Below are 57,671 nucleotides of genomic sequence, written 5' to 3' on the forward strand. Positions count from 1 at the left end.
GATTGGTTATTTACCTATGGAGAGCTTTTAGATTATTATTTAAATAAAGAATTCTATTCCAATGAAATTTCAGAACCATTTACAGGCAAGGTTATCGATAAATATCTACATGAAAGGCAAGCCAGAATAGGACAACCTTCTGAGAAATATTTGCCACAAATTGCAAGATTGCAAATTAGAAATTTATTAAGTTTGTTTGGATTAGAAAATATCAAAATTGCATTAATTTGGTGGATAGAAAGTAACAGAATAACACTCTCTTTTGAAATTTTTCCAGAAATGTTTAAAAATTCATCTGATGATTCTTTGCAATCTTTACAGGAATTCATTGGATGGTATTTGCCGAATCATTATGACATTATTTTCATTAAGGGAAATGAGGATTTTGAGATTTTATAAAAACACCGCTGCGCAAAGTCTCACGACTTTGAGCGACATCTTCAAACAATTATGAATACTCCCGAATTATTGCAAAACTAATAAAATTAACAAGCAAGGAGATTGCTTCGTACCTCGCAATGACGCAGCTAAACAACAACCTGCAATAACGAATACAAACAACAAAACCCACCAAAGCGGTGGGTTTTGATATATTTAAAAAGAAAAATTACTTCTTCAATTCTTCCAAAAACTCGTCGTGAGAGATTGCAGTTTCTTTTTTGGTCGCTTTTTCAAGGATTACGTCTTTCAACTTAGCCATAGCAACTTCAGAAGATAACTGTCTTACCTGCTCCTGGTCTTTCAACATTTCAGCAGCATATTTCTGGATTTCCTCATCACCTAAGTGGTGAATTCCGTAGATTGCCAACTGGTTTCTTACCAACTGCTCAGCCTGACCCAAAACGTCTGTGTAATCAATTTTCACATCATTTTCAGACATTAATTTGCCTTCAATGATCTGGTATTTTAACTGACTTTTTTCTGCTTCAAGAATCTCTTTAGCCTGCTCTTCAGACTGGATGTTCTGGTTTGAGAATACCAACCATTTCGTTAAGAAAGCTTCCGGAAGTTTCACTTCTTCTTTTTCTGTAACCTGCTCCAACACTTTGTTTACGAAGTGTACGTCTGCATTCTGCTGGAAATATTCGTCTAATTCAGTTTTTACCTTATCTTTAAGTTCTTCTTCAGATTTAATAGCGTCTGCACCGTAAACTTTATCGAAAAGTTCCTGGTTCAGTTCTGCTAATTTCAAGCTGTAGAAATCTTTTACTTTCACCTCAACTTCTGCGTGGTGCAAGTGCTCAGCTTCTTCTTTTGAGAAACCTAATTCTTTTGCAAGATCTTCGTTTTCAGCTAAAGTTTCTTTAGATACTTTCACAGACTCGTCCATTTTCAAAGACTTGATCAATTTGAAAGCTTCCTTGTTTTCTGCGTTGATCAAAGCACTTTTCGGAGCGTGATTGTGCTCACCTTCTGCACCTTCTTCCACTACCTGAGAAATTTCCAAAGCTACATAAGAATCTTTACCGATTTTCTCCTGAGGCTCCTGCTCTGCGAAACGCTTCTGCATGTTTTCGATGCTTTTGCTGATTTCTTTGTCTGAAGCTTCCACTTTGTAGTGAGGCGCTTCATATTTAGCAAGATCGATAGAGAATTCAGGCTCGAAACCAACTTCAAAAGCCACCTCGATTTTCTCTGCATTGTGGTTGAATTCGTTTACCGGCTGAGGAACTGGCTGACCTACCAATCTCAGTTTGTTTTCGTTTACGTAGTTATTAAGAGCATCAGAAACCTGCTTGTTGATTTCGTCGAAAGCAATTCCTGCTTCATATTGTCTTTTCACCATGCTCAAAGGCACTTTTCCTTTTCTGAATCCAGGAACCTGTGCATTTTTAGCATAGTTCATCAACTGCTTTTCTACTTTATCTTTGTAGTCAGATTTTTCTAATGTAACAGTAAGCAATGCACTTACATCATCATGATTTTGAGCTGTAACGTTCATTATCGATTAAAATTTTAGGTTGCAAAAATATGAATTTTTTATTAAAACAAGCGATTCGTTTTGTTATAATACGTTAAAATAAAAAAGACATTACCGAAATAATGTCTTTTTGTGATATTAAAATAGATGTGAATCAGATTTTAGTGTGCGTCAACCGTGATATCCACATCGCTTTCCCCTCCCTGAGTCTGACCCAACTGGTTGGTAGCTGAAGGATAATTCTGGTTTACCGCTGTTGGCCCGTGAATCAATTTGATGTTCATTTTCCCTGTAGTCTGTTTAGAATTGATTTTCCACTCAGATTTTAAACCTAATTTTTGTCCGTCTGTTCTTACGACATCATTTGAAGCTCTCATCACCACGATGTCAGCATTTGCCGGAGCGAAAGTGATGAAGTGATGATCTTTCTCTTCAATAATTTCTTCGGAAGAATGGTAATGATCGTCGTGTTTGATCTGGAAATCCAGTTCAGCCAGATAAGTGTCTCCTGTGTGTAAATGTAAATGCGCATCAGCAACACCTGAAATTACATTCACTGTCTGTACATCTGCTGCGTCGGCTTTATTCGTCAGTTTTAAAACCACTCTTCCGATTTCGTCGTGCTCATGAACATCTTCAGGAACTGCGTCGTCGTCGTTTCTACAAGAGAAGATGAATAATGCAGCGAATAAAACCAGTGTAATGTTGAATATTTTTTTCATTTTAAATTTAATTTTAAGTTTTAATAATTTGTTTACGCTTCGACAAGCTCAGCGTGACATCTCTAATAAAAGAATGTTTTGTTTTTTAACTGTCAGGCTGAGCCCGTCGAAGCCTTCCTGCTTTTCAAAAACAATCCCAAGATATTTTTTAATAATCAGAAACTGTATTTCAGAGTAACCACAAAATTCCTTCCCGATTCAAACATATAATATCTGAGACGGTTGAGATATTCGCGGTAATCTGTGTTGAAAATATTGTTGATTCTGAAGTTTAAATTCAGATTTTTTGCCACGTCTGCTCCCACCGAAGCATGGAAAAGACTGAAAGCCGCCGGCGTAGAGCTGAAATCAACGATTTCATTTCTTTCCACACCATCTTTTATAAACGTCACCGGAAGATTTCTGATTGGGAAACGGTTTTGCTTAAACGTGTTTTCGTTTTCCAGACTTACATAGAAATTTTTAGGTTGGTTTAAATTGATCTGAATTGAATTTCTCAGTTTCGCAGGCGTCATCAAAATCAGAGGTTCATTATTTGAAAGATCGTCACCTCTCAGAATACTGAATCCTGATTTCCATTTTAACTGATCCGTAATTGCCAGTTCTGCATCGGCATCAACTCCGAAAATCCTCGCTTTGATCTGCTGATAAGACCAGACAGGAAAAACACCTCGGTTGGTATTCAAAATGCCTGTCGGAATTTGGTTTACAAAATTATCAGACACCATCAGATACGGACTGGCTTCGATATGAAGACCTTTCAAAACATTAAATTTCGCAGCTAACGAAAGATTGACATTGTAAACAGTTTCTTTCTGAATGTTTAAATTTCCTTCTTCTATCACAGCCGCAGAATGGTGCAAACCATCTGAGAAAAGCTCTGCCGGATTGGGCGTTCTTTCTGCTCTTGAAAGATTCAGTTTTAATTCTAAATTTTCAAAAGGTCTGTAATCTAAACCAAGGTTTGCCGAAAAATTATGATAATCGAGAATCGGTCTCGTCAAAGTTCTGCTTCCGGATTCACTCACTTCAAACTGAGGGAAAGTGTCTGCATAATTGGCTTCCCATTTGTCTGAATCATAATATTTGTAGGCATCGTATCTGCTGAAATCGTATCTCACAGCTGCTTCGGCATTCAATTTTGAATTAAATCTGTATTTAAAAACCGAAAAGGCTCCTGCGTCATAACGGTAATAATCAGGAATTAAACGTCTCGCCTTAGTTGCCGGATTTGGATAATTATCCTGAAAAGCTCCTGAAATCCCGCTTTCCAGACTCCAGTTTGCTCTTTCCAGAAGATGAACCAGACTTGCAGAATGTGTGATTAATCTTAAATCCATGGCCGGAAGATTGCTCAGTTCGCCTCTTCTGATGTCATACTCTTTTCTTCTGTTCAGCTGAAAACTGTACTGGAAAGTCAGCTTCCCGAAATCAGCAAATCTTCTGTACGCTGAAAGTTTGGCAATGTGATGCGCCACTTCCTGCTTCGGATTGTCGATATCATAAGTAAAGTTGTCTAAATAATAAGACTGTCCGAAATTCACGGCATTGTAGAAATCTTCAGGACTCGCCAAATGCGCACCCGTGTAAATCCCGAATTCCTGATTGATTCCGCTGTACGACACATCAAATCCCTGTAGAAAACTGTGTTTCCCGAAAGAGAAATTAAAAGAATTGAATTCCTGTCCGGTATTCTGCAAAGTATAGTGCGGCATGTACAGATCGCCCGTTTTTCTGTATGAACCGCCCGTTTTTACAAACCATTGGTTCTTCCATGCTTTTGCGACATTGGCACCAATCTCACCTCCTCTACCATTTGAAATTCCTGAAAGTCTGAGGTTTCCCATGATGGTATCTTTTTTTGGTAAAACTGAAGGTTCCAAAACGACAACGCCGCCTACGCCTTCATTTCCATACTTCAACGCAGATGCACCTTTGATGACATCAATGTGCTCGAAATCGTTTACGTCAATGTTTGGAGCGTGCTCTACTCCCCACTCCTGCTCGGCCATTTTCACACCATTGTTGATGATAGAAATACGGCTTCCATAAAGTCCGCGGATAACGGGTTTTGTGATATTATTTCCCGTTTTCAAAGAGGAAACTCCTGAAATTCTGGATAAAAGATTTCCCAGATTTTCCGTGGAATTTCTTTCGATTTCAGACTTATCCAAAGTTGTCATAATTACGGAACCTTTCGTTTTGTGACTTCCGTGAATGGTAACAGTCTGAATTTCACCCGTGTGATGCTCTAATGTAATTGCCAGATGCAAATCTCTGTCGACTCCCACATTTTCAGTATAATCATCGCAGAGCGGATGTTTGGCAACGAGCTGATATTTTCCGGCAGGAATATTCGGAAAAGAGAATTTTCCCTTTTTATCGGTTTTAGTGGTAAAATCTCCTATCTTGACCTCGGCATTTTCGAGCATGTTCTTGTCGTGAAAATCCTGAACCGTTCCTTCAACAGTGTAAGTTTTCTGTGCGTTTGTTATTGCAAATCCAGAAAGAATAAGCAGTAAACTATATATCAATTTCATTGTAAATAGATAGATTATGTATGTTTCAGATCATTCATTATTATAAATGAATAACATGAAAAATACATTTCGTTAAAATTTTGAGTTGGGTTTTTTTTAACTTGAAATATAAACCTGCAGGCTCAATTTTGAACCATTAAGATTTTATTTAAGCAGTTTAGAATAATTAAGTTAAGCTTCGCTTTTTAAGGCATACTTAAAAATCTATCTGATTTTCTTAACAAAGCTTAATCCTTAAATTAAACTTAATGTTTTAAGCACATAAGTTTAACTCAATTTAAATACATCATGCATTTAGAATTATTCAAACTTTGAAAAATTTAAAGCAAAAAAAATCCGAAAAAGAATCTATTGATTATGAAATTGTGGGAGGTCCCCGAAGTTGGAATGTAAATTTAGTTTGTGACCAGATTTTTTCCTGTACAGCTAAAATCTGCTCTGCTTCATGCGTATGTTTGATCAAAGTGAAACTAAATTCCTGCGGTAAAACGGTATTTCCAGTGGCTAAAAAGTGACACGCGAGACAGTCGCCGGCTTTTTCTTTGGCTTCTGTTTTGGAAATAGAATTTTCTGATTTTTTGAAGTTGAAACCTGCAAAAACATCTGAAGAGTCATGACTGTGAAAGCTTGAAGAAAACAAGGCAAAGAAATATATCCCAAACATCAGTTTGGAGATAAAGCTCTTGAGTTGTCTGCTTTCCTTAAAAATCATCGGACAAAAATAAGGATAATATTTTAAAATTAAATTACAATATTATGTTAAATGAGGTTTGTGATGTTGCGGGAAGATTAAATTTGAGCAAATTTCACTTTTTTGTAATTAGTTGATATTTGTAAATCAAATGTGTCGCTTCTACAGAGCTGTAATTTTATAATATCTCTATTTTACAAAGGTGTTCGATCTTCTGGAGCAATCTATATTTCACAAAAAAAGATGAACCGAAGCCCATCTTTTATTATTATTTTTCTTAAATTAATCCAACTGCGTTCCCAAATGCTCCCATTCCTGCAAAGCAAGATCAAGTTCTTCTTTGGTTTTGTTGTATTTTTCTAAAGTTTCTTCTGATGGATTGTCTTTTGTAAAAGAAACTTCGTAGTTTTCGATTGCTGTTTCCAGCTCGGAAATTTTTTCTTCTACTTTTTTCAGTTTGTTCTGAATGCTTTTTTGCTCTTTAGTTACAATTACATTGGACTGAACTTCAATCTTTGGCTCAGACTTGACCTTAACCTCAACCTTAGCCTCATCACCATGAAGTTTTGCTTTTTCTGCAGAAATCTCTCTGATGGATTCTTTCTGCCTGAACTCCAGATATTCGTTGATGTCGCCTAAGAATTCTTTCATTTTACCGTCACGGAATTCGTAGATTTTATCGCAAAGCCCCTGTAAAAATTCTCTGTCGTGAGAAATTACAATCAAAGTACCTTCAAATTTCTGCAAAGCCAGTTTGATAATCTCCTTAGACTGAATATCCAGGTGATTGGTAGGCTCATCCATAATCAACGTGTTGAAAGGACGTAACAACAATTTGCAAAGAGCCAGACGGTTTCTTTCTCCTCCGGAAAGTACTTTTGTCTTTTTATTCACCGCTTCCCCCTGAAAAAGAAACGAACCTAATAAATCTCTTACTCTTGGTCTGGTTTCTTCGGTTGCAGAATCTTCAGCTTCTTCCTGAACGGTTTTATTCGGCGTTAAAACTTCTTCCTGATTCTGAGCAAAATAGCCGATGTTCACGTTGTGCCCCAAGTTCCAGTCTCCGGAATAATCTTTAATATCTCCGGCAAGAATTTTAGCTAAAGTCGTTTTTCCCTGACCGTTTTGTCCGAGAAGGGCAATTCTGTCGCCACGCTGGACGATGAAATCTACATCATCAAAAATCTGTTTCTGGCCGTACGCTTTTCCAAGATTTTCGGCTTCGAAAATAACTTTTCCGGGAACCTGTGACTGCACGAAACGGATATTGAATTTTGAAACGTCTTCATTATCAATTTCAATACGCTCGATTTTATCTAATTTTTTAATCAAAGACTGGGCAAAAGAAGCTTTGGTAGCACTCGCACGGAATTTATTGATGTTATCTTCCATCTGCTTGATCTCCGCATCCTGATTTTTCTTGGCCTGAACCAGTTTTTCACGACGGTCTTCACGCATCACCAAATATTTGGAATAATTGGCCTTGTAATCGTCCACTTTTCTGTTGTTGACATCAAAAGTTCGGTTACAGACTGCCGTCATAAACTGTTTGTCGTGACTCACCAATACAATTCCTCCGGGATAATCCTTCAAAAAGTTTTCGAGCCAGATGATGGATTCCATATCGAGGTGGTTGGTAGGCTCATCGAGAAGCATCAAATCGTTTTTCTGAAGAAGCAATTTTGCAAGTTCGATTCTCATTCTCCAACCTCCGGAAAACTCGTCTGTTATTTTTTGAAAATCATCTGCTTTAAAGCCAAGACCAAACAATACTTTTTCGATATCACCTTCAAGATTATAGGCGTCGTGGTGCATCAAAAGGTCATTCAAATCGGTCATTCTGTTGATGAGATCTGTGTAGGCATCGCTTTCGTAATCGGTTCTTACGGTCAGCTGGTGGTTGATCTCCTCCAGTTCTTCTTTCCACGCATTGATTTGTTCAAAGGCCTGCATGGTTTCGTTCCAGACGGTTCTTCCTTTCACAAAATCAAGATCCTGTTTTAGAAAACCAATGGTGATATTGCCTTCGGGAACAACATTTCCTTCGTAGAAGGTAATTTCTCCGGAAAGCATTTTCAGAAGTGTGGATTTTCCGGCTCCGTTTTTACCGACCAAACCGATTTTATCATCTTTTTTGATGGTAAAATTGACGTTTTGAAACAAATAATTTCCTGAATGATGTAATCCTAAACCCTGAACCGAAAGCATTTGAAATGAGTATTATAAAGTGAATATTAAAGATGAATCTTTTTCGGGTGCAAAAGTACGGAAAAATTTAAGATTTAAAATAAAAGAAGTCTGAACGAAAGAATTGAACGATGTTTTAGAAACATTATGAAAAAATTAAAAGCATTTCATTTTTTAAACGAGAAAAAAAATCACCAAAAAACGAGGCTGTTTTCAACAAAAAATTCCGCAGTGCTACGGAATTATAATCTGATGTCTACAGTAAAAATATCATGAATAATAGCGTAAATCACAATTCCGATTGAGTTTTTTACACCTAATTTTTCTATAATCCTTTGACGGTGACTTTCCACAGTTCTGGGGCTGATAAATAATTTCTCAGCAATTTCTTTATTGGTTAATTCCTGACAAATCAGCTGTACGACGTCTTTCTCACGGTCAGAAAGCTCATCTTCAATTGTAAAAAGTGATTTCTGCTTTACCACATTGTTTTTAAATGTTGCAAGCATTTTCAAATCTTCCTCAGAAAGGTAAACTCCTTTGTTGTGAACATTTTTGATGGCTTCCAGAAATGTTTTCCTGTCTGAATTTTTGGGAAGAAAAGCAGAAACCCCGAGCTTGATCATGTGTCCGAAAACTGAAGTTTTATAATGTGATGAAAGAATAATAATCTTTAAGTCAGGATATTTATTTTTGAGGATTTCCACCAGTTGAAAACCATCCATCGGCAACATCTGAATATCAGACAAAACAATATCCGGAAAATCTTCAGGTGAAGACTCTTCAAGCATCTTCAGAAAACTTTCGCCATCGTTTGCGGTAAAGTTTACTTTGATTTGCTTATCACTTGACAGCAGCATTTTTACACCTTCCAAAATCAGCTGCTCGTCGTCTACCATTACAATTTTGATGATCTCATTCATTATTCAAAGGTATTTTTATAATCAGTCTGGTGCCTTTTCCGATAACGCTTTTCCATTTGAAAACAGCGTCGAGTGACTGTAATCTTGATTCGATATTTTTAATTCCCATTCCCTTTTTTACCAATTCATAATCGAAACCTTTTCCGTTATCCGAAATGACTACAAAAAGAATATTTTCTGAATCTCTCAACAAAATTTTCACGTTTTCAGCTTCAGAATGTTTAATCACATTCGTTGTAAATTCCTGAATAATACGATAGATCTGAACTTCTGTAAAAATATTTTTGGTCTGATAAGGTTTCAGTTCAAAAAGTGATATTTCGATTTTTTTGGAAAGATTAGCAATCAGTTCTTCAACATAAAGAATAAATCCCAACTTTTCCAGATTAACAGGATATAAATTATGCGAAATCTTTCTTGCAGAATCTACCAGTTCTTTAATCTGACCATTGATCACTTCCGAAGCCTTTTCGTCTTCGATTTCGATATTCTGCAACCACAGTGAAAGAATATTTAAGCGGTTTCCAAGGTCGTCGTGCACAGCAACGGCTATTCTTTTCCGTTCTTCTTCCTGAGCTTTCACATTTTCGAGAGCCAAATCTTTTTCATGCTGAATATCTGCAAGATTTTGGGCATCTTTTTCTTTAATGATACGGTCTACAAAGGTTTTATAGGCTACCAAAATAAAGATGAGAATAACTGCGATCATCACAATTATCAAAAAGAAGAGCTTTATATTTAATGTTATTTCTTTAATTTTAAAAATGTATATAAGATTAAACTATATAAAACTGCTGCAAAAAAAGTATTGAAAATACCAATCAAAGCATAATCTTCCTTAGACAGGTCCTGAAGCTGCTGCTGTATCACAAAATTGAATACAGAAACAGAATAATAAAAAAATATCCCCAAGTCTGCAAAGAAAAACCTTTCTATTTTTTTTCCATTTCTGATCTGCATAATTAAAAATATCCCTGCAAGACAGATAATGGTGATGTTTGAAATTACTTTTGCAATATCATGATTGAAATTGATATTGAAACCAAAAATGACAGTCAGAAACGCCAATGCCAAAAAAGCTGATGACGCAACAAATATTTTATTTAGTTTTAATTTACTGCAAAACAAACTGGTGAGCAGAAAAAAATCTCCGGCAATGTAGATTGGGTACATAAATAATGTATTTTTAAACCCTAAACCTGTGCTTAGAAACCAAACTGTCATTTCAATAAAAAAGAGGAAAAGCATATAAAAAATATAAAACTTTTCATTTTTAACAAAATAACTGTATTTTCCGAATCCTAATACTGTATTTATAAAAAGCAAGAGATAGTTTAAATATAAAAAAACTTCGTAAAAAGTATACATTGCTGTTTTCGTTTATCCTAAATCGAAGATCTGCCCATTCGGAGGACAAGGTTTTGCAAAATCAAATGTGTTTGATTCTACTTCTATACTCTGATTACTTAAGTTGTCGGGTGCTGAAATGAAGATCATTGCGGGAAGTTGTTTCTGGTAAATTTCTGAAAATTTCAACCCAAATACCGAGATAAACATAACCCCTTCCTTTACTTCAAATATTTGTTCTTTGGGTACATAGAATTTAGTAAAAATATCCGTTCCTTGATTTCTCTGTTCTGAATAAAACCAGTCGAAAGCATTATTTTGCCATAATTCTATCGCATCCAACGCTTTTTCCTGCTGTAAAACGGGTTTATTGTAAATCGGAAGAAACACATCCGAATCGCTGTCTGCCGTTCTCATTTTGGTGGACAAAACAGACTTTTTCACAACCGTGTACGTCAGTTTTTCTATAAGACAAAGATCCTTATTTAAAGTCTCAAATGATGAATATGAATACTCACTAAGACTTACAGGATATCCTACTTTATCAAGCGGAATAGGAATCATGACCAGTTCGTCATTTTCTGTAATGCCAATTTGAACACAAAAATCATCATTATCATTACGGTTTTTAATGATTTCAATCTGTTCCCTGTAAAGATTAAAAACTGAATTTTGTTTGAAGAGCTGCTCAATTCTGATCATGTCCTGACGACTTTCAGACCATCTGTTGACAGCGTCGGAAAACTGCTGAGGGGTTAATATTCCCATGTATAAAGTTTTTGGTTTGGTTTTTATTCAGTAAAAATACCTAATCTCAACAATCTACACAAACCGCTTATGTAAAAAAGGAAAATTAATAGTTTTTTACCGTCACATGAAAGCAGCTCTGCTGTTTTTCTTTGATGTAATAGATGCGGCCTAAATTGTAATAGTATTTCAAAACCTTTTCCAAAGCTTCCTCCAGTTTGGGATTACTTCTGTGAACGCCATTAAAACGCACGTAGGAAATATCGAAAGAGTTGCCATAATTGTGCGAACTTATCCCGAGACTTGCATTGGTATTTACCTTTCGAAGTCTGCACTGATCTTCGAGCGTTCTTGTAACTGAAGTCACCGTAAAATAAGAGCCGCCTGTATTTTTGCTGAATCTGGAGCCCATTTTTTCAAGACTTTGGTACGCTTTTGAAACGAGCCATGCCCTGCTGTAATCCAACTTCTGAACCCTGAAGCCTTTTCCCGATTTTTTAACCTTGTGAAGCTTTCCGTTGTTCACGTATTTCTGAACAGTGGAAGTGTTTTTCAGAATCTTAATATTAAAACCTTTCGAAGCATCCAAATGAGGTTTGTAAAGCATGGTGGGCTCTACTTTCAGAATTTCGTTCAGGTCGTAACAGGGCAGACTTTCTTTTTTCTTCGCCTGACTGAAAAACAGGGTTGCAGAACTTAAAAAAACGACAAAAGACAATTTCCTCATTACAATAGTTTATCCCGGTGTACGGCAAAAATAATGTTTTTCTTTTTTATGAAATTCCCAGATAGAAATTTGATCATCAAAAAAAGGTATTTCTAAAACTAAAATAATTCTATGAATATTTTAAATTAAATAATAATAAACGATTATCAGTGAAGACAACACCACACAAAAATCATTATGTGAATAAAATCACCAAAACAGATATTAAAAAACATCAAAACAGACATAATTTTACGAATAATTTATTTTTGTACATTCGCTGCCTTAATTAAAAAATACAATACTCGATGATTTCAAACACTTCAAAATTTGTTGCCGAAATGTTCGGCACCATGGTTCTCGTTCTAATGGGTTGCGGAAGCGCCGTTATCGCAGGTGCAGACGGCACAACCGGCGTTGGACTTTTAGGAATTTCATTCGCATTTGGTCTCAGCGTTGTGGCGATGGCTTATGCAATTGGTCACATTTCCGGTTGTCACATCAATCCCGCAATTTCAATCGCAATGGTTGCGGCTGGTAGAATGAAAATGAGTGAGGCATCCCGTTATATCGTTGCCCAAATTATCGGAGCCATCATCGGAGCCGGAATTCTTTATCTGATTTTCACCAATCATCCAGGAGCAGAGATGAAAGAATGGGCTTTAGGGTCTAACGGCTGGGGAGAAGGATATCTTGACGCTTACAATATGACAGCGGCTTTGGTTGCTGAATTTGTTTTCACATTTATTTTCCTGATGGTCATTTTAGGATCAACTTCTACAAAAAACATCAACGGTGGATTTGCCGGTTTAGCAATCGGACTGGCTTTGGTTCTGATTCATATTGTCGGAATTAAAATCACCGGAGTTTCTGTAAATCCTGCAAGAAGCATCGGACCTGCGATTTTTGCAGGTGGTAAAGCACTTTCTCAATTGTGGCTGTTTGTTGCAGCTCCGGTTTTGGGAGGTATCGCTGCGGCGTTTACCTATAATCTACTTATAGAAAGACCTGAAAGAGCTTAAGATTATTCGGTTTTAAAAATCAATTCCTGCTTTACAATGTTAAAGCAGGAATTTTTATTTTGTCTTCTTGATCTCGAAAGGATTTTTAAAGATCAGTTCTTCATGTTTTCCTTTGATTTCCATTTTTCTGTACAAAAGATTTAAAGCCATTTTTCGGATGAACAAATCTTTATCGGTAAGATTCCAATACAGATCTTCATGTACTTTTTTGGGCTGTCGGATGAGATAAAATTCTGTTTCCCACGAATCAACGTTGTGATAAAACTCGATAATTCCGCAGTGTTCCGGAATTGTTGAATGCTCTATCATTCCCATCGGTAACAGAAAACTGAACGAATTGCAAATATAATCGCCGCAGCAGATTTTGTCGTGTTTCAGAAATTTTTCGCCTGTCGAACTGTTGACGTACGATTTTTTAAAATCATTTTTAAAATCACTTTTAGATAGCTTGATTTCAATTTCATGACTGAAACCCTCTGAATTGATGATCAAAATATCTGCTTCCCAATCTGCCTGAAAATGATTGGTCAGCACAATTTCTTTCTCAAAATCGCATTGAGAATGAATGTAGGCGTGAACAAGTTCTTCTATCTTTAATTTCATGGGAATTTAAATTTCAAATATTAAACTGACTTTTTGAAAACAAAGTGCACTATGTTTTTTTTACAACTAACTGTTTTAGTTTCACAAAGCCGTTTGACTACGTCGAATCTCTGATTTCACTTATATGAGTACAATACTTTTATAAAAACAAAATTTATGTTACTGAAATATTTTGAATCTTGAATCTTGAATCTTAAATTTTAAATCTTAAATCTTGAATCAGGAAACGAGAAGACTGCATCCACGAATATCCGAATGGTCGATTCTTCCCAAAACCTGAAATTTACTTTCGGGAAGTGTTTTACCCAAATCCTGAGTTGCAATAAATGAACATGAATGAATATTCGCCAAATCAATGATATTGATAGCTCCCGTCCTGCCCTCTTTTTCGTAACTGAAAGGATCTTCCACATTTCTTACCAAAACGCGCATCCAGTTGGGGCATTGATAGGTATTTTCTCCCAAAGAATAAGCCTGCGAAAGCAGTTCTGTCATGGAATATTCTGAATAAATTTTATCGGTTTTAAAACCATCCTGCAGAATTTTCAGCAATTCATCTTTTGTCATTTCTTCTTTTCTGCCCTTCATACCACCGGTTTCTATAAGAGTTAAAGTGGAAGAATGGTTTAGTGGTTTAGTGTTAGAATTACAGTAATCCAAAAAGTCTAAAAGGGCAAATGAGACGCCGAAAAGAATCACTTTTTTGTCTTTCAGTTCATTTAGAAGTTGAAATAAATCTTCGTGGTTGTACAGAAAATAGCCGTTCTCAAGCTTGTTTGATTTCTTCATCAAAAAATCAACCATGTAAATCAGAGATGAATTTTGTTTCTCTAAATAACTTGGCAATAAACCTAAAAAAATAAAATCTTCGGGCTTTCCGATAAACTGTTCAAAGCTTTTGTAAATACTTTTCTCGTACAAATCTGTATCGGCGATGAAATGTTTAGACAAATTCATCTGCGTTGTTCCTGAACTTTGAAAAAACAAATCCGCAGACGCATTTTTATCTAAAATCTGATGATTTTTAAACATTTCAATCGGCAAAAACGGAATTTTCGCAACCTCAATTACATTTTCAGGATTAATTTTAAGATAATCCACAAACTTTCTGTAAACCTCAACATTTTCATATTGAAATCTGAAAGTTTCAAGACAGGCAGTCAGAAAATCTTCGTCAGTTTGTATGTCAAAAATATTTTTCAAAAAAATCTAAATTGGTTTTTGATTCAAAATGAATCAATTAATATATTATATTAAAATAATTCACAATTAATTTATGCTTATTCACCAAATTTGGTCAGGTATTTGCAAAACAACCGGCGGAATATGGATTAGGAATAAGGGCTGTAGAACCCTTCATTCGGAAATTACCTCTTTTAGGGGTAATTTTTTTTGTCCGTCCGCTTCAAAAGTTTTCAGTTCAAAATCGTGCTCAAAAACACCATAGGTAAAATAAGAAATCCAGTCTCCCAGATTGACGTATTTTGAGTTTTCATTTAAATTTAAAATCATTGGCAAATGTCTGTGACCGTAAATAAAATAGTCGATTTTCTCAGTTTCCAGTTTCTTTTTGGAATAGATGATTAAAAACTCTTTGTCTTCACCTAAAAAAGCTTTGTCTTCGTCACCGGAAATCATTTTGTTTTTCTGAGACATGTACAGTGCAATTTTCATCGCAATATCCGGATGAAGCCATCTGAAAAACCACTGTGCGATTGGGTTGGTAAAGACTTTTTTCATCCTTTTATAACCTTTATCGCCGGGCCCCAAACCATCGCCGTGAGCAAGCAGAAACTGCTTTCCGCCCATTTCAAAATACTGTTTTTTATAAAAAACGGTGCATCCAATTTCTTCTTCCAGATAATCTTTCATCCACAGATCGTGGTTTCCGACAAAAAAATAAACCTGAATTCCGTGGTCTTTTAATTCTGCAATTTTACCTAAAACCCGCACATATCCTTTGGGAATAACGTGATTCCACTCATGCCAGAAATCAAATAAATCGCCCATCAAAAACAGAACCTGCGCATCTTCCTTAATCTGATTCATCCAACGGATAAATTTTTCCTCACGCAGTTTGCTTTCCTTCGGATTCGGCGCACCGAAATGCTGATCTGAAGCAAAATAAACTTTCTTTCCGGGTTCGATACTGATGGTTGTTTTAAGCACTTTTCAGAATTTAATTTAGCTCAAAAATTATTGATTATCTTCTGCAAACCATTCTCCGTAAGAGTTTTCGGTCTCGTGAAGTTTAAGATAGGCCAAAGAAATTCCTTCCGGAAGTTTTGCTTTTACTTTTGCAGCGATGGCGTACAACATATTTTCGCAGGTTGGTTGAAAATTACAGTAAATCACTTTCTGACCTTTGTTTTCAAGCTCCTCGCCCATTTCTCTGTGCGGAGAAACGCCGTTAATTAAGACCGCATGATCCCAAACATCTACGATTTCAGCTTTCACAATGGTTTTTATATCTCCGAAATCTACGACCATTCCATTCTTTGGATTTTCAAGATCATTGATTGGTTTTCCCTTTACAGTAACGAAAAGTTTGTAAGAATGCCCGTGCATATTTTTACATTTCCCGTCATAATTGTACAAAACATGAGCAGTTTCGAAAGTAAAAATTTTTGTAATACGTATCATGGTGCAAAGATAGGGAAATTCGATATTTAAAAGAATGCCTCTGCAACGACTTTAGTATTTATTCCTGCAAATCAGGATACAGCGAACAAAGCAACCAGCAGAAGAATTGGGAATAAAATAATAAAAATGGGGAGAAAAAGATTGAGGATAGCTTTCCACACTGAAAATTTCTGAACTTCTGAAAGCCCGATGACCATAAAAACAAGCGTTGTAACTGAAAGAATCATTTCGATACATAATGACACCCAAAACACAACAGTTCCGAATATACTTCCAGAATCATAATCTGCATCCCTGAAAACATCGACTCCAAAAACGGCCATTTGAGGAATGAGAAATGCCAATGCAAAGATTGAGGGAATCATTGCATAAGCCATCATTCTATAAATGGATGATGTATTTCCGGCACCATTCAGCCATTTCCCCGTCCAGCTAAGCAGCGCAGCGTAGATGAAAAATGAGATCCACCCCAAAGCACCACCTACGAAAAAGCATGTCAGAATAATATAAGGAAGAGAAGTTTTATCCCCCATATTTTTGGTGGAAGCCTGATCAAAAGCCCTTACAACGCCAGCGAAAAACATGAGAATATAAAAATACTTTTCGTACTTTGTATCGTTTATAAATTTAAAAATCTTTCTGGGTTGAGTCCAGATTTTTGTGAAAATATCTTTATCCGTAAGAGAATCGTACTTTTCAAACTCTTCAAACTGGCTGTTGGTAAAATCGTTTTCCATGGTTTTTTTGTTGCACGAAAGTAAAGATATTTTTCAGAAATCAGATTAATTCCAGCCAATTCTCATCCAGTCTTTTGACCTTTTGGGTTTGTCTGTCGATAAAAACCCAAAGTGTTGAAGAATCTACCACCAAAATATCATTACAGTAGAACTCTACTTTTCTTGGCTGACGAATTCCTTCCGGCGGTTTAGGATAGGTTCTGATGGTAATTATATCTCCCAGATAAACCTGTTTTTTATATTGAATATGATGATCGACCAACATCCAGATATCTTTCGGAAAACCTAATTTGTCTTTTACTGTATCCCAGTGTTCACCTGCAATTTCCTCAACCCACTTCACGTACTGAACGTTGTTGACGTGATTATTCTGGTCAATATGTTCTTCAGTAATCTGTATTTCTTTCTCGAAAATCAAACTCATACTCAAAGATAAAGATTTCTTTTTTTTAATTAAAAATCAGAAATCATTTTTTCATCTTTCGGAGAAAATTATTATTTTAGTTTTATAAAACACACAAATGATTTTAGATGTATTCTTCCCGAATCGATGCATTCACTGCAGCCGTATAATTGATGACAACCAGCTTGTTTGTGAACTTTGTTTTGAACATATTCATTTCACCCACTACAATTATTTTTCATCCAACAACCTTAAAGAAAGATGCAGACTGTTGTTTCCAATAGAAAATGCTTTCGCCCTGATGCAGTTTGAAAAAGAAAATTTAAGCAGAAAAATCATCCACGAACTTAAATACAAAAGCAGGAAAAATGCCGGAAAAGTCTTAGCTGAATGGACGGGTGAACAGTTAGATTTTAAAAATCACAAACCGGATCTTTTGGTTACCGTTCCGCTTCATCCAAAGAAACTAAAGGAAAGAGGTTATAATCAGCTTCATCTTTTTACTGAAACCTTGTCGAAGTTTTATGAAATTCCATTCAGCCATGATTTAATTAAAAGAAATCATTATTCAAAAGCTCAGGCTTTGAAAGACAAACAACACCGTCTGGAAACTTTAAATACTTTTTCAATAACCAGAAAAATTTCAAATCAACATATTTTGCTGATTGACGATGTTTTTACCACCGGAAATACTTTGGCGACCGTCGCGTGGGAAATTTTGAAAGTAGGAAACAATAAAATCAGCGTTTTGGTAATGGCGATGGATGAATAATGCAGGAAGTGGAAGCTGGGTGATGGAAGTTTTCACACAACCAATTCAACTATCTCTGTAGTTTTTCTCCGTAGCTTAAATCTCCGGCGTCGCCTAAGCCTGGTGTGATGTAGCCTTTTGAAGTTAAATTTTCGTCGATTGCTCCGACCCAGATTTTTGCTTGAGGATAAGCTTTTTCGATGGTTTCAACACCTTGTCTGGAGGCGATTGCAGCTACAATGTGAAGTTGAGTCGGTGTTCCGTTGGTTAATAAATCTTTGATGGCTTCAATGAGAGAAGCTCCGGTTGCGAGCATTGGATCTGCAACGATTAATGGTCGTCCGTCGATATTCGGGCACGTCAGATAATCCTGTTTTATTGAAAAATAATCGTTGGCATCGTGTTTTCTGTAAGCTGCCACGAAGCCACAGTCTGCTTTATCGAGATAATTTAAAATCCCTTCAAACAAAGGAACTCCAGCTCTTAAAATGGTAGTGATGACAGGCTGGACGGCAATTTCTTTCACTTTAAGTTTATCCAAAGGAGTCTGAATTTCAACTTCTTTCGTTTCTAAATCTTTAGAAATTTCAAAGGCGGCAATTTCCCCTATTCTTTCCATATTTCTGCGGAATCTCATTCGGTCTTGCTGAACATCGACGTTTCGAAGTTCGTTGATCCAGGAATTAACTAATGAAAACTGTTGTGAAAGGATTATTGTCATCGTTTTAATTAAGATTTAAACAAAATTATAAAATTAAAAACAAAAATCCCTCTTAGAAAATCTAAAAGGGATTGGTAAAATTATTTTTGTCTGAAATAAACTTCAATCGGAACTCCGGTAAACCCGAACTGCTTTCTCAATTGGTTTTCAGTAAATCGCTTGTAAGGCTCTTTCACGTACTGCGGCAGGTTACAGAAGAATACAAACTGCGGCGACGGCGTTGGAAGCTGCACACAATATTTGATTTTGATGTACTTTCCTTTATTTGCCGGCGGTGGCATTGCTTCAAAAATCGGAAGCATTACTTCGTTTAATTTTGAAGTTTTGATTTTCTTCTTACGGTCTTCATAAACAATCATTGCCATTTCTACCGTCTTCAGAATCCTTTGTTTCGTTAAAGCCGAAACAAACAGAATGGGAACATCACTGAACTGTCCGATTTTTTCCTTGATTGAGTTTTCAAAATCTCTCACTGTATTGGTTTTTTTATCTTCCACCAAATCCCATTTGTTCACTACAATTACAATTCCTTTTCTGTTTTTCTGAGCCAAACCGAAAATGTTCATATCCTGAGATTCCCATCCTAAAGTTGCATCAACCATAATGATCACCACGTCAGAATATTCAATTGAACGGATAGAACGCATTACAGAATAGAACTCTAAGTCTTCATTCACTTTGGATTTCCTTCTCATCCCTGCGGTATCAACCAACACAAACTCATGTCCGAATTTATTGTAAAGCGTTTGAATACTGTCTCTTGTAGTTCCTGCAACGTCAGTCACAATATTTCTTTCTGTATCAAGCAAAGCATTCGTCATCGTAGATTTCCCAACATTTGGACGGCCGGCAATGGTGATTTTTGGCAGACCTTCAAAAGGATCTTTGTAATCTGTCGTCGGGAAATCTCTTACGATATCATCCAGAATTTCTCCTGTTCCTGATCCGGTAGCAGATGATAAAGTGTAGTATTTATCGATTCCCAGCTGATAAAATTCTGTAGCATCCACCTCTTCTTTGGCAGAATCTACTTTGTTGATGACGATGTAAGTGGGTTTGTTTGATCTTCTCAGCATTTCGTGGATTTCGTAATCCGTATCTGTAAGACCTTCTTCCACATTTAACATAAAAATGATTGAAGTAGCTTCATCAATCGCTAACTGAACCTGTTTTGAAATTTCTTCCTGAAACACGTCATCGTTATTCACATCATAACCACCTGTATCAATCACGGTAAATTCTACACCATTCCAGTCAGATTTTCCGTAATGACGGTCTCTGGTAACTCCGGCAGTAGAGTCTACAATAGCCTCTCTCCTTTCTAAAAATCGATTAAATAACGTGGATTTTCCTACGTTGGGGCGCCCAACAATAGCAACAATATTTGACATAAAAAATGTTTAATAATCCTTCGGCAAAGCGACAGGACAAGATTATCAATGAGTTACTCCAACTTTTGGAGCTCAATTTTTTGCAAAGGTAAGCTAATTTTATCAAAATGAAGGTTTTAAAAAAAATTCAAATTAATATTGAAATTTAATTCAAAAATAAATTGATTTAAAATAAGCTTAAAATTAAACCTCTGTATTTCAATAATTAAAGAGAATGAAGCATGAAATTTCGTTTTGAAATTTTTATTTTTAAAATAAATTATATAATTTCGCACTCAGATAAAGACCTATAGTGTAACGGTAACACTCCGGTTTTTGGTACCGTCATTCGGGGTTCGAATCCCTGTGGGTCTACACAAAACCATCCTTTTTTAAGGATGGTTTTTCTTTTTTAAACATATCCCTTTTTCAGACTCCTGCATTCTTTGTAGCTTTGTACTTTAAAATTTAGAAAAATGTCTATCACCAACGAGCAGGAACTTCAGGGAATGCAAAACATCAGCAAAGCAGTTGCCCTAACTTTGAAAGCGATGGTTGACTACGCAGCACCAGGCATGACCACAAAAGAGCTTGATGAGTACGGTGGAAAAATTCTTGCTGGGTACGGCGCAAAATCAGCTCCTCACCTTACTTATGGCTTTCCTGGATGGACCTGCATCAGCATTGACAATGAATTTTGCCACGGAATCCCCTCAGAGAACAGAATTCTGAAAGAAGGCGACCTCATCAACATTGATGTTTCAGCCGAACTCGACGGATTTTGGGCTGACAACGGAAGTTCGTTTATTATTGGAAAAGATATTCATCAACATCAAAAACTGGTGGATGCTTCAAAGGAAATTTTAGAAAAAACCATCAGCAACATCAGCGGTGGAAAAAAGATTGCCGAAATCGGACATTTGATGGAAACGGAAGCTAAGAGAAGAGGATTTAAAGTTATTAAAAACCTCGGTGGTCACGGCGTTGGAAGAAGTCTTCACGAAGAACCGGACGAATTATTAAACTACAAAAACAGATTCGACAACAGAAGATTCAAGAAAAATTCTGTAGTAGCCATTGAAACTTTTATTTCAACGGATTCAAGCATTGCCGTGGAACTGAATGACGGATGGACGATGGTGGGAAACCGTGGTGGATACATGGCTCAGCATGAACATACGATTTTAATTACCGACGGAAAACCTGTGATTTTAACGGAAATGAATGGGATCTGGAATTAATTTTACATTCCTTTAATCAAAGCATAAATCCCAACACCAATTCCAACATAAGCCACAACAGTAATAATATCTGCAATAGGTTGCGAAAAGCGTTTTTCTGCGATCTTCTCACTGTCAATCTGATTTTTATGGAATTTCAGGATTGTCTCAGGTCTTTTTACTGGATGTGCGACAAGACTGTCACCTTCCCACTTGTCAACAATGATTTTGTATGAACTTCCACCAGCATTGATTCTGTAATTTTTACCAACTGCAAGTTTTTCCTGAATATTTACGGGAACAGACACTGCACCGCTGTTTACAGGCTGTGATTTCTGCGCCATGGCTTGAGTAGCTTCGGCAGTCATCTCAACAGAAGCAATATTATTGTCAGCACTTTTTTTCGCTGGCTGATTATTATCAACAGGCACCTCAACCGGTTTTTTAACCTGGTAAGTGTAGCAACTCACCAAAGAAAACAACAGAGCTATGAGATAAATATTTTTTTGCATTAGCCAAATTTAAGAATTAAACGGATTATTTTGAGTTTTGTTTTGAAAGTTTTTACTTTTCTGAAAAGCAAAGCCACCAAAACAGAATTTCAGTGGCTTTGATATTTAATTTTAAGAGATTTTATTTCAAATCAAATCTATCGAGATCCATTACTTTTTCCCACGCTTTTACGAAATCTTTTACAAATTTTTCTTTTGAATCTGATGAAGCGTAGATTTCTGCGATCGCTCTCAACTCAGCATTAGAGCCGAAAACCAGATCAGCACGTGTTGCCGTCCATCTATTTTCGCCGGAGTTTCGGTCACTTCCTTCATACAGTTCTCTGTCCTGCGAAGTGGCTTTCCATTGCGTATTCATATCCAGAAGATTAACGAAGAAGTCGTTGCTTAATGTTTCTGAGTTTTGCGTGAAAACCCCATGTTTTGAACCGTCAAAATTGGTATTTAAAGCTCTCATTCCTCCCAACAAAACTGTCATTTCCGGAGCAGTTAAAGTTAAAAGCTGAGCTTTATCAATTAAAAGAGATTCTGTAGAAACATTTCTGTTTCCTCTTCTGTAATTTCTGAAACCATCGGCCAACGGCTCAAGATAACCAACAGATTCTACATCAGTTTGTTCCTGAGAAGCATCCGTTCTTCCTGCATTGAATTTTACTGAAGCGTCAAAACCTCCATTTGATGCAGCTTTTTCAACTGCAGCATTTCCAGCCAGAACAATTAAATCAGCCAATGAAACCTTTTTATTTCCTGTTTGATTTTCATTAAATTTTTTCTGAATGTTTTCCAGAATATCCAAAACTTTCTGAAGCTGTGAAGGGTTATTCACCGCCCAGTATTTCTGTGGAGCCAGACGAATTCTCGCCCCGTTCGCACCACCGCGCTTATCACTTCCTCTAAACGTAGAAGCGGAAGCCCAAGCTGTAGAAACCAGTTCCGAAACACTTAAACCTGAATGTAAAATTTCAGATTTTAAGTTCTGAATATCATTTTCATCAATCAATTCATGATCAACTTCCGGAACAGGATCCTGCCAAATCAACTCTTCTGCCGGAACTTCCGTTCCCAAATATCTGGCTTTTGGCCCCATATCTCTGTGAGTAAGTTTAAACCATGCTCTTGCAAAAGCATCTGCAAACTGATCAGGATTCTCGAAGAACCTTCTTGAAATTTTCTCGTAAGCCGGATCTAATCTTAAAGATAAATCCGTTGTCAACATCGTTGCTCTGTGTTTCTTATTCTCATCAAAAGCATCAGGAATGATTTCTGCACCGCCTTTTGCCACCCACTGATGAGCTCCGGCAGGACTTTTGGTCAGTTCCCATTCATTTTCAAAAAGGTTTTTAAAGAAATGATTGCTCCATTGCGTCGGAGTTTCCGTCCACGTTACTTCAAGTCCGCTGGTGATGGTATCTTTTCCTTTTCCTGTATTGAACGAACTTTCCCATCCGAAGCCTTGGGAAGCCAGATCGGTTGCTTCAGGCTCTTTCCCTACGTGATCTGACGGTCCCGCACCGTGGGTTTTTCCAAAGGTATGTCCGCCGGCAATCAGAGCCACTGTTTCTTCATCATCCATCGCCATTCTTCCGAAAGTATCACGAATGTCTTTTGCTGCAGCAATCGGATCAGGATTTCCATCCGGACCTTCGGGATTTACATAGATTAATCCCATGTGAGCCGCTGCCAAAGGTTTTTCAAGGTCTCTGCTGTGTGTTCCGCCACCGGCATTTTCGTCTGAGGAAACAACGCCGTGAGCATCCAAACCTGCTTTTCCGTCGGAATAACGTTCTTCATTTCCTAGCCAAGTGTGTTCTGAGCCCCAATATACATCCTGATCGGCTTCCCACACATCTTCCCTTCCTCCTGCGAAACCAAAAGTTTTGAAACCCATCGATTCCAAGGCAACATTTCCTGTGAGGATCATCAGATCTGCCCAGGAAATTTTGTTACCGTATTTTTGTTTGATTGGCCAAAGCAGCCTTCTTGCTTTATCTAAACTCACATTATCGGGCCAGCTGTTGAGTGGCGCAAATCTCTGCTGACCTCTAGCTCCGCCACCACGACCGTCAAAAACCCTGTAGGTTCCGGCACTGTGCCAGGCCATCCTCACGAAGAGTGGTCCGTAGTGTCCGAAATCGGCCGGCCACCAATCCTGAGAATCGGTCATTAAAGCGTGAAGGTCATTTTTCAAACCCTGATAGTCCAGAGATCTGAAAGCTTCAGCATAATTAAAATTTTCGTCCATCGGATCCGAAAGTTTTGAATGCTGTCTTAAGATATCAACTCTTAACTGTTTTGGCCACCAGTCGCGGTTGTCTGTTCCGCCGCCTGCTACCGGTTGATTGAGTTGTCCGTTGTGGAAAGGGCACTTGCTGATGTCTCCATTTTGGTTTTCCATATATAATTTTTAATGTTTGATGTAAATTTAGAAAGTTTTAATTATAATTTTAATCTATTGATAAAATTTTTATGATTTATAAAAACTATTATTGAAGATGTTTAGTTTTAAAATTATCAAGTCGTAAGATTTCAAAACCATGCAATTTTTCGCCTGCAGAATTTTTCTTTTATACTTAGAGTCATTCAAGCCTGATTATTCATACTCATTTTTAAAATTAATAAAAAAGAGATAAAAAGACTTCGTAAATTTAAAGTTTAACCAAAATTTAAAGTTTAACCAAAATTTAAATTTAAAAAATGAAATTTAGATTTATTCCAATTTGGAAAATGATTAAATTGAAGTTTTAAAAAAATTGGTAAGAACATTGCAGTTTACACTTCACCTTCTAAAATACCCATTGCTATGCTTAAAAAAATATTCGTTATCGTTTTGGTAGGATTTATTATCATTCAGTTTTTTCCGATTGACAAGACCAATCCGCCACTGGAGCCGGGCATGGACTTTTTAAGGATAAAAGACACACCGCCGGAAATTGCCAAATTAATACGGACATCCTGCTACGACTGCCATTCGAATGAAACGAAATATCCATGGTATGCGAGTATTGCTCCGTCATCCTGGTTTTTGAAAAATCACATCAACGAAGGCCGAAAAGAACTGAATTTTTCAACATTTGCGACTTATGAGCCTTCAAGACAGATTCATAAAATGGAAGAGGCAGCAGAAATGGTGGAGAAGAAAAAAATGCCACTGGATTATTATTTCATAGGGCATCAGGACGCAAAACTTTCGGATGCAGACAGAAAAAAGCTCGCTGATTATTTTAGATTTCAAATCAAAGACACCAAAATTAAAAACAATTAAACCATGGAAAACCGGGAAAACAAACACATTATTTTTTTTGACGGAGACTGCGGTGTATGCAATTTCTGGGTACAGTGGATTTTGCAGAGGGACAAAAAAAATCAGTTTATGTTTGCTTCCCTTCAGTCAGATTTTGGGCAGAAATTTTTGGGTGAAAGAAAATTAGATCAAAAACAGTTCAATACTTTATATCTCTGGAAAGTAGGTTCTTATTATTTAATTAAATCAAAGGCGATTATTAAAGTTTTAAATTTACTTGGAGGAGTTTATAAAGCTGGAGGATTTTTAGGACAAATTATTCCAACAGCGATCAGCGATCAGCTCTACAACGTGATTTCAAAAAACAGAATGAAGATCAGCAATCAGAAATGTTTTTTACCAACATCGGAGGAAAGAAAGAAATTTATTGAAGTCTGAAAGCTTTGAAATTTATTAAATATTTTTAAACTTTAAAGATTTTCTGAACATTTTTTTTATTAATCCATATATTTGCAAACTATGGAATACAACACCCAAAAAACTCAGCTTCTTTTGCCGGAATATGGCAGAATCATACAACAGTTGGTTGAGCGTTGCAAAGAGCTTCCTACAAAAGAAGAACGAAGCGAAATGGCAATGGCAATCATTGATTTTATGGGGCAGAGAAATCCGCATTTGAGAGACGAAGAAAATTATAAACATAAACTCTGGGACCACTTATATATTTTGGCAGATTATGATCTGGATGCCGATTCGCCATATCCTTTCCCAACACGAGAGGAACTTGCTGAAAAGCCCAAAAGAATGGAATACCCAAAACTTCAGGGAGATTTTAAATTTTACGGAAAAAGCATTCTTCAACTGATTGAAAAAGCGATTGAACTTGAGCCGGGCGATGAAAAGGAAGCGCTAATTGAAGTGATTGCCAACAACATGAAGAAGTCTTACAATGTTTATAATAAAGAACACGTAACCGATGATGTGATTTTCCGTCATCTGAAAGAACTTTCATCCAACAGACTTGATTTAACGAACATTGAAGCTCTTGAAAAAAGCAAAATCTATTATGCAACTGCCAATAGAAACAATGCCAACAAGAATAACAATAACAGAAATCAGAGCAACACCAATACTAACGTCAACAAAAGAAGATTCACAAACAACAATAACAACAAGAACAGAAGGTAATGAGCGGGACTTTTCAAATAAGAGGAGGAAAAAGACTACAGGGAGAAATCACTCCACAAGGGGCAAAAAATGAAGCGCTCCAAATTTTATGTGCAGTTTTATTAACAGATGAAGAGGTAAGAATAAACAACATTCCCGACATTCATGATGTAAACAGACTGATTGAAATCTTAGGCGATTTTGGTGTAAAAGTAACGAAAAACGCTCACGGAGATTACACTTTCAAGGCAGACAATGTCAATTTTGACTATATAAAATCCAACGAATTTAAAAAAGACGGTGCCAAATTGAGAGGTTCTATTATGCTTTTAGGACCAATGCTTGCCCGTTACGGAGAAGCGTATATGCCAACTCCGGGTGGAGATAAAATAGGAAGAAGAAGGCTGGACACGCATTTTCAGGGCTTGGTTGAGCTGGGTGCAGAATTTCAGTATGATGAGGAAGAATATTTCTATTCATTAAAAGCAAAAGAACTGAACGGAAAATTTATTCTTTTGGAAGAAGCTTCTGTGACAGGAACAGCAAATATTGTGATGGCGGCGGTTTTAGCTAAAGGAAAAACAAGAATTTACAACGCAGCCTGCGAGCCTTACCTTCAGCAATTGTGCAAAATGCTGAACAGAATGGGTGCCAACATCTCTGGTATCGGTTCAAATTTACTCACGATTGAAGGAGTAACTCATTTGAACGGAACAGAGCATACGATGCTTCCGGATATGGTGGAAATAGGTTCGTGGATTGGCCTTGCAGCCATGACAAAGTCTGAAATTACCATCAAAAACGTCAACTGGAATCAGTTGGGCGTAATTCCAAATACTTTCAGAAAACTGGGAATTCAGTTGGAGCAGAGTGGCGATGACATTTACATTCCGTCTCAGGAACATTATAAAATTCAGAAATTTATTGACGGATCTATTCTTACCGTTTCAGATGCGCCATGGCCGGGCTTTACTCCTGATCTACTTTCCATTATTTTGGTGGTGGCAACTCAGGCAAAAGGAAGTCTTTTGGTTCATCAGAAAATGTTTGAATCGAGACTGTTTTTCGTAGATAAATTAATCGACATGGGTGCTCAGATTATCTTGTGTGATCCGCATAGAGCAACAGTTATCGGTTTAAATCAGGAATCTCCGCTTCGTGGAACAACGATGGTTTCTCCCGACATCAGAGCCGGAAATGCACTTTTGATCGCAGCATTATCTGCGGAAGGAAAATCGATTATTCACAACATTGAGCAAATTGACAGAGGTTACGAAAACATCGACGGCAGACTGAAGGCCATTGGTGCTGACATTGAAAGAATTTAGTAAAGTCAGAAGTGGGAAGATGGAAGTGAGAAGTTTAAAGACCAAATATCACATTACTCATTGCCAATTACTCATTACTTATAAAAAACGCTTAGCCTGTCTGGGCGTTTTTGCATTTAAACAAAACACACAACTATGAAAATCGCTATCATCGGAGCCGGAAATATGGGCTTGTCTTTTTCAAAATCATTTCTGAAGTATGAACTGATTAAACCTGAAAACCTTCATTTGATTACAAGAAATGAAAGTAAGATCCAAAAAATAACCGAAGAATTTCCAAAATCTGAAATTTCAATTTTTGAAAATGTATCTGAATTGGATGCAGATTTAATTATTGTTGCCGTAAAACCACAGGATTTCAAGCACGCAGCGGAAAATTTTAAATTTAAATTAAAAGAAAACCAAATGGTGCTGTCGATTATGGCAGGAATCAAAATTGAGAAAATTCAAACTCTGCTCAATCATAAAATGGTAGTAAGAGCGATGCCCAACTCACCTACTCTTTTGGGAATGGGAATTACGGGTTATACTGCTGCAGATGGAATTTCTTTCAGTCAATTGATTAATATTGAAAGGTTACTCAACTCTACCGGAAGATCTGTCTATTTGGAAAACGAAGAACTCTTGGATGGCGTTACAGCCCTTTCAGGAAGCGGTCCGGCCTACTTTTATTATATTGTTGACGCCATGATCAAAGCAGGAACAGAAATGGGAATTGATGAAAATTTATCTAAACTTTTCGTTAAGCAAACCATGCTCGGAGCGTATCATCTAATTAATAATTCCGATAAAAACCTTGAAGAACTCATTAAAGACGTCGCCTCAAAAGGCGGAACAACTGAAGCAGCTTTGAAAACATTCGAAGAAAAAGATTTAAAAGGAAGTCTGAAAGAAGGAATTCTGAACGCTGAAAAACGCGCTAAAGAACTGAACGGCTAAATTTCTTTTCGATAAGCCTTCGAATCTGATATCCAATAAAAACGCCGAAACTGTTTAAAAGAATATCATCAATCTCGAAAATTCCGAGGCGGGTAAAATACTGCATTCCCTCGACGATTAAGATGGAAGAAATAAAGGTGTACATTAAACTTGTCAAATCGTTCAGTTTCGGAAATACCCAGCCTAAAAAACCGAAAGGAATAAACATCACAACGTTCCCCAAAACAATTCTCACAATATCCCACCAGCGAATGGTATTTTCAATAAATTTCACCGTCGAAAAAACAGGTTCGATTCTGATGATATTTTCTTCAAACTGAAATCTTCCCATGCCCAGAAACATAAGATAAAGCAGAAATAAAGTGTAAGGGAAAATCGTAATTTGGTAAAACTTCTTTAACATCGATAGCAAAGATATTCATTTCAAAAAGACTAAATTTGCGTATTAAAGATTTTTAATGAAACATTTACTTCTCACGCTTATTGCGGCGATGCTGCTCTCGGTTTCATGGCCTACTTACGGCGTTCCTTTTTTCATATTTATTGCGCTCGTTCCGCTTTTGGTGATGGAACATGATATTTCAAAATTTTCTAAATACAGCAGAAAAAGCTGGGTGGTTTTCGGGCTTTCCTACCTTTGTTTTGTGATCTGGAATGCAGTGACCACAGGTTGGCTTTACGGATCAAAAAATCCCGACGGAAGTCACTCGATGATGGCGGTTTTATTTCCGGTTTTGATTAATTCTTTATTATATTCACTCGTTTTCCAATGCTATCACTGGTACAAAAATGCACAGGGAACGTATTGGGGACTGGCTTTTTTCGTCAGCATCTGGATGTGTTTTGAGAAATTCCATCTGAATTGGGAACTCACATGGCCTTGGCTGAATCTTGGAAATTCATTCTCAGAATATCCTAAATTAATTCAGTGGTACGATACAATTGGAGCTACAGGTGGAAGTTTCTGGATTTTAATCATTAATGTTTTTATTTTCTACACCATCAGAATCTGGCAGGCAGGCAGAAAAAGAAAGAGTTTAATCATTAATTCTTCTGTAATTGCTTTACTGATCGGTATTCCCATGATTATTTCCATTGTGAAATACAATAATTTTAATGAAAAACCGATCGGCGAAGTAAATGTATTGATGCTTCAGCCTGAATTGGATCCTTACAACGAAAAATATCAGAAAGACAGCATTACGATTCAAAACGAACTTTTAAGTCTTGCTGAGGAACATTCAACCACAAAAATCGATTATTACATTGCACCGGAAACGGCAATTCCAGGAAGAGGTTCTATTTCTGAAACAGCTTTTGAAAAGAGTGAACTTTTGAATAATGTAAAATCATTTTTAACGAAACATCCGCAATCAATTTTTGCTTCAGGAATTTCTTCTCACAAATATTATTTAAACTCAGAAAATTTACCGAAAGAAGCTTACCAAACCAGTTCGGGGACGTGGGTTGAAAGCTATAATTCTGCCGTGCAGATCATTCCCAATCAAAAAGTAGAAGTTTATCATAAAGGAAAGCTAGTTCCAGGTGTTGAAATTTTCCCTTATATGTCTTATCTGAAACCTATTTTGGGCGATGCAATGATTAATCTTGGAGGAACAGTTGCTTCCCTCGGAATTGATAAAGAACGCGTGGCTTTTTCAAATCCTTACAACAAAGGAAAAATGGCTCCGATCATTTGCTACGAAAGCATTTATGGTGAGTTTGTAACCGATTATGTAAAAAAGGGTGCTAATTTCTTCGCCATTATGACCAATGACTCCTGGTGGGGCGTAACAGAAGGACACAGACAGCTTCTTTCTTACGCAAGAATGCGTTCCATCGAGACCAGAAGAGAAATTGCGAGAGCTGCCAACAGTGGAATTTCAGCACACATCAATGCTTTGGGTGAAATTGAGGAAGACACTTTATACGGCGATAAAACAGCGTTGTTTTCGAAAATTAAATTATATGAAGGCGAAACATTTTATACCAGAACCGGAGATTTTATTTCAAGAATCTGCATGTTTGCATTTGGATTTTTATTGTTTTATTTAATTTTCAATTGGATTAAAACGAAAATCGATTCTAAAAAGGCTTAGGCTAAGATTTAAAGAAAGTTGCAGGAAATAATTAATAAATAATTTTACAAAATATTTGTCTGTCTGAAAATTTATTCGTTATTTTGCAACCTCAAATATTATACAAATAAGAACATCGAGATATGTCAAGAATTTGCCAGATAACAGGAAAGCGTGCAATGGTTGGTAACAACGTTTCCCACGCTAATAACAAAACGAAGCGTCGTTTTGAAATTAACTTATTGGAAAAGAAATTTTACCTTCCAGAGCAAGACAAGCACGTTACGCTGAAAGTTTCAGCTCATGGATTGAGAATCATTAACAAGATTGGAATTGAAGAGGCTATCGAAAGAGGCATCAGAGAAGGATTGATTAAAAAGAACTAAATCATGGCAAAAAAAGGAAACAGAGTTCAAGTAATTCTTGAATGTACAGAGCACAAAGAAAGCGGTATGCCAGGAATGTCAAGATACATTTCTACAAAAAACAAAAAGAACACTACAGAAAGATTGGAATTGAAAAAATACAATCCGGTTCTTAAGAGATCTACCCTTCACAAAGAAATCAAGTAATTTATAAATATAATTTACCATGGCAAAGAAAGTAGTAGCAACCCTACAAAGCGGACAGTCTAAAAAAATGACTAAAGTGGTGAAAATGGTGAAGTCTTCTAAATCAGGAGCTTACGTTTTCGAAGAAAAAGTAATGAACGCAGACGAAGTAGACGGTTATTTGAAAAAATAATTACTTCGTTCTATCGAAATACAAAAACTATCCGGTTTTCGGGTAGTTTTTTTGTTATATTTGCGTGTTGTTGCCGGATGTACGATGCGGACTGATGTATGCTTTCCCTCTTTAAACATCCAACATCCCGCACCCAACATCCCGCATTAAAAATTCATAAAAAATGAGTTGGTTTAAAAATATTTTTAAAAAAGAAGAAAAAGAAACTTTAGACAAAGGTTTGGAAAAATCCAATCAGGGTTTCTTTGAAAAAATGACGAAAGCCGTCGTAGGTAAAAGCAAAGTAGATGATGAAGTTCTTGATGATCTTGAAGAAATACTTATCGCGTCCGATGTCGGAGCTTCCACGACCATCAAAATCATACAGAGAATTGAAGAACGTGTTGCACGAGACAAATATGTTGGCGTAAACGAGCTGGATAAAATCTTACGTGAAGAAATCTCAAGTCTTCTTTTGGAAAACCCTCACGCCACCACCGGAAATGTAGACAGTTCAAAAAAACCTTACGTCATCATGGTTGTAGGCGTAAACGGTGTAGGAAAAACCACAACGATTGGAAAACTCGCACACCAGTTTAAATCTGAAGGTAAAAAAGTTGTTCTTGGAGCAGCTGATACGTTCAGAGCCGCTGCGGTTGATCAGCTGGTCATCTGGAGCGAAAGAGTGGGCGTACCGATCGTAAAACAGGAAATGGGATCTGATCCTGCGTCCGTTGCTTTTGATACCGTGCAAAGTGCCGTGGCACAGGATGCCGACGTTGTAATCATCGATACTGCGGGAAGACTTCACAACAAAATTAATCTGATGAATGAGCTTTCCAAGATCAAAAGAGTGATGCAGAAGGTAATTCCAGATGCGCCACATGAGATTTTATTGGTATTGGATGGTTCTACCGGGCAGAATGCTTTTGAGCAGGCAAAACAGTTTACCGCGGCCACAGAAGTCAACGCTTTGGCAGTCACAAAATTAGACGGAACTGCAAAAGGTGGCGTTGTAATAGGTATTTCAGATCAGTTTCAGATTCCGGTAAAATATATTGGTGTCGGCGAAAAGATGCACGACCTTCAGCTTTTTAATGGTACAGAGTTTGTAGATTCATTTTTCAGAAAGAGATAATTGTTATCTTTTTTAAACAAACACTATTAATAACATTAAAAAAATTATTCTATGGGATTCATTACCTGGATTATCTTCGGGCTTTTAGCCGGAGCAATCGCTAAACTAATCATGCCTGGCAAACAGGGTGGCGGATGGCTAATTACCATTATTTTAGGTATCGTTGGTGCTTTCGTTGGAGGGCTTATAGGTGTTTACGTATTACACTGGGGTGACATCGGAACTTTCTGGGATTTCAGAAGCTGGGCATTGGCTATTGGTGGTGCCATTTTGGTTATCTGGATCTATGAAATGCTTACCAAAAAGCGTTAGAAAAATTTAATTAAAAAAATAAATGCGGCATCTGAAATTCAGATGCCGCATTTTTATGAAACAATATAACTTAGTTAGTCCATTTTTACTTGAAAAGGCATTTCCATTTTCACTTCAGACTTCAGTTTTTTATCTGTCAACTGCATTAGAATCTCATAGTTTGATTTTCCAATCTTATTTTTCAGCACTCTTGCAGAGATATCGTCTTCATTCATGCCTTCAAAGATTTGCTCGAAAGCAGATTTCTCTTCAGGATAAGATTTTACTCTGTAATTTTTAAGATTGGCTTTGGATGCGGCAAATTTCACGGCATCATTTAAAGATCCCAACTCGTCTACAAGCCCGATCTCTTTAGCTCTTGTTCCGCTCCAGACTCTTCCTCCGCCAACAGCATCAATCTGTTCGAAAGATTTCTTTCTGTTTTGAGTTACAAAATATACGAATCTTTTATAAGTACCCTCAACACTTTTTGTAATCATCGCTACACCGTGCGGACTTAAACCATTTAATGATGAGTAATAAGCTGAATTGGCATTGGTAGCAACGATATCCGAACGTACACCATTTTTGCTGGCAATTTCTTTAAAGTAAGGTAAAACTCCGAAAACTCCAATTGAACCTGTTAAAGTATTCGGTTGGGAATAAATTTTGTCTGCTGCCATTGCAATGTAATAACCTCCTGAAGCAGCATAATCACCGAACGAAACAATAAGAGGTTTTTTCTTTTTCAACTGCTGCAATTCAAATAAAATTTCATCAGAAGCATTAGCACTCCCTCCGGGAGAATTAATTCTTAAAACAACCGCTTTTACTTTTTTGTCGTTCTGAAGATCTTTGATGTATTTTAAATATTTTTCAGAATAAATTTCATTGTACTCATCACCACTGTTGATAGATCCTGATGCGTAAAGTACCGCTACCCTGTCACCAGATTTTTCTTCATTTTTAAAAGAATCCACATATTTATTAAGCGAAATTTTTGAAAGTTTATCTTTGTCTTTAAGACTCAATTTCGACTTCAGCATCTGATCATATTCTGTTTTCTGAATAAGCTTGTCAGCAAGTTTAAATTTCACGCTCTCTTCAGGAATCATTCCGTACAGGCTGTCTACAACAGTTTTGAACTGTGGCAGTTCGATCTTTCTTGAAACTGCGATTTTTGAAGAAGTGCTGTTCCAGATATCATTCAAAAGAGTACTCAGCTGTTCTTTATTTTCAGGCGAAATTTCATTTGCAATAAATGGTTCAACGGCAGATTTAAATTTTCCGTGACGGATTACTTCAATTCCGATACCGTACTTTTCTGCAAATTCTTTAAAGAAAGTAACTTCGGTGGCTAAACCTTTCAATTCTATACCACCTGACGGATTAAGATAATACTGATCTGCTACCGAACCTAAATAGTACGAAGACTGCGAAACCGTATTTCCGTAAGCGTAAACAAATTTTCCGCTCTTTTTAAAATCTGCAATCGCTGCCCTTAGATCATCAATCTGAGTGATACCCGCACTTAAATCATCAGCTTCAATGCTGATTCCCTTAATATTTTTATCATCTTTCGCTTTTTTAATTGCTTCTACAGCATCGTAAATAAGAATCTCTTTATTTTTACTGTTAAAAGCAAAAACGTCTTTCTGCACTTCTGTAGGGCTGTCTATAATTTTAGTTTTAAGGTTGATTGTAAGCACAGAATTTTTCTTTACCTCTACAGACGAACTGTCACTGGCAGAGCCCACAGCAATCATTACAATAAAAAAGACAAAAAATAAGCAACATAAAATAGCAACAGCCACTATATTTGCCAGAACATTTTTAAAGAAACTCTTCATAAACAATAACTTTTCCAATATGTCGCAACATAATGCCGTTTTGTTACTGGGAAGTAACATTGGAGATCAAAAAAAAAATCTCGAAACTGCTTTTGAAAGAATCACAGATCAAAACATTCTAATATTATCTAAAAGTAAATTTTTGTATTCTGAACCCGTGGAATTTGTCAGTTCCAATAATTTTTGTAATATTGCACTACGTATTGAAACAGATTTATCACCAATTCAGCTTCTTAAGATTTTGAAAAAAATCGAAAAAAGCATGGGAAGGTCGGTAGATTCGGGGAATACCCGAAGCTATTCAGACAGGGTGATAGATATTGATATTGTAAGTTATGGTAATTTAATTTTCTTTTGTAACAGATTAGAGATCCCTCACCACAGACATCTTTACGAAAGAGAATTTTCGAGGTTATTATTAGATAGTTTATTTTTAAACAGAACATAAAACATATTGTATGAAATTAGGTTTATTATTGTTGGCTGCACTTCCTATAGCTACTTACGCACAGGACAGTATTGCGATTAGTCATTCACACGAATATCCTAACACTTTTTCTTCGGGCTCTGCCAATGTGCAGACGTTCACCAATGCTAATCGTAAATTTAACGATTGGTCTGTTTCAGTTGGTGGAGGTCCTGCCTTTATGACATTTTCAGATGTAAGGTCATTTCACGGAGATAAAGTAAATTGGGGATGGAATGCCTATGCGAGTATTGACAAGCAAATCAGCCATACGTTTGGTATTGATTTACAGTACCAGATGGGTGAGACAAAACAACAGGCAGAACTGGCTACAAATCCAGCTGCAGGTATAGCTAACGCTTGGACTAAGTACAAGCAGATATCATTGTTAGGGGATATCAATTTTTCTAATTTGTTAAGAAGAGTTGATAATAAATCTCCATACAGATGGGCTCTTCACGGATACCTTGGTGGTGGTTTGATGGCTTTCAAAACAGAGCTTATTGACAATGATGCATCAAGATGGAGCACTAATCCTCCAAGAATTCCAATCAAAAACGATCAGAAATTAGAATTATCTTCATTCTTCTGGCAGGCTGCAGTAGGTTTGAAATACAATGTTTCAAAGCTTGTTGATCTTGAAGCCAGAGTAATCTATATCAACAGTATGGATGAAGAATTTGATGGCGGTGGAGAAGGAAGATCGTTAGACACACCATTGGGAGACAGAATTAATTATAACCTTATAAATGACAGCTATTCAGATGGAGCGATGAGTTTCACTTTAGGGCTTTCATTTAAATTAGGTAAACACAATACACATCTTGCATGGCATGATCCTTTACAGGAAGTTTATGGCCGTATTTACGATCTTGAAAACACATCAACTGAATTGGTTGTTTGTGAAAAAGGAGATTTAGATAATGATGGCGTTTGTGACGATTGGGACAGACAGCTTGATACTCCTGCAGGTGCAAGAGTGGACGGCGCTGGTGTTGCTTTGGATTTAGATCTTGACGGCGTTATTGATCTTTACGACAAATGTGTAACTGTACCAGGACCACAGGAGAACAACGGTTGTCCTAAATAAATTATCATTTAGTTAATATAAAATAATAACTGAAATGATTGAATCAAGTAATAACAAAATAAAAAATACACTATGAAATTAAGTTTAGCAATTGTTGCATTTGCTTTAGCGGTCCCTACACTAGGCTTTGCGCAGGACTCTACAGCAGTGAGTAATGAGCAGCAATATCCAAATACATTTTCGTCAGGATCTGCAAATGTTTCAAAATTCACTCAGGAATCTAAAAGATTTAACGACTGGGCAATTTCTGCCGGTGCCGGTGTGCCATTGGTACAGTCTGCCGACCTTACTTCTATTAAGAATGGTAACGGTAAAAACCTTTTTGGATACTCAATGTATGTAAGTGTTGATAAAGCAATCACTCATGCTTTTGGAATTAACTTACAGTACGACAGAGGAGAAACAAGACAGGGATGGTTTAACACTAAAGATGCTGCTCCTTCTGATGCGTCTGTATACCAAAGAGTAGGTGCAAGAACTCAATATGACGCTATCTCTGTTTTAGGAGATCTCAACTTTTCAAACCTTTTAAGAAGAGTAGATAATAAATCTCCTTACAGATGGGCATTACACGGTTATGCGGGTGTCGGTATCATGGGTTACAGAGCTTATCAGAAAGACGAAAATAATCAAAGATTAATGACTGAGCAGAAATTGTTCAAAGGTCAGTCGTTCTTTGCACAGGCTGGTACTGGTCTGAAATATAAAATCAACAGAAGATTAGATATTGAAGCAAGAGCAATGTACGTTTACACTGGTGACGATTCATTCGATGGTGGTGGTGAACAATACAGCAATATCAATAAAAGAGAAGATCAGATTTCTGATAACTTCATTAACGCAACACTTGGTTTATCTTTGAAGTTAGGAAAACATGAGTCTCACTTGATGTGGCATGATCCATTGCAGGAAATTTATTGGAAACTTGACGTATTGGCTGAGAAAAACCAGGAAGTTGAAGTTTGTAAAAAAGGTGATTTAGATAACGATGGTGTTTGTGACGATTGGGATAGAGAATTGAATACTCCTGCTGGTGCAAGAGTTGACGGTGCCGGTGTTGCTTTGGATGCTGACCTTGACGGTGTTATTGATCTTTACGATCAGTGTGTAACAGTTCCTGGTCCTGTAGAAAACAACGGTTGCCCTACAACACCTGTTGACTCGGGTACCGTAACTGCGACTGATACAACTTTGGAAGGAATTGAATTTGACTTAAATTCAGACAGAATTTTACCTTCAAATACTCCAATTCTTAATAATGCTGTCAGCTACATCAACTCTTCAACGGGTACTTATACTGTAATTGGAGCAACTGATACAAGAGCATCAGATGCTTACAACCAGAAACTTTCTGAAAGAAGAGCAAACAGTGTGAAGAACTATCTGATCAAAAACGGTGTTGATGCTTCTAAGCTTAACTCTGTTGGTAGAGGTGAAAAAGATCTTAAATACCCAGAATGTGACCCTGCTGAAAAATGCCCTGAATGGAAAAACAGAGCAAACAGAAGAGTTTACTTCGAAGCTAAATAATAATTTTTCTTATTATAAATTTAAAAGTCACGCATTGCGTGACTTTTTTTGTTTCAATACTTTCCTTACATTTACTTTATGATTTCTCCACAAGATTTTACTGAACTGAAAAGTAAAACCCTAAAACATTTTTGGGGTTATGATAATTTCAGAGAAGGACAAGAGCAGATTATAGATTCTGTAATGAATCGGAAGGATACTTTAGTTTTGCTTCCTACGGGTGCAGGAAAATCGTTATGTTATCAGCTTCCTTCTTTGTTGCAGGAAGGAACTTGTCTGGTAATATCTCCTCTGTTAGCATTGATGAAAGATCAGGTCAATCAGTTAAAATTTCGTGGTATTGAAGCGGAATATTTAAGTTCAGAACTGGATGAGTTTGATGCAGAAGTAATCTACAACCGTTGTAAAGATGGTTTAACAAAACTGCTTTACGTTTCCCCGGAACGTCTCACTAACAGTCTGTTCCTCCAACAGATCGAAGAAATTCAACTGTCATTTATAGCAGTGGATGAAGCACACTGTATTTCTGAATGGGGACAGGATTTCAGACCAAGCTACCAAAACATTAAAGAATTCAGAAAAAACAATCCTGAAATACCATGTCTGGCTCTAACTGCCACAGCAACTCTCAAAGTTTTAGATGAAATAAAAAATAAACTGGAACTTAAAAATCCGCAGGTCTTTCAGAAAAGTTTCAAAAGGGATAATATTAAAATTTTCTCAGAGGAGGTTTCAGATAAATATCAAAAAGTTTTCAATATTCTCAGATACGCAAAAGAGTCAGGAATTATCTACGTCAGAACCCGAAAAGATGCTGAGCAGCTTACCGAATATCTTCACAGGCAAAATATCAAAAATGTCGATTATTTTCATGCAGGCTTAACCACTAAAGAAAAAAATGAGCGTCAAAACTTCTGGAGCAGCAGTGATCAGAATGTTTTAATATCCACCAATGCTTTTGGGATGGGTATTGATAAAGACAATGTAAGATTTGTAATTCACTTCTCCCCTTCCCAATCTATTGAAAATTATTATCAGGAAATCGGCCGTGCTGGAAGAGATGGTAAAAAAAGTTATGCATTTCTCCTCTGGAATCAGCAGGAACTTTCAAATTTCGATGATATCTTAAAAAATCAGATTCCCAACAAAACAGAATTTCTGAAGATTACGAGTTTTATCTATTCAAAATTTCAGGTTGCTGAATTTGAAACACCTGAAAATCAGTTTCAGATAAATATCAACGGTATTCAGAATTTCACAAAATCTTCGACGGCAAAAATCAAAAATGTTCTCCAGTTTCTGCACAATCAGGAAATTGTTTATTACAATCCAAACAAAAGCTTTTCAACACTCCAGCTTTCAGTAAAGCCTGATGAACTGGATCAGCTTCCGGCAAAAGATGCATACTTCATCGAACTTCTTTTAAGATCCATCTCTGGAATTACCACGCATAAAGTAATGTTCAGCGAAATGAAAGTGAGCGATAAAATTGGTGTGAGTGTGCATTTAATTAAAGAGAGAATTAAAGAACTTCAGCAAAAGAATTATCTTGAATATATCGACGGATCTCTGGCAAGCATTAAATTTCTGAAACCACGGGACGAACGTGTAATGTCAAGCATTTACTGGAAACTTTTTGAACACATTCAGAAAAATAAAATCCAGAAATGGGAAGAAATGAAATTCTTTATTGAAGACAATCAATACTGCAAAATGAAATTGATTCTCTCCTATTTTGGTGAAAATAATACTAAAAACTGTGGACAATGCACGGTTTGTGAGAAAAACAAACAATCTATTTTCGGAAAAGATGTTTCATCAGAAATCCTAAAGGTTTTAAGTAAAAAACCTGCAACGATTGAGGAAATTTCTATTCAATTGCAGTTTCAGAGCAAAGAGAACATCCTGGAAAACCTGATTTTTTTATTGGATTCGGGCAAAGTAAAAATGTTGAATTTCCGAACGTACGCTTTGACATGAGTAATGCGTAATGAGCAATCACGATTGATGAATAGTGAATAATTAATGACAAACAATACGGTTGCTATAAAATTCAGTCCTTTCAATTTCTCAATTTTGACTTCATAGTTTTATCTTTGCACAATGAAATCATTGAAAGTCGTTTTTTTAGGTACTCCGGAGTTTGCAAAGACCTCACTGGAAGCCATCCATCAGTCTCATCATGAAGTTGTAGGCGTTGTAACCGTTGCCGATAAAGCCAGCGGTCGCGGACAAAAAATAAATCAATCTCCCGTAAAAATTTTTGCTGCAGAAAATAATATCCCTGTTTTTCAACCTGAAAAATTAAGAAATTCTGAATTTTTAGAGGAATTGCGAAAATTAGATGCTGATGTTTTCGTTGTCGTTGCTTTCAGAATGATGCCTAAAGTTTTGTTTGAAATGCCTAAAATGGGAACTTTCAACCTTCATGCTTCCCTTCTACCCGATTACAGAGGCGCTGCTCCAATCAACTATGCAGTGATTAACGGAGAAGAAAAAACGGGTGCCACGACATTTTTTATCAATGAAAAAATTGATGAAGGAAATATTTTACTGCAGGAAGAAATTCCGGTTTTGGAAGATGAAAATGCGGGAAGTCTTCATGACAGACTGATGGAAATGGGAGCAAAATTAGTAGTAAAAACACTGGACGGACTAGCCGAAAACTCAATCGTTGAAAGACCTCAGCCTGAAGTTGAACATCCGAAAAACGCTTATAAAATCTTTAAAGAAGACACGAGAATTGATTTTTCTAAAACCTCAAAAGAAGTTCATCAGTTTATCTTAGGAATGTCTCCCTATCCAGCTGCCTTCACGACTTTAAAAATTGGAGAAGAAGAAAAAGGATTAAAAATTTATGCTGGAAAATTTGAACTTTCCAATGAGGAAAAGCCTGTCGGAAGTTTACAGATTTCAAAAAATGATTTTAAAATCTTTACCAAAGACGGAATTTATTTCCCGCTGGAACTTCAGTTAGAAGGTAAGAAAAGAATGAATGTGAAAGATTTTCTGAATGGTTTCAGAAATTTCGACGAAATAAAAATGGCTTGATTTACTCAAGCCATTTTTGATTGTGAATTGTGAATAGTCAATTTGCTTCGCAAGTGAATTTGAAAACGATCAAAAATTGACAACGAAGTGAATTCACCATTGACAATTCACTATTTTAAAGCTGAACCATCTCCGTCACCTCAACATCATAACCTCCAACTTGTGGTTTTACGTCAGGATTTTGAGTGATTACTCTGAATTTATTAATTCCTAAATTCTTTAAAATCTGAGTTCCGATACCGTAATCTCTGTAATTGAATGCAGCCGTCGGATGTTTTTGCTGACCGTCCTGATAATTGAGGAACTGCTGTAATTTTCTTAAAGTATTTTCAGAATTCGAAACATTATTGATGAAAATAATCGCTCCTTTTCCGGCTTCGTTAATCATCGAAGTTACTTTTTCCAGCTGAGGTTTTTCACCATTGTTCAGTCTCGTCAAAACGTCAAAATAAGAATCAGAAGACTGAACTCTTACTAAAACAGGCTCATCAACCGTCCAGGATCCTTTCGTTAACGCGAAGTGAATCTGGTCGTTAGACGTTTCCCTGAACGCGCAGAAATGAAAATCTCCGTAAGCCGTTTTCACTTCTCTTTCTTCAATTCTTTCAATTAAATTACCTTTTTTAAGCTGATAATGAATCAAATCTTCAATAGAAACGATTTTCATATCATGCTTTTGTGCGAAGACCTGCAAATCCGGCAAACGTGACATAGAACCGTCTTCGTTCATGATTTCACAGATGACACCACCTTCTTTTAAACCTGCCAGACAAGTTAAATCAATCGCAGCCTCAGTGTGACCGGCTCTTTTCAAAACACCACCTTTTCTAGCACGAAGCGGGAAAATGTGACCCGGACGCATGAAATCTGTCGGCTTGGACTTTTCATCCATCAAAGCTAATATCGTTTTCGCTCTGTCACCTGCCGAAATTCCGGTAGAAGTTCCGTCACCCAAAAGGTCAACAGAAACGGTGAAAGCAGTTTCTTTAGGATCGCTGCTGCGGCTTACCATCACGTCCAATCCTAATTCATCACATCTTTTTTCAGGAAGTGGCATACAGATCAAACCTCTTCCGTGAACTGCCATGAAGTTGATCAAGGCTGGTGTTGTAAGCTCGGCAGCACAAAGAAAGTCACCTTCATTTTCTCTGTCTTCATCGTCTACGACTATGATTATTTTACCATTTTTGAGATCTTCAATCGCCTCTGGAATAGTATTTAATTTAATATCTGACATTTTTACTTTGAATTTTCGCAAAGATACTCAATAAAATAAGCATCAACAATTATTAACGGCGGTTTATAATTTCTTTAATCTACAGTATTGTTTTGACACATGAGTCACATTAGTTTCAGTTGTAAATATTGAAAATATTTTAGAGCACATAAGATTTGAAAATCAAAGATTTTCATTAATGATCAATGCAACGGAGAGGTTCCTAATATTACAGAGAAGAATCATTCTAATTGTGAAATCTCACAAACCGACTTTAAACACTCCCACCCAAAAATCTTTGATTTTTTCTCTGATGTGTTCTAAAATATTTTCAAGCTAAAAAAAACTCTCTGTGACTTATGTGTTATCCAACTAAAGAGTCTGTAGCTTTTTTAATAATATTGTAAGATTCCAAACGTTTTTGGTGATCGTAAATGTGAGAATTAATCATCAGTTCATCCACCTGATATTTTTCCTGAAAGTTTTTGATCTGTTCAGCAACTTCATCCTGATTTCCAATAAAACTGAATTTTAATTTCTGTAAAACCATAGACTTTTCCATGGCTGACCAAATCGCATCCATATCTTCAACCGGCGCCGGAAAAGGCTTTCTGTCGTTTCTGATGATGTTGATGAATGCCTGAAACAATGTCGTAGAAAGAAAATGAGCTTCCTCAGAAGTTTCTGCGGCAACTCCATTCACACAAGCCAAAACAAAAGGTTTATCCAAATATTTCGAAGGCTCGAAGTGTTCTCTGTAAATTTTAAACGCCATATCCATTTGTTCTGGAGCAAAATGTCCGGCAAAAGCGTAAGGCAATCCCAATTCTGCAGCCAGCCACGCGCTGTCTGTACTCGAACCGAGAATATACATTGGAATATCCAAACCTTCACCCGGAATCGCACGAACCAAAGCATTTGAATTTTCTTTGGAAAAATATTTCTGTAATTCCAAAATCTGTCTCGGAAACTGTTCGTTAATAATTGCAGGATTTCGCCCCAATGCCTGAGCCGTCAATCCATCGGTTCCGGGAGCTCTTCCCAGACCCAAATCAATTCTTCCGGGGAAAAGTGATTCTAAAGTTCCGAACTGTTCGGCTATAACGAGCGAACTGTGATTGGGAAGCATAATTCCACCTGAACCGACTCTTATTTTTTTTGTTCCGTTGGCGATAAAACCAATCAGTACTGAAGTTGCAGAACTGGCAATGCTTTCCATATTGTGATGTTCAGCAAGCCAGAATCTTTTATAATCTAAATTTTCAGCGAAGTTGGCCAAAGACAAACTGTCCTGAAAAGTATCGTGAATGGTTTTGCCTTGTTTTACGGGGGCTAAGTCAAGCACGGATATTTCGAAATGTTTCATATTTAAATATTTGTTCTTTAAAAGTGAAATTCAATCTCCTTTAAAAATTGATTATTTTGAATATAAGTTTAAAACTTAAACAAATTTAAAGCTAATAAAATTCATTAGTTACTTTTTGTAATTGAATGAATTGATTGTCGTGTTGTGGAAAAAGCTATTAAAAATAAATTTTCAAGAGAAAACTAAAAACATTTCAGAAATAAATTCCCTTTAAATACAGTTGATAAACACGTGTTTAAGGTACCATATTCCATTTTAACATTCTTTAACTTTATTTTGGCTTCATAATTGAAATTATGCTGGTATAAACATTCAAATGATTTTGAATATAAAATTTGCGTTATGAAAAAGATTATAGTATCAGGTTTGTTATCAGTTTTCTTGTTCACAGCCTGTAAAAAAGACGATAAAATTGCCGAGCAAACTCTTGAACAGCAAAAACTTGAATTTCAGTCAAGACAACTTGAGATTGAAAAACAGAAGTTAGCTATCGAAAAAGAGAGAATGGCTTATGAAGCTCAAAAAAGATCTGACAGCCTTGCTGAAATTGAAAAACAGGAAGCGGCTGTAGCAGCTGCAGCGGCTGCAAAACCTCAGGTAATCCGTGAAACACGAACAATTTATAGAAACAGTCCGTCATCAGGATCTTCTTCAGGAGCAGTTGCAAGTAACGGTTCCGGTACATCATCACAGGGTACAACTCAGAAGAAAGGTATGAGTAAAGCAGCCAAAGGTACAATCATTGGTACCGTAGGTGGAGCCGCAGCGGGTGCCATCATCAGTAAGAAAAACAGAGGTCTCGGTGCAGTAATCGGCGGTGTAGTCGGTGGTGCAACAGGTTATACCATTGGTAGATCAGGAGACAGAAAAGATGGTCGTGTGCAACCAAGATAATCAGCCAACCAAAACACTTTTATATATTTTTTTAACTAAAGATTGCTTATTTTTAAGCAATCTTTTTTTATGCTTTTACTCATTTTATCCCTCATTCTACTTCTACCCACACTGATTGGATGGGGTTTAATTGCCGAAAAATCTTTTCGCTTCAATTTAACAGGAGGTATTTCAGGGAAAATTTTATCGGGAATACTGTTTTTAAGCTTGATTTTAACTGTAACTGCATTTTTTTTCGGCATCAATATTTACATTGAAGCAACCATCTTGTGTATCGGACTGTCATATTTCGTTAAAGAAAAATCTTATCATAAATTATTTACTTTTTTTAAAAATGCAGGTTGGGCTTTTTTTGCATCAGCAATCATCTGTGTCGCCTGTGCAAGCTTCTACCCTTTCATTTTGGATCATTTCGGGTATTACATTCCTACGATCAGGTGGCTATCTGAGTTTGGTATGATCAAAGGAATTTCAAATCTGGATCTTACATTGGGTCAAATGTCTGCGTGGCATATTTTCCAGACGGGATTTTCACATTTTTCCGATCCTTTTTTAAGGATCAATCTGTTAGTTGCTGTCACTTATCTTATTTATATTTTTGAAAATAAAAACTGGGTTCATCTGGCATTTTTCCCGATATTTCTCTTTTTCCTGCAATCTCCAAGTCCGGATTTGCCTGCTTATGTTTTTTCATTGATTGTTGTTCATGAGATATTGACTAAAACACAGATTAATTCCGGATTTCTTGCATTCAGTATTTTTATTTTCACAATTAAACCGACAATGATCTGGCTTCCGGTTTTTGTGTTTCTGATTATGGTTCTGAGAAAGGAAATGTCTTTAAAAATAATACTTTCAGGCACGTTTGTTTTAAGTCTTTTTATCATCAAAAACATTTGGATTTTCGGGTATCCTGTTTTCCCAATCACTGTTTTCGATTTAAATTTTCCATGGAAACCAAATCCTGAAATGATGAGACAAAGCTCTGAATACGCGGTTTTAAAAACCTACGACGCTCAATATTCTTTAGAACAAATCAAAAATTTTAGTTTTAAAGAAAAAATCACCAACTGGCTTTTTATTTCGGGAGTTAAATCAATATTTAATATCGGATTGATTGTTTCTTTATTATTTTATGGAGTTTTTACATTAATAAAAAAAGAGAAAAAACATTATATTTTATTCGGTTCTTTGCTTTTAAAATCAATTCTAATTCTTTCATTTTCTGCACAATACCGCTTTTTTATGGAAGTATATCCTGTAATATTTATTGCAATTTTTTATACTTCAAACATCAGAAAATTCTCAGTTTTTATGTTCTCAGCCGGAAGTTTAGCTACTTTGAGCTTTCTGATTAATCCTGAAATTTTAAAATATCTCGTACCAAGTTTCAGACTCGGAAATACAATGGCAAAGTTTGAAATATCACAACTGTACAAACCTGCAGAATACTTTCACACTGAATATGACAGTTTTAAAGTGGGAAATTTAAATTTTAAAGTTTCAAAAAAATATCCTTTTAATTACGAAACTCCTGCACCAGCCATCTCGGAGGGTTTTATGTTTGATTATCAAAAACTTGGAATATTTCCTCAATTGAAAAATCCTGAGAACATAAGTGAAGGATTTATCTGGAAAAAAATCGACGCAAAAGAACACAATGAATTGGACAACGCTATAAAAGTCATAAAAAACAACTATCAGCAACCCTGATCCGCTTTTTCTTATCTGAATAAATTTCGGTAATTTTGTACTATGTTTAACAGCTTAGGAAATCTTCTCAGCCTCACTTCCTTCGGGGAAAGTCATGGCGCAGCTTACGGTGGAATTATCAATAATTTTCCGGCAGGCGTAGAGATCAGTTTAGAAAAAATTCAGGCAGAACTTGACCGCAGAAAGCCTGGCCAGTCGGCAATTGTAACGCAAAGAAAAGAAAGCGATACCGTACAATTTCTATCAGGAATTTTTGAAGGAAAATCCACAGGAACACCGATTGGTTTCACCATCGAAAATGAAAATCAAAAGTCAAAAGATTACGATCATATCGCCAATTCTTATCGCCCGAGTCATGCTGATTTCACGTATGACCAAAAATTTGGAATCAGAGATTACCGTGGCGGTGGAAAATCTTCTGCTCGTGAAACCATCAACTGGGTTGTAGCAGGAGCTTTGGCAAAACAGCTTTTACCTGAATTTGAAATTGACGCATACGTTTCTTCGGTAGGAGAAATTTTCTGCGAAAAACCTTATCAGGCTTTGGATTTTTCTAAAACCGAAAGCAATGAAGTCCGTTGTCCCGATGCTGAAACTGCCGAAAAAATGATTTCAAAAATTAAAGAAATCAAAAAAGAAGGCAACACCATCGGTGGAACAATCACCTGTGTTATCAAAAATGTTCCTGCAGGAATTGGCGAACCTGTTTTCTCTAAATTACAGGCTGAGCTGGCAAAAGCAATGCTCAACATCAATGCCTGTAAAGGTTTTGAATATGGCAGCGGTTTTTGTGGTGCAAAAATGACAGGCAAAGAGCACAACGATCTCTTTAACGAAGATTTTTCAACAAAATCCAATCTTTCAGGAGGAATTCAGGGTGGAATTTCCAATGGAATGGATATTTATTTCAGAGTCGCTTTTAAACCTGTTGCTACCATTTTAAAGCCTCAGGAAAGTGTGAATAGAAGTGGCGAAAAAGTAATTGTGGAAGGAAAAGGGAGACATGATGCCTGCGTTCTGCCGCGAGCAGTTCCCGTGGTGGAAGCCCTTGCAGCTTTCGTACTTGCCGACCTCTATCTGATTAACAAAACAAGAAACATCAACAATTTTTAATATAAATTAGTAATGAAAAATTACTGGGACAACGCCATTTCTTTCGAAGAATATGTGCAAATCGCAAAACAAAGACTTGAAAATCCTGCAAATGAACAGGAAAAAGAATATAAACAATACTACGAACTCGGGCTTCAACGCATCGATAGAACGTGGAAAAAATATACACCGGATGAAGAGCAGCTTCAAACTTTGGAGTCAAAAAATTTTAAAGGAAAAATTTTAATTATCTCTGAAGCATGGTGCGGCGACGCAAGTGCAACGGTTCCGGCTTTGGTGAAGTTTTTTGAAGGAAAAAATGAGGTAAAAATATTCCTGAGAGACAGCGATAAAAGTCTTATTAATCAGTTTTTGACAAATGGTACAGAATCGATTCCTAAAGTTTTAATTTTAAATGAAGATTTTAGTGTGAAAAATTCGTGGGGACCGCGTCCAAAATTCGGGCATGAGCTTTTACTTAAATTTAAGGCTGATCCCGAAGCGTATCCGAGAGAGACTTTCTACAATGATCTGCAGCTTTATTACGCTAAAAACAGAGGCAAAGATGCTGTTGCAGAAATCCTTGAATTACTGTAAATTACAGAAAAATTAAATATAAAATCGCCTACTTTACAAAACAGCCATCTGATTTAAGACAAAGCGATTGCATATGACCAAAAAAACAATAAATAAGTACATATGAAAAAAAATATTATTTATATCGTCATTCTCGTAATTCTGGGTTGCATCTTTTTTATTCCAGGTCTTCAGCTTAAACTGAAAGAAGCATTTTTTCCGGTGGCTGCAATTGAAAAAGCGGTACACATCGCTCCCGAAGATTATGATGTTGAATTAAAAGGAATTAATGTAGCAAGTACCAATCTTAAAAACTTCAAAGACAAACCGATGTTTCTGAATTTTTGGGGAACGTGGTGTCCGCCGTGTCGTAAAGAATGGCCTTCTATCCAGAAACTGTATGACGGCAGAAAAGGTCATGTGGATTTTGTTTTGATTGCAATGAACGATCAGGAAGATGCTGTAAGAAAATTCTTAAAAGAAAACAACTACACCGTTCCTGTTTACATTGCCCAAAGTCCGATTTCTGAAAAACTTTTACCAAAGGCTTTTCCAACTACATTTTTGCTGGACAAAACAGGAAGAATTATCATTAAAGAAGATGCGGCGACCAACTGGGATGCCGAAACGGTACATCAGTTTATCGACAATATTATCAAATAATCCCAATACAGTTTTTAGTATCTAATAATGTGTATTTTAGACCACAAAATCTTAACACTTTTTATTATTTGCTGGTACAGAATTTGCGAATTGTAAAAGTGTTGAATTAAAACAAACACAAAATGAAATATTCTAAACTTCATCTTGCTAAAGAAGCAATTCGCCACAAAGGCTTTATAAAAAAGATTCCGGATATTTTCCGAATGGTGAAATTCTGGAGAAAGGGAATGTATCCCATGAGATCAATTGATGTAATTTTACCTATGTTGGGTTTACTTTACGTCATTTCTCCGATAGATTTAATTCCTGATTTTATTTTTCCTGTGGTTGGCGTAATGGATGATTTGGCGATTTTGTCGCTCGCGATTCCTAAACTCATTCGGGAAGTAGATAAATTTCTTCTTTGGGAAGCCGAAAGGAGATTGGGCGAAACTAAAATTATCGACGCTGAGATCGTAAAATAATAACTCAGAAAGTCATTTTCTTAAAAAGGGAAATGACTTTTTTAATTTTAAAATAAATGATCGTGAAACGGCTGAGCGGGTCGTCATTTAAAATTCAAATCCTTAAATTTGCAGAATCTAATAAAAAATTAATGGAAAGTAAGAAAGAATTCTTTTTAGAATGCTACAAGCTGGGAATCATCAAATTTGGAAGATTTACTTTGAAAAGCGGTATCGAAAGTCCGTTTTATGTAGATTTAAGACCATTGGCATCAGACCCGAAAATCCTTAAAAACCTCGCCAACTATCTTTTGGAAATGCTTCCGCTGGATAATTTTGATCTGATTTGCGGTGTTCCTTACGCTGCACTTCCTATGGCTACGGCGATGTCTCTTGAAAGTTATATTCCATTAATTATTAAAAGAAAAGAGGCAAAAAATTACGGAACCAAAAAACTGATCGAAGGAATTTACCAGAAAGGACAAAACTGTCTTTTGGTGGAAGACGTAATTACATCAGGCAAATCTTTGATTGAAACCATTGCCGAAGTAGAAAATGAAGACCTGAAGGTTGCCGATATTATTGTGGTTTTAGACCGTGAACAGGGCGGAAAACAGCTTTTGGAAAGCAAAGGATTTAAAGTTCATACCCTTTTCAATATCTCGGAAGTTTGTACTATTCTTCAGGAAGAAGGTGAACTTTCTGATGATGAAGTGAAAAGAATTCAGGACTTTTTGAAAGGAAACCACATTCAGTTTGATGAGAAAAAGAGACTTTCTTATCAGGAAAAATTTGAAAATGCACAGCATTCTGTTTCTAAAAAATTGTTGGAAACAGCTTTGGCAAAAGAATCAAATCTTATCGCATCAGCTGATGTAACAACGACTGACGAACTTTTGGCTTTGGCTGAAAAAGTGGGACCACACGTGATCGCTTTAAAAACACACATCGACATCATTTCAGATTTCGATTACGAAAAAACCATCGTTCCATTAAAAGCTTTGGCGCAAAAACACCGTTTTCTTTTGATGGAAGACCGCAAATTTGCTGACATTGGAAACACACAGGAACTTCAGTTTACAAGCGGGGTTTTCAAAATTACAGATTGGGCAGACTTTGTTACTTCTCAGGTGATTGGCGGTTACGAATCGTTAGATTGCTTTAAAAATGTTGGTGTTGTTGCCATCATCGGAATGTCTTCAAAAGGAACTTTAACTACAAGTGCATACCGTGAAGAAGCTCTGAAAGTGGCGGCTTCGCATCCCAACGTGATTGGTGGAGTTTCTCAAAACCAGTTGCCGGATGAAATATTGCTCTTTACTCCCGGAGTGAATTTAGCAGATTCAGGAGACGGAAAAGGACAGCAGTACAACACGCCGGAGCACGTCTTTAAAACACTTCACACAGATTTCATTATTGTAGGAAGAGGAATTTATAAATCTGAAAACCCTGAAGAAGCAGCGCTTACGTATAAAAACGAAGGCTGGAAAGCATATCAGGATTCTTTGTAACAATACATTGCATATCATAAGCTCCGAAAGAGCGAAATCAACAGCACAGGGTAATGCCCTGTGTTTTTCGTATCATTCAGTTAGAAAAAGCAATGAAAGGGCGACATCAAAATCTCATTTTTATAAAGATGAAACTTTTCGACCTTAAAAAAACAGACTTTTGTGAATAAATAACAGTTCTTTTCAGACTGAAAATTAATTTAAAATATGATTACATTTAAATCTAAAATACGTTATATTTGATGCTTTATCAGCCATTTTGAAAAAGTTCAGCATCGTTATTATTTCGTTTTTAGGGTTTGTACAGATTTCTGCACAGAAAGACAGTATTTTTATCAGTGCTAAACTTTCTGAAGACCGAAAAACACTTGACGTTGAGCAAAGAATTGTGTACCATAATCACTCCGATAAAGATCTCAACAGCCTGAAACTTCTCAACTGGATTGCCGCTTACAACAACCGCAAAACCGCTTTGGTCTACAGAAAACTGGAAGACCGGAACAACAAACTTCATTTTGCAAAACAGGACGAACTCGGAAAATTACTTGAACTGAGCATTACCAAAGATGATCAGAACTTTTTAATTGAAAAAAAAGAAACTGAAAATCTCTATTTACCACTTCAAAATCCTCTAAAAGCCGGAGAAGAAATTGTTTTAAATTTAAAATATAAACTTCAGCTTCCTGATAAAAAATTTACGGGTTACGGGACTTCCGATATTAATACTTCGCTGAAATATTTCTTCATCGTTCCCGATCATTTTGACAAAGAAAATAATCTAAGCCGGAATTATCTCGATATTGAGGAATCTGTTAATTTCAACACCTTTTGGAAGATTGATTTGAATCTGCCAACAGAATTTCATGCGCAGGGAAATCTTGATCAGACCGCCGGTAATTCGTTTGAAGGCTATCTGGATTCTGATCCGGAATTCATTATTTCGAAAGACAAATTTCCTGTTTTAAATATTGGTTCAGACAGTTTTAAAACAGAAATCAAACTCGGTTACAACATCAGTGAGCAGGAAAAACAGAATCTTGAATTTTTCCTTCCGCTGCAACTTAAATTTATAGAAGACAGAATCGGGACTATTCCCGAAAGGCTTTTTATTTCTGAAAAATTCAGGGCTAAAGAAGACTTCTTTGGAAACAATGATATCAAATTCTGGATATTTAATTTTAAACTTTTCACAGACGCTGAAAAAGCAGATCAGGACTATTTTGGAATCGTTTCTAAAAAAGTTTTAGACGAAAAAATCATTGCCGACAAGCAGAATCATCACTGGTTCAAAAACGGACTGAAATCCTATCTTGAAATTCAGTATTTAAAGAAATTTTACCGTGATGCGAAACTTCTGGGAAATCTCACCGAAACTAAAGTTCTGGGAATTAAACCTGTAAAGTTTTTTCATGCTTCAGAAGTAAAACTGCTTGATCGCTATGGTTTGGCATATCAGTACATCATGACGCAGAATCTCGATCAGAAAATTGGTGAAAAGTTTTCGGAGCTGAGCAACTTCAACGATATGGCGATTTCCAATTTTGAAACTGGAAGCCTTTTCAGTTACACTGCCGATAAAATGGGGGAAAATCAGTTTAATGATTTGGTTAAAAATTACATCTCAGAAAATACAGACACTCAGATCAATCCCGAAGATTTTCTGAAAGATCTGGCTGAAAAAGAGAAATCTTCAGCTTATTTCAGTGATTTTTTAAAACAGAAAAACCGTGATAATTTCAGACTGAAAAATTTCAGAGCTAAAAAAGACGAAGCTCTGGAAGTTCGGATTGTAAAAAATACTTCAGAAGCCATTCCTGTAAAACTTGAAACAGAAAACCGTGACGGTTCCAGAAAATCGTATTGGGTGGAAACGGAGAAAAATGAAAGGCTGAAAACCTTCGAAATTCCGGCAGATGATCTTTATAAAATCACGCTGAACAACGGCTACATCTTTCCGGAGCCCAATTACAGAGACAATTATCTTTACACAAAAGGTATATTCTCCAATTCAAAAAAGATCAAATTTAAACTCATCAAAGACATTCCGAATCCTGAGTTTAATGAAATATATTTAAATCCGAGAGTGCGTTTCAGCAATGCTTACGACAAGTTTCTTCTTGGGATGAACTTTAGAAACGAATCTCTTTTCGACCAGAAATTTGCCTATTCCGTAACACCTTATTACAGCACAGGAACCGGAAAAATGGTAGGTTCGGGCGGTGTCTCCTATTCTTTTTTACCTGCTGAAAGTTTTATCAGAGCTTTAACTTTCGGAGTTTCTGCTGCCCATTTCCATTATGATTATGAGCTGGCATATTCCAGAGCCTCGGCATCGGCAGGGATAAGTTTTCAGAAACCTCCGAGAAGTACCGTAAGCAGAGGATTGGCTTTGTCTTACAATTATTATCAAAGAGATTTGAGCCTAAAAATGATTGCCAACCGCGATTACGATAAATATAATTTGTGGAGCGTAGGTTATGGCTATACCGACAACCAGATGATTCACGAAAAAAGCATGAGCATCAGCACGCAGGGGATGGAAGATTTTAACAAAATCACCGCTGAAGCTTTCTATCGCTGGGAATTCGCCCCAAGACAAAAGCTGAGCCTAAGACTTTTTGCCGGATATTTTGCGAGAAACGAAACCAGAAACAACACCTTCAATTACGGGATCTCAAGAGTTTCAGATTACTCATTTTCATACAATCTCTTAGGTCAAAGTGCCACGGAAGGACTGCTTTCCCAACAGTATGTTTTGGCAGACGGAGGTTTTAAGTCATTAATCCCAGGCTCCGTTAATCAATGGATTACTTCTTTTAATCTTGATACGAGTGTATGGAAAATGATACACGTTTACGCTGATGCAGGCGTATATAAAAACAAAAACTTCGATCCAAAATTCATCTGGGATTCGGGTCTGAAAGTACGTGTGATCCCTGATTTTCTTGAAGTATATCTTCCGGTACAGTCGAGTTTAGGCTTTGAACCGGGCTTCAAAGATTATGGCAAAAGAATACGTTATACTTTGATTTTAAATCTTGGAACAATTATAAATGCTGCGAGGAGAGGTTGGTATTAAACCATTTTTGAAAATACAAAAGTCACCTTCATTATTTACTCTGTAAATTTTTGTGCAAATCTCAAGAAAACACCTTACAAGTCTGAAAGTTAGAAAACAACCTTCCGGAAAGCTTCCTGCACCCCTGCAACAGCTTTGCCGGAAACCTTACAAGCCTGTCGCACCCTGGCAACACCCTTGCCGGAACGTGAGAAAGTTTAATGCAGTCGTGTAATAAGCTTTCTCATAAAAAGATCAAACTTTTCCAAGATTGCTATTCTTTTTGTAAGCATAAAAAAACAGCTGCATTTCTGCAGCTGTTTCCTGTTTATATCTTAACTAAAATTAGTCTTTCAAGATTTTCTGAGAAACCGGCTCATTGTTTACAATACCCGTTACGATATAGTTTCCTTTTGCCAGTTCAGCAACGTTTAAAGTAGATCCGTTTTTCACATCACCAGTTTTAACGATAGCTCCGGATAAAGTATACACTTTAAGATCTTTTACATCAGAACCGAAAACGATTTCGTTTTTCACTAAAGTGTTTTTGATGAAGTTTGGATTAACTTTTTTGAAATCTGCTACTGCTAATGAGCCAGGAGCTGTCCAAGAAAAGTTATCTATAGAAACCTGAGCTCCTGTAGCAGCTACACGTACAACTACGGAAGCACTTGAATTAATTGCGTACGAATAATCATAAACCGTTGGTTGAGATCCCGTTCCAGTACCGAATCCCGGAGTTTCATTAACCATGGCCCCATCTACATAGACCTGAATTGTTCTTGTAGTACCTGATGTAAAACCTTTTCTGTACTGAAAATTAAGGGTTCCAACTCCATTTGGAAAAGTTATAGTTTGACCGCCTGCACCTTGTCTGATTAATGTTGTAACTCCCGAAATAGTTATATCAGCATTACCCGCAGCTACCATACGCCCATCAGCAAGATCCCATGTTGTTCCTGCATCTCCTGAAAATGTTGCAGTAGTATATCCAGTACCGGATGTTGTACTTCGTGAATCAAAGTTTTCAGCTCCTTGAGCCAAAGCTACAGTAGAAAATGCTACTACAGCGAATAAAGAATAGATTTTTTTCATGACTTAAAAATTTAATTATTTTAATTATTAATAATTTACACTACAAAATTAATGCTAAAATTACACATAACACAATAAAGAGATTAATAAATTGTTAATAATGCTAATAAAAGAATTGTACTGATTTTTTAGTTACTTTTACAACTTATTTCTGAGAGGGGTTGCGCAGCTATTATATCACTTTTGTGTTGGTTATTATGGGATTATTTACGGGTAATGCTCAGATATTCACGTGGAAAAACCCCAACCTCCCCAAAGATTCTATAAAATCTGACAGCGCACTGGCCGCGAAAACAGACAGCGTTATTTTTACAAGACTCAGCCGCGATCTTTTTACAAAAGACACGATGGATTTTGTGAAAACCAAAAACAGAATTATCATCGATGAAGCTGTTTTGGCAAAGAATGATAAGTCAAGATTTTTGGGAGAATTAAACTCCAAAGGTTCCATTATTCGAGGGATCACTTTTGGGAATAATCAGGGGCAGTCTGTTCAAAGTTCCATGGATCTGCAGATTTCAGGAAAACTTTCTAAAGATGTGACCATTCTGGCTAGTATTTCAGATCATAATCTTCCCATTCAGGCTGACGGATACACGCAAACGCTTGAAGAATTCGACAAAATCTACATGCAGCTTAATATTAAGGATAAATCTATCCTGAGAGCGGGACATTTGGATTTAGTAGACAACAAAAACTATTTTGCAAAATACCAGCGGCGAAGCATGGGACTTCAGTTTCAGACTGAATTTGGGAAAGAAAATAAAACTTTTACCGACATTTCCATGGGTGTTGCCCGAAGTGAATTTCACAGAATCCGTTTTCAGGGTGCGGAAGGAAATCAGGGGCCATACCGTCTTACCGGAAAAAACGGTGAACAGTTTATTACTTTAATTTCCGGTTCGGAGCAGGTTTTTATCGACGGTATTTTGATGAAGAGAGGTGAAAATCAGGATTATGTGATTAATTATAATACCGGCGAGGTGACGTTTACCAGTTTCAGACCCATCTTCCAGCAGAATTTTATTACCATTTCCTATAACTATACCAACCGAAATTATTCCCGATACCTTTTCACAGGAAAAGTAGAACACAAAAGGGAAAAAATGCGTATCGGGCTGAACTGGTTTATGGAGAATGACAACAAAAATGCTCCTCTAGCTTTAAATTTATCCAAAGAAGACGAGAAAATTCTCGCCGATGCGGGAAATGACCCCAATCTGATGTATGCACCTTCAGCTGTGCAGACAGAATACGACGTTAATAAAATTCTCTACCGTCTGGTGCAGGATCCCAACGGAAACTTCTACCAGTTTTCTACCGATGTAAATGAGGTATTGTTTACACTTTCATTCACTTATTTCGGAGCCAATCTCGGAGATTACAAAATTGCACAAACCACCAACAACGGCCGTGTTTTCCAATATGTAGGTCCGAATATGGGAGATTACCGTGCCGTGAGAAAACTTCCTGCTCCGGAAAAATCTCAGGTCTATACCATGAACTCTGAATTCCTATTAAAAGACGGTAAAATCGGGGCTGACTTTTCTTTAAGCAATTACGATATCAATCTTTTTTCATCAAAAGATGCAGATAAAAATATTGGATATGCGGGAAGAGTTTTCGGGAACAAAACATTTGGTAAAAAAAACTGGAAGGGAACGCCGAGCTTTGAGTATCAGTACATCGATAAGCAGTTCAGAATTTTAGACCGAATCAATGATGTTGAATTCTCGAGAGATTTTAACCTTGCTCAGGAATTCAGCAACAGAACGCAAAACCGTTTTATCTTCAGCTTTTTAAATAAATGGAACAATAAATCTGTTTTAAATTACAGACTCAATTATCTCGACGAGAGAGATTCTTACAAAGGAATTAAAAATGATCTTGATTTCGGATGGATTAAAAATAAATTCTTTACCAAAGGAAGTTTATCGTACCTGAACACAAATGCCATACTGCAGGACACGAAATTTATCCGTGGCGGCGCTTCTTCTGAATACACCGGCAAAAAAGGCAGCTGGACGGTTGGCGGAAGCATGGAACACAACGAAAAATACTACAACAACACCCAGCTGATGGATGTTACGAGTTTCAGTTGGAGAGAAGTTTTTGTTCAGAAAAAAATTGGTGACTCTGCGAGAACAAGACTTTTGACGAAAGCTTATTTAAGAGACAACGACTCGGTGCGTGACAACAGCCTTCAGAATATCAACCGTATTTTAGGTTTTATGGCGGAAAGTCAGTTGATTAAAAACGAGAAAACGACTTTAACGGCATTAGTTCATTACAGAAAGTTTTTCAATTCTGCTGACCTTGCAGACCTGAGCAGAAACAATGATTTTGTGGTTGGAAACATACTGTATAATCAGCAACTTTTTAGAAACGGTGCGAGATTGCAGGCTTTTTACGAATTAGGAAACGGGCAGGAAGCGCAGCGGGAATTTCAGTATATTAAAGTAACAGACGGACAGGGAGTTTACAAATGGACCGATTACAACGGCGACGGCGTGCAGCAGCTCGATGAATTTGAGATTGCCGAATACTCCGATTTGGCTCAATACATCAGGGTTTATACCAATTCCGTGAGGTATTTGCCTTCCAATAAAAACAAACTTCAGTTGGCTTTATTTGTAAATCCGTCAATTGTTTTTGATTCTGAAAATAAGTTTCTGAAGCGCTGGAATTTCAATGTTTCCTTAAATTCCCAAAACTCGTATTTCAAAAGAGAAAAAGTTTTAGTTTTAAATCCATTTGAGAAAAGTGATGACCAGATTTTAAAGAATCAGAATATTTTATCTTCAGTACAGTTTAATCCTACAGATAAATCCGGCTGGAATGGAAACTACCGTTTTATTTCAAATAATAACCTGATCAACGCCAACTTCAGCAACGAAGAAAGAAAGCAGAAATCCCATTTTGTGAATCTCGGCTATTGGTTTAACAAAGAATTCAGAATTGACTGGGAAAACTCTGTGCATGAACTTAAAAATTCTTCCCAGCTTTTTTCAACCCGAGATTATATTTTAAATAATTTTGAAACGAAACCTAAAGCAACCTATAAATTTACCGATGCCGTACAGGCAGAATTCTCATCCGCATACCGTGAAAAGCAGCGTACCGACGGCGAGGAACTCCTGAAAGCTTTCGACATCACAGGAACCGTACAGTGGGAGCGCAAGAAAACTTCCATCAGAGCCAATTTTTCATTTATCAATAATGATTTTACAGGAAACAGCTTCAGCATCGTCGGAAACCAAATGCTGGACGGTCTGAAGCCAGGCAAAAACCAGGTTTGGAGTGTGTTTATTCAACAGTCCTTAAATTCATTTCTTCAGTTAAATTTAAACTACGAAGGCAGAAATTCCGGCGAGCGTACGATTCAC

At 36.7% G+C, this 57,671-nt stretch carries 54 protein-coding genes and 1 tRNA gene (2 of these 55 cut by a window edge); 30 read left to right on the forward strand and 25 right to left on the reverse strand.

Features of this window, described 5'->3' with window-relative positions; translation table 11 throughout:
- Positions 1–399, forward strand: the 3' portion of a protein-coding gene (locus NG809_RS05995) for a hypothetical protein (protein WP_262148927.1). It extends 345 nt beyond the left edge of the window; only the last 399 of its 744 coding nucleotides appear in the window; its start codon lies beyond the left edge, outside the window; it ends in the stop codon at positions 397–399.
- 208 nt (positions 400–607) lie between these two features.
- On the opposite strand, the gene NG809_RS06000 is transcribed toward NG809_RS05995, so the two are convergent.
- The 10 genes from NG809_RS06000 to NG809_RS06045 form a co-directional block, all read right to left on the reverse strand.
- On the reverse strand, positions 608–1,942 hold the full coding sequence (locus NG809_RS06000; protein ID WP_262148929.1) for a trigger factor: 1,335 nt from the start codon (positions 1,940–1,942) through the stop codon (positions 608–610).
- Positions 1,943–2,082: 140 nt separating this feature from the next.
- Positions 2,083–2,643 carry a hypothetical protein gene (locus tag NG809_RS06005; RefSeq protein ID WP_262148931.1) on the reverse strand — a complete coding sequence of 187 codons (561 nt, stop codon included), beginning with the start codon at positions 2,641–2,643 and terminating at the stop codon, positions 2,083–2,085.
- A 155-nt stretch (positions 2,644–2,798) separates the two neighbouring features.
- Positions 2,799–5,183: a TonB-dependent receptor gene (locus NG809_RS06010; protein WP_262148933.1), complete on the reverse strand. Its 2,385-nt coding sequence runs from the start codon at positions 5,181–5,183 to the stop codon at positions 2,799–2,801.
- Between the two features lie 355 nt (positions 5,184–5,538).
- Positions 5,539–5,895, reverse strand: a complete 357-nt coding sequence (locus tag NG809_RS06015) for a hypothetical protein (RefSeq protein WP_262148935.1) — start codon at positions 5,893–5,895, stop codon at positions 5,539–5,541.
- A 261-nt stretch (positions 5,896–6,156) separates the two neighbouring features.
- The gene (locus tag NG809_RS06020; protein ID WP_262148936.1) at positions 6,157–8,082 is read right to left on the reverse strand and encodes an ABC-F family ATP-binding cassette domain-containing protein; all 1,926 of its coding nucleotides are present in this window, start codon (positions 8,080–8,082) and stop codon (positions 6,157–6,159) included.
- 221 nt (positions 8,083–8,303) lie between these two features.
- Positions 8,304–8,984, reverse strand: coding sequence for a response regulator transcription factor (locus NG809_RS06025; protein WP_262148937.1), 681 nt, complete (start codon positions 8,982–8,984; stop codon positions 8,304–8,306).
- Positions 8,977–9,693 (reverse strand): sensor histidine kinase, encoded by a 717-nt coding sequence (locus NG809_RS06030; protein ID WP_262148939.1) that lies wholly within the window; start codon positions 9,691–9,693, stop codon positions 8,977–8,979. The genes NG809_RS06025 and NG809_RS06030 overlap by 8 nt, the downstream gene beginning before the upstream one ends.
- A 35-nt stretch (positions 9,694–9,728) precedes the next feature.
- Complete coding sequence (locus tag NG809_RS06035; protein WP_262148940.1) at positions 9,729–10,232, reverse strand: hypothetical protein; 504 nt, start codon at positions 10,230–10,232, stop codon at positions 9,729–9,731.
- A gap of 132 nt (positions 10,233–10,364) precedes the next feature.
- Positions 10,365–11,099: a hypothetical protein gene (locus tag NG809_RS06040; protein ID WP_262148942.1), complete on the reverse strand. Its 735-nt coding sequence runs from the start codon at positions 11,097–11,099 to the stop codon at positions 10,365–10,367.
- Between the two features lie 85 nt (positions 11,100–11,184).
- Positions 11,185–11,805: a DUF5715 family protein gene (locus NG809_RS06045; protein ID WP_262148944.1), complete on the reverse strand. Its 621-nt coding sequence runs from the start codon at positions 11,803–11,805 to the stop codon at positions 11,185–11,187.
- Positions 11,806–12,092: 287 nt separating this feature from the next.
- On the opposite strand from NG809_RS06045, the gene aqpZ reads away from it, so the two are divergent.
- On the forward strand, positions 12,093–12,806 hold the full coding sequence (aqpZ, locus tag NG809_RS06050) for an aquaporin Z (RefSeq protein ID WP_262148946.1): 714 nt from the start codon (positions 12,093–12,095) through the stop codon (positions 12,804–12,806).
- 54 nt (positions 12,807–12,860) lie between these two features.
- Here aqpZ and NG809_RS06055 read toward each other — a convergent pair whose 3' ends face one another.
- From NG809_RS06055 to NG809_RS06080, 6 genes are all read right to left on the reverse strand, one after another.
- Entirely contained in the window at positions 12,861–13,409 is a 549-nt protein-coding gene (locus NG809_RS06055; protein ID WP_262148948.1) for a hypothetical protein, read from the reverse strand.
- A gap of 219 nt (positions 13,410–13,628) precedes the next feature.
- Entirely contained in the window at positions 13,629–14,612 is a 984-nt protein-coding gene (locus NG809_RS06060; protein ID WP_262148950.1) for a LuxE/PaaK family acyltransferase, read from the reverse strand.
- A 153-nt stretch (positions 14,613–14,765) separates the two neighbouring features.
- A complete protein-coding gene (locus NG809_RS06065; RefSeq protein ID WP_262148952.1) occupies positions 14,766–15,578 on the reverse strand; it encodes a UDP-2,3-diacylglucosamine diphosphatase in 813 nt (270 codons plus the stop codon).
- 27 nt (positions 15,579–15,605) lie between these two features.
- Complete coding sequence (locus tag NG809_RS06070; protein WP_056084526.1) at positions 15,606–16,052, reverse strand: 6-pyruvoyl trahydropterin synthase family protein; 447 nt, start codon at positions 16,050–16,052, stop codon at positions 15,606–15,608.
- A 71-nt stretch (positions 16,053–16,123) separates the two neighbouring features.
- On the reverse strand, positions 16,124–16,789 hold the full coding sequence (locus tag NG809_RS06075) for a Yip1 family protein (RefSeq protein ID WP_262148955.1): 666 nt from the start codon (positions 16,787–16,789) through the stop codon (positions 16,124–16,126).
- Positions 16,790–16,829: 40 nt separating this feature from the next.
- Complete coding sequence (locus tag NG809_RS06080; protein WP_262148957.1) at positions 16,830–17,213, reverse strand: acyl-CoA thioesterase; 384 nt, start codon at positions 17,211–17,213, stop codon at positions 16,830–16,832.
- A gap of 97 nt (positions 17,214–17,310) precedes the next feature.
- Between NG809_RS06080 and NG809_RS06085 the strand changes: the two genes are divergently transcribed.
- Positions 17,311–17,964, forward strand: a complete 654-nt coding sequence (locus tag NG809_RS06085) for a ComF family protein (protein ID WP_262148959.1) — start codon at positions 17,311–17,313, stop codon at positions 17,962–17,964.
- 49 nt (positions 17,965–18,013) lie between these two features.
- On the opposite strand, the gene upp is transcribed toward NG809_RS06085, so the two are convergent.
- Positions 18,014–18,664 carry a uracil phosphoribosyltransferase gene (gene upp, locus NG809_RS06090; protein ID WP_262148961.1) on the reverse strand — a complete coding sequence of 217 codons (651 nt, stop codon included), beginning with the start codon at positions 18,662–18,664 and terminating at the stop codon, positions 18,014–18,016.
- An 80-nt stretch (positions 18,665–18,744) separates the two neighbouring features.
- Positions 18,745–20,055: a ribosome biogenesis GTPase Der gene (gene der, locus NG809_RS06095; protein ID WP_262148963.1), complete on the reverse strand. Its 1,311-nt coding sequence runs from the start codon at positions 20,053–20,055 to the stop codon at positions 18,745–18,747.
- Positions 20,056–20,338: 283 nt separating this feature from the next.
- On the opposite strand from der, the gene NG809_RS06100 reads away from it, so the two are divergent.
- Positions 20,339–20,409 (forward strand) — tRNA-Gln (locus NG809_RS06100).
- 101 nt (positions 20,410–20,510) lie between these two features.
- Entirely contained in the window at positions 20,511–21,275 is a 765-nt protein-coding gene (gene map / locus NG809_RS06105) for a type I methionyl aminopeptidase (protein ID WP_262148965.1), read from the forward strand.
- A 2-nt stretch (positions 21,276–21,277) separates the two neighbouring features.
- Here the strand turns inward: map and NG809_RS06110 are convergent, their stop codons facing one another.
- The gene (locus NG809_RS06110; protein WP_262148968.1) at positions 21,278–21,766 is read right to left on the reverse strand and encodes a hypothetical protein; all 489 of its coding nucleotides are present in this window, start codon (positions 21,764–21,766) and stop codon (positions 21,278–21,280) included.
- A 121-nt stretch (positions 21,767–21,887) separates the two neighbouring features.
- Positions 21,888–24,161, reverse strand: a complete 2,274-nt coding sequence (katG, locus tag NG809_RS06115) for a catalase/peroxidase HPI (RefSeq protein ID WP_262148970.1) — start codon at positions 24,159–24,161, stop codon at positions 21,888–21,890.
- A gap of 405 nt (positions 24,162–24,566) precedes the next feature.
- Between katG and NG809_RS06120 the strand changes: the two genes are divergently transcribed.
- From NG809_RS06120 to proC, 5 genes are all read left to right on the forward strand, one after another.
- A complete protein-coding gene (locus NG809_RS06120) occupies positions 24,567–25,028 on the forward strand; it encodes a heme-binding domain-containing protein (protein ID WP_262148972.1) in 462 nt (153 codons plus the stop codon).
- A 3-nt stretch (positions 25,029–25,031) separates the two neighbouring features.
- Positions 25,032–25,445, forward strand: coding sequence for a thiol-disulfide oxidoreductase DCC family protein (locus NG809_RS06125; RefSeq protein WP_262148974.1), 414 nt, complete (start codon positions 25,032–25,034; stop codon positions 25,443–25,445).
- 81 nt (positions 25,446–25,526) lie between these two features.
- Positions 25,527–26,195 (forward strand): DUF4290 domain-containing protein, encoded by a 669-nt coding sequence (locus NG809_RS06130; RefSeq protein WP_262148977.1) that lies wholly within the window; start codon positions 25,527–25,529, stop codon positions 26,193–26,195.
- Positions 26,195–27,502 carry a UDP-N-acetylglucosamine 1-carboxyvinyltransferase gene (gene murA / locus NG809_RS06135; protein ID WP_262148980.1) on the forward strand — a complete coding sequence of 436 codons (1,308 nt, stop codon included), beginning with the start codon at positions 26,195–26,197 and terminating at the stop codon, positions 27,500–27,502. Before NG809_RS06130 ends, murA begins: the two co-directional genes overlap by 1 nt.
- A gap of 135 nt (positions 27,503–27,637) precedes the next feature.
- Positions 27,638–28,441 (forward strand): pyrroline-5-carboxylate reductase, encoded by an 804-nt coding sequence (gene proC / locus NG809_RS06140; protein ID WP_262148982.1) that lies wholly within the window; start codon positions 27,638–27,640, stop codon positions 28,439–28,441.
- Here proC and NG809_RS06145 read toward each other — a convergent pair.
- Entirely contained in the window at positions 28,422–28,844 is a 423-nt protein-coding gene (locus NG809_RS06145) for a VanZ family protein (RefSeq protein ID WP_262148984.1), read from the reverse strand. The genes proC and NG809_RS06145 overlap by 20 nt on opposite strands.
- A gap of 55 nt (positions 28,845–28,899) precedes the next feature.
- On the opposite strand from NG809_RS06145, the gene lnt reads away from it, so the two are divergent.
- The 6 genes from lnt (at position 28,900) to NG809_RS06175 (ending at position 32,692) form a co-directional block, all read left to right on the forward strand.
- Positions 28,900–30,540 (forward strand): apolipoprotein N-acyltransferase, encoded by a 1,641-nt coding sequence (gene lnt / locus NG809_RS06150; protein WP_262148986.1) that lies wholly within the window; start codon positions 28,900–28,902, stop codon positions 30,538–30,540.
- 122 nt (positions 30,541–30,662) lie between these two features.
- Positions 30,663–30,905, forward strand: coding sequence for a 50S ribosomal protein L28 (gene rpmB / locus NG809_RS06155; protein ID WP_034760742.1), 243 nt, complete (start codon positions 30,663–30,665; stop codon positions 30,903–30,905).
- 3 nt (positions 30,906–30,908) lie between these two features.
- The gene (gene rpmG, locus NG809_RS06160; RefSeq protein WP_027373683.1) at positions 30,909–31,091 is read left to right on the forward strand and encodes a 50S ribosomal protein L33; all 183 of its coding nucleotides are present in this window, start codon (positions 30,909–30,911) and stop codon (positions 31,089–31,091) included.
- A gap of 19 nt (positions 31,092–31,110) precedes the next feature.
- On the forward strand, positions 31,111–31,263 hold the full coding sequence (locus NG809_RS06165) for a DUF4295 domain-containing protein (protein WP_002976755.1): 153 nt from the start codon (positions 31,111–31,113) through the stop codon (positions 31,261–31,263).
- A 163-nt stretch (positions 31,264–31,426) separates the two neighbouring features.
- Complete coding sequence (gene ftsY, locus NG809_RS06170) at positions 31,427–32,380, forward strand: signal recognition particle-docking protein FtsY (RefSeq protein ID WP_262149011.1); 954 nt, start codon at positions 31,427–31,429, stop codon at positions 32,378–32,380.
- Between the two features lie 51 nt (positions 32,381–32,431).
- Positions 32,432–32,692 carry a GlsB/YeaQ/YmgE family stress response membrane protein gene (locus NG809_RS06175; protein ID WP_262149012.1) on the forward strand — a complete coding sequence of 87 codons (261 nt, stop codon included), beginning with the start codon at positions 32,432–32,434 and terminating at the stop codon, positions 32,690–32,692.
- Positions 32,693–32,766: 74 nt separating this feature from the next.
- Here the strand turns inward: NG809_RS06175 and sppA are convergent, their stop codons facing one another.
- A complete protein-coding gene (gene sppA, locus NG809_RS06180) occupies positions 32,767–34,521 on the reverse strand; it encodes a signal peptide peptidase SppA (RefSeq protein ID WP_262149014.1) in 1,755 nt (584 codons plus the stop codon).
- A gap of 19 nt (positions 34,522–34,540) precedes the next feature.
- Between sppA and folK the strand changes: the two genes are divergently transcribed.
- From folK to fmt, 5 genes are all read left to right on the forward strand, one after another.
- Positions 34,541–34,969: a 2-amino-4-hydroxy-6-hydroxymethyldihydropteridine diphosphokinase gene (gene folK / locus NG809_RS06185; RefSeq protein WP_262149016.1), complete on the forward strand. Its 429-nt coding sequence runs from the start codon at positions 34,541–34,543 to the stop codon at positions 34,967–34,969.
- A gap of 10 nt (positions 34,970–34,979) precedes the next feature.
- Entirely contained in the window at positions 34,980–36,077 is a 1,098-nt protein-coding gene (locus NG809_RS06190; RefSeq protein WP_262149019.1) for an OmpA family protein, read from the forward strand.
- Between the two features lie 72 nt (positions 36,078–36,149).
- Positions 36,150–37,607 (forward strand): OmpA family protein, encoded by a 1,458-nt coding sequence (locus NG809_RS06195; protein ID WP_262149021.1) that lies wholly within the window; start codon positions 36,150–36,152, stop codon positions 37,605–37,607.
- Between the two features lie 78 nt (positions 37,608–37,685).
- Complete coding sequence (locus tag NG809_RS06200) at positions 37,686–39,587, forward strand: RecQ family ATP-dependent DNA helicase (protein WP_262149022.1); 1,902 nt, start codon at positions 37,686–37,688, stop codon at positions 39,585–39,587.
- A 123-nt stretch (positions 39,588–39,710) separates the two neighbouring features.
- On the forward strand, positions 39,711–40,658 hold the full coding sequence (fmt, locus tag NG809_RS06205) for a methionyl-tRNA formyltransferase (protein ID WP_262149023.1): 948 nt from the start codon (positions 39,711–39,713) through the stop codon (positions 40,656–40,658).
- Between the two features lie 115 nt (positions 40,659–40,773).
- Here fmt and ribB read toward each other — a convergent pair whose 3' ends face one another.
- Both ribB and NG809_RS06215 read right to left on the reverse strand, forming a co-directional pair.
- Positions 40,774–41,895, reverse strand: a complete 1,122-nt coding sequence (gene ribB, locus NG809_RS06210) for a 3,4-dihydroxy-2-butanone-4-phosphate synthase (protein ID WP_262149025.1) — start codon at positions 41,893–41,895, stop codon at positions 40,774–40,776.
- Positions 41,896–42,238: 343 nt separating this feature from the next.
- Positions 42,239–43,240 (reverse strand): LLM class flavin-dependent oxidoreductase, encoded by a 1,002-nt coding sequence (locus NG809_RS06215; RefSeq protein ID WP_262149027.1) that lies wholly within the window; start codon positions 43,238–43,240, stop codon positions 42,239–42,241.
- Between the two features lie 342 nt (positions 43,241–43,582).
- Between NG809_RS06215 and NG809_RS06220 the strand changes: the two genes are divergently transcribed.
- The 8 genes from NG809_RS06220 (at position 43,583) to NG809_RS06255 (ending at position 53,211) form a co-directional block, all read left to right on the forward strand.
- Positions 43,583–44,134 (forward strand): YMGG-like glycine zipper-containing protein, encoded by a 552-nt coding sequence (locus tag NG809_RS06220; RefSeq protein ID WP_262149029.1) that lies wholly within the window; start codon positions 43,583–43,585, stop codon positions 44,132–44,134.
- 69 nt (positions 44,135–44,203) lie between these two features.
- Positions 44,204–45,847, forward strand: a complete 1,644-nt coding sequence (locus NG809_RS06225; protein WP_262149030.1) for an LIC_10190 family membrane protein — start codon at positions 44,204–44,206, stop codon at positions 45,845–45,847.
- 42 nt (positions 45,848–45,889) lie between these two features.
- Positions 45,890–46,960, forward strand: a complete 1,071-nt coding sequence (aroC, locus tag NG809_RS06230) for a chorismate synthase (protein WP_262149032.1) — start codon at positions 45,890–45,892, stop codon at positions 46,958–46,960.
- Between the two features lie 12 nt (positions 46,961–46,972).
- Positions 46,973–47,536, forward strand: coding sequence for a thioredoxin family protein (locus tag NG809_RS06235; RefSeq protein WP_262149034.1), 564 nt, complete (start codon positions 46,973–46,975; stop codon positions 47,534–47,536).
- 102 nt (positions 47,537–47,638) lie between these two features.
- On the forward strand, positions 47,639–48,178 hold the full coding sequence (locus NG809_RS06240) for a TlpA family protein disulfide reductase (RefSeq protein ID WP_262149036.1): 540 nt from the start codon (positions 47,639–47,641) through the stop codon (positions 48,176–48,178).
- A 122-nt stretch (positions 48,179–48,300) separates the two neighbouring features.
- Positions 48,301–48,642, forward strand: coding sequence for a YkvA family protein (locus tag NG809_RS06245; protein WP_262149038.1), 342 nt, complete (start codon positions 48,301–48,303; stop codon positions 48,640–48,642).
- Positions 48,643–48,773: 131 nt separating this feature from the next.
- A complete protein-coding gene (pyrF, locus tag NG809_RS06250; protein ID WP_262149040.1) occupies positions 48,774–50,132 on the forward strand; it encodes an orotidine-5'-phosphate decarboxylase in 1,359 nt (452 codons plus the stop codon).
- 259 nt (positions 50,133–50,391) lie between these two features.
- A complete protein-coding gene (locus NG809_RS06255) occupies positions 50,392–53,211 on the forward strand; it encodes an aminopeptidase (RefSeq protein ID WP_262149042.1) in 2,820 nt (939 codons plus the stop codon).
- 324 nt (positions 53,212–53,535) lie between these two features.
- On the opposite strand, the gene NG809_RS06260 is transcribed toward NG809_RS06255, so the two are convergent.
- On the reverse strand, positions 53,536–54,285 hold the full coding sequence (locus NG809_RS06260; protein ID WP_262149044.1) for a T9SS type A sorting domain-containing protein: 750 nt from the start codon (positions 54,283–54,285) through the stop codon (positions 53,536–53,538).
- 197 nt (positions 54,286–54,482) lie between these two features.
- Here NG809_RS06260 and NG809_RS06265 point away from each other — a divergent pair, with 197 nt between their 5' ends.
- Positions 54,483–57,671: the 5' portion of a hypothetical protein gene (locus NG809_RS06265; protein WP_262149046.1), read on the forward strand. It continues 33 nt past the right edge of the window; only the first 3,189 of its 3,222 coding nucleotides appear in the window; its start codon is at positions 54,483–54,485; the stop codon falls past the right edge of the window.

The organism is Chryseobacterium foetidum, from assembly GCF_025457425.1.
Taxonomy (GTDB): domain Bacteria; phylum Bacteroidota; class Bacteroidia; order Flavobacteriales; family Weeksellaceae; genus Chryseobacterium; species Chryseobacterium foetidum.

Bases quoted from the DNA above. Each gene is read 5' to 3' on its own strand.
- NG809_RS06040 (WP_262148942.1), bottom strand. From the start codon at position 11,099: ATGGGAATATTAACCCCTCAGCAGTTTTCCGACGCTGTCAACAGATGG.
- NG809_RS06015 (WP_262148935.1), bottom strand. From the start codon at position 5,895: ATGATTTTTAAGGAAAGCAGACAACTCAAGAGCTTTATCTCCAAACTG.
- NG809_RS06220 (WP_262149029.1), top strand. From the start codon at position 43,583: ATGAAAAAGATTATAGTATCAGGTTTGTTATCAGTTTTCTTGTTCACA.
- NG809_RS06215 (WP_262149027.1), bottom strand. From the start codon at position 43,240: ATGAAACATTTCGAAATATCCGTGCTTGACTTAGCCCCCGTAAAACAA.
- NG809_RS06110 (WP_262148968.1), bottom strand. From the start codon at position 21,766: ATGCAAAAAAATATTTATCTCATAGCTCTGTTGTTTTCTTTGGTGAGT.
- NG809_RS06030 (WP_262148939.1), bottom strand. From the start codon at position 9,693: ATGATCGCAGTTATTCTCATCTTTATTTTGGTAGCCTATAAAACCTTT.
- map (WP_262148965.1), top strand. From the start codon at position 20,511: ATGTCTATCACCAACGAGCAGGAACTTCAGGGAATGCAAAACATCAGC.
- NG809_RS06240 (WP_262149036.1), top strand. From the start codon at position 47,639: ATGAAAAAAAATATTATTTATATCGTCATTCTCGTAATTCTGGGTTGC.
- NG809_RS06000 (WP_262148929.1), bottom strand. From the start codon at position 1,942: ATGAACGTTACAGCTCAAAATCATGATGATGTAAGTGCATTGCTTACT.
- NG809_RS06200 (WP_262149022.1), top strand. From the start codon at position 37,686: ATGATTTCTCCACAAGATTTTACTGAACTGAAAAGTAAAACCCTAAAA.
- murA (WP_262148980.1), top strand. From the start codon at position 26,195: ATGAGCGGGACTTTTCAAATAAGAGGAGGAAAAAGACTACAGGGAGAA.
- NG809_RS06130 (WP_262148977.1), top strand. From the start codon at position 25,527: ATGGAATACAACACCCAAAAAACTCAGCTTCTTTTGCCGGAATATGGC.
- proC (WP_262148982.1), top strand. From the start codon at position 27,638: ATGAAAATCGCTATCATCGGAGCCGGAAATATGGGCTTGTCTTTTTCA.
- NG809_RS06035 (WP_262148940.1), bottom strand. From the start codon at position 10,232: ATGCTTTTCCTCTTTTTTATTGAAATGACAGTTTGGTTTCTAAGCACA.
- aroC (WP_262149032.1), top strand. From the start codon at position 45,890: ATGTTTAACAGCTTAGGAAATCTTCTCAGCCTCACTTCCTTCGGGGAA.
- fmt (WP_262149023.1), top strand. From the start codon at position 39,711: ATGAAATCATTGAAAGTCGTTTTTTTAGGTACTCCGGAGTTTGCAAAG.
- ribB (WP_262149025.1), bottom strand. From the start codon at position 41,895: ATGTCAGATATTAAATTAAATACTATTCCAGAGGCGATTGAAGATCTC.
- folK (WP_262149016.1), top strand. From the start codon at position 34,541: ATGTCGCAACATAATGCCGTTTTGTTACTGGGAAGTAACATTGGAGAT.
- upp (WP_262148961.1), bottom strand. From the start codon at position 18,664: ATGACAATAATCCTTTCACAACAGTTTTCATTAGTTAATTCCTGGATC.
- NG809_RS06190 (WP_262149019.1), top strand. From the start codon at position 34,980: ATGAAATTAGGTTTATTATTGTTGGCTGCACTTCCTATAGCTACTTAC.
- NG809_RS06010 (WP_262148933.1), bottom strand. From the start codon at position 5,183: ATGAAATTGATATATAGTTTACTGCTTATTCTTTCTGGATTTGCAATA.
- NG809_RS06025 (WP_262148937.1), bottom strand. From the start codon at position 8,984: ATGAATGAGATCATCAAAATTGTAATGGTAGACGACGAGCAGCTGATT.
- rpmB (WP_034760742.1), top strand. From the start codon at position 30,663: ATGTCAAGAATTTGCCAGATAACAGGAAAGCGTGCAATGGTTGGTAAC.
- ftsY (WP_262149011.1), top strand. From the start codon at position 31,427: ATGAGTTGGTTTAAAAATATTTTTAAAAAAGAAGAAAAAGAAACTTTA.
- NG809_RS06125 (WP_262148974.1), top strand. From the start codon at position 25,032: ATGGAAAACCGGGAAAACAAACACATTATTTTTTTTGACGGAGACTGC.
- NG809_RS06045 (WP_262148944.1), bottom strand. From the start codon at position 11,805: ATGAGGAAATTGTCTTTTGTCGTTTTTTTAAGTTCTGCAACCCTGTTT.
- katG (WP_262148970.1), bottom strand. From the start codon at position 24,161: ATGGAAAACCAAAATGGAGACATCAGCAAGTGCCCTTTCCACAACGGA.
- der (WP_262148963.1), bottom strand. From the start codon at position 20,055: ATGTCAAATATTGTTGCTATTGTTGGGCGCCCCAACGTAGGAAAATCC.
- NG809_RS06055 (WP_262148948.1), bottom strand. From the start codon at position 13,409: ATGAAATTAAAGATAGAAGAACTTGTTCACGCCTACATTCATTCTCAA.
- NG809_RS06260 (WP_262149044.1), bottom strand. From the start codon at position 54,285: ATGAAAAAAATCTATTCTTTATTCGCTGTAGTAGCATTTTCTACTGTA.
- pyrF (WP_262149040.1), top strand. From the start codon at position 48,774: ATGGAAAGTAAGAAAGAATTCTTTTTAGAATGCTACAAGCTGGGAATC.
- lnt (WP_262148986.1), top strand. From the start codon at position 28,900: ATGAAACATTTACTTCTCACGCTTATTGCGGCGATGCTGCTCTCGGTT.
- NG809_RS06165 (WP_002976755.1), top strand. From the start codon at position 31,111: ATGGCAAAGAAAGTAGTAGCAACCCTACAAAGCGGACAGTCTAAAAAA.
- rpmG (WP_027373683.1), top strand. From the start codon at position 30,909: ATGGCAAAAAAAGGAAACAGAGTTCAAGTAATTCTTGAATGTACAGAG.
- NG809_RS06075 (WP_262148955.1), bottom strand. From the start codon at position 16,789: ATGGAAAACGATTTTACCAACAGCCAGTTTGAAGAGTTTGAAAAGTAC.
- sppA (WP_262149014.1), bottom strand. From the start codon at position 34,521: ATGAAGAGTTTCTTTAAAAATGTTCTGGCAAATATAGTGGCTGTTGCT.
- NG809_RS06120 (WP_262148972.1), top strand. From the start codon at position 24,567: ATGCTTAAAAAAATATTCGTTATCGTTTTGGTAGGATTTATTATCATT.
- NG809_RS06070 (WP_056084526.1), bottom strand. From the start codon at position 16,052: ATGATACGTATTACAAAAATTTTTACTTTCGAAACTGCTCATGTTTTG.
- NG809_RS06080 (WP_262148957.1), bottom strand. From the start codon at position 17,213: ATGAGTTTGATTTTCGAGAAAGAAATACAGATTACTGAAGAACATATT.
- NG809_RS06175 (WP_262149012.1), top strand. From the start codon at position 32,432: ATGGGATTCATTACCTGGATTATCTTCGGGCTTTTAGCCGGAGCAATC.
- NG809_RS06195 (WP_262149021.1), top strand. From the start codon at position 36,150: ATGAAATTAAGTTTAGCAATTGTTGCATTTGCTTTAGCGGTCCCTACA.
- NG809_RS06235 (WP_262149034.1), top strand. From the start codon at position 46,973: ATGAAAAATTACTGGGACAACGCCATTTCTTTCGAAGAATATGTGCAA.
- NG809_RS06020 (WP_262148936.1), bottom strand. From the start codon at position 8,082: ATGCTTTCGGTTCAGGGTTTAGGATTACATCATTCAGGAAATTATTTG.
- NG809_RS06005 (WP_262148931.1), bottom strand. From the start codon at position 2,643: ATGAAAAAAATATTCAACATTACACTGGTTTTATTCGCTGCATTATTC.
- aqpZ (WP_262148946.1), top strand. From the start codon at position 12,093: ATGATTTCAAACACTTCAAAATTTGTTGCCGAAATGTTCGGCACCATG.
- NG809_RS06145 (WP_262148984.1), bottom strand. From the start codon at position 28,844: ATGTTAAAGAAGTTTTACCAAATTACGATTTTCCCTTACACTTTATTT.
- NG809_RS06245 (WP_262149038.1), top strand. From the start codon at position 48,301: ATGAAATATTCTAAACTTCATCTTGCTAAAGAAGCAATTCGCCACAAA.
- NG809_RS06085 (WP_262148959.1), top strand. From the start codon at position 17,311: ATGATTTTAGATGTATTCTTCCCGAATCGATGCATTCACTGCAGCCGT.
- NG809_RS06225 (WP_262149030.1), top strand. From the start codon at position 44,204: ATGCTTTTACTCATTTTATCCCTCATTCTACTTCTACCCACACTGATT.